We start from the raw sequence: 56,174 nt of genomic DNA on the forward strand, positions 1-56,174 counted from the left end.
TGGCTTAGCGGGGTTGGGGGGTGGGGCGGGGGGCGGGGGAGCGACTGCGCGCGCCGCCCGCGGCCCCCGCCCCCGGCCCCCGCGCCCCCCCCCCCCCCAACGTCGCTCCAGATCAACGCCTGGCGCCCGATGACCCGATGAGGCGAGGACGACCGCCGCCCGCTCCCGCCTGCTGCCGGATCATGCCACTGGCGCAGATCCGCCATCACGAGGTTCCGTCCCCGGCTAAAACTCTGCTCTCAACCCCGAGTTCATTGGCCCGAAGGACGCCCATGCATTTTCGTCAGTTCGCTGTGAGTACCGCTGCGGTCGGGGCGCTGCTCACACTCACCACCCCTGCCGACGCGATACCCGACGCCCCCCGCAGTGCCCCCTGCACCCCGTTCGGCAACACGACGGCCGACCGGACGGACGAGCGGAGCAGCTGCCTGGACGTGGCCCTGCGGCTGTCCAAGGCGCCGGCCGTAGGCGCCCGGGCCCGGCTGGACATCGAGGTGCGGACCACGGCGCAGCGTTCGGACGTGCGCCTCGACGTCGAACTCCCCGCTGGTCTGGTCTGGGTGGACGCCCCAAAGGGGCTGGTATCGCGGACGACCGACTCCGCCGTGCCCGTCCACCGTGGCCGACTGCACCACGCCGAAGGCCGGGGTCACACCGGCAGCCGGCAGCCGTGGCGGCTCAGCGGCACGGTCAAGGCCGTCAGCCCCGGCTCGGCCGAGATCCGCGCGGCCGCGACGACGACCTCGGGCGACGGCGGGGACACCGGCAGCGTCTTCCTCACCGTCGGCGACCGGCACTCCTCCCCGGGCATCGCGGTGAAGGACGACAACCCGACGGCCACCGAGACCAGATCGAGGACGCGGGCCCACTCCCACCTCACCCACAAGCCCGCCGGGCAGACGCCCACCGCATCGACGGCTTCCGTGACTGCCGGGACCGCGTGCGTGACCGGCGGCTGGGGCTACACCGACCACACCGGGGCGGCCAGGGTCGCCCCCAACTCACAGGTGAAGGTGTATGACAAGGACACCGACAGCGAGCACGACCTGCTCGGCAGCGTCCTGACCGGATCCGACGGGCGCTACCGCTTCTGCTTCGACAACGCCGACGGGGAGGGCGGCGGCCAAGACGTGTACGTCCAGTTGGCCACCGAGAACTCGCGCTGGATCGTACGGAACGGTGAGACCGGAAATTCGTACCGCTTCACTACCTCGGTCCGTTCCGAGGTCGGCAGCGGCACCACGGCCGACTTCGGCGCCCTCCGGCCGGCCGACGAGGCCCTGATGCGCGGGATCGAGGCATTCGACACCGTGAACGCCGCCTGGAACTGGCGGCCCGGCACCTGCTGGGACGCGCGGGACACCAACTGCCGCCGCGCACAGGTCAACTGGGCGCCCGACTCCACCGAAGGCGCTTACTATTCACGCCAAGACAACGCCGTCTCCCTCACCGCAGCGGACCCCGACGCCCCGATGATCGTCCTCCACGAGCTCGGCCACGCCCTCATGGACGACGTGTACGAGGACGACTATCCGCCCACGTCCAACTGCAGCCCGCACTACGTCCGCCGCGCCAGCTCCAAGGGCTGCGCCTGGAGCGAGGGCTTCGCCACCTGGTTCGGCGCCACGGTACTGAAGGACCCCACCATGCGCTGGGCCGACGGCAGCACCCTAGACCTGGAGGGTCCGACCTGGGGCACGACCGGCTGGGACAACGGTGACACCGTCGAGGGCCGCGTCACCGGCGCGATGATCGACCTGGCGGACGGTGCCAACGAGTCCGGCGACAGCTGCTCCGAGAACCCTGCCGGCCCGTTGTGGAACACCTTCCTCGACCACGTCTCAGACACCTTCGGCCAGTACTGGGCCCAGCGCGCGGCGGACGGGTACGACGTCGGCGCGACTCAGCTCGGCTGCCTGTACCACAACACGATCGACTACCGGTCCTGAGCCGGAGGCGGTCACGCCGCCACGTGCGCCCGCCCTCTCCCTCATTCCCGTCGTGGTGGATGGGCGTACCCGAGCCAGTCAGGGTACGCCCATGCCGCCGCGGCGTGTCGCCACGTTCTCGGCCGCGATGGACACAGCCGTCGCCTCGGGCGTCCGGGCGCCGATGTCGCGTCCGATCGGTGACCGCAGGCGTGCCAGTTCCTCCTCGGTGACGCCGACTTCGCGCAGGCGCCAGTTGCGGTCCTCGTGGGTGCGGCGCGAGTCCATGGCGCCGACGAACGCGACCGGCATCCGCAGTGCCTTTTCGAGGAGCGGGATGTCGAACTTGGCGTCGTCAGTGAGGACGCACAGGACCGTGCGGCCGTCCGTCCGCGCGCTCCACAGATAGCGGCGCGGCCAGTCGACCACCACGTGACAGAGAACGACGTGGTCATCGGCGGCGCTTCGAGACCGGGCCGCGAGCGCATGAGTACCGCGGAGCCGCATGGTGCAGGAGCTCGCACGGGGCGACAGTTGGCCTCGATGGCTGAATTCCGCTCCTACGGCAAACGTAAACAGCCATGAGTCGGGCGTCGCCGCATCACTCGCACACAAGGGGCTCCATCAGTTTGCGCCGACAGGGCTCGTCGCAGTCCTGCGCCCTAGGGTCGTCATTTGGTGGGACAGACAGCTCGACTCCGCATCCGGTGCTCGACAAGAGCGTGCCGCAGCGTCCAACTTCGACGACCTGCATCACTCACCTGACCGGCACCAACCCGCTCTGGGGCAGTAGGTAATGGCGGTCTCGCATCTTCCAGCCGAGATCAACTCCCACTCCACTCCCAGCAACGCCTCCTTGATCCAGGACTACGCAGCTCAGGAGGGAACCCATTGACACTCACCGAAGATGACGGAGAACTTCACTTGCCCTCCAGGGAGTTGAGCGCCGCAACGGCGGGGCCCTTGTTCCGATTAGCTATATGACTAGTCGTCAGATAGCGGGGAAGCAAGGGCCCCGTACGCACGGGAAAGCTCCGGGACGACCGTTCAGGTCGTCACGCGGGCCCTTGCCCGGCAGGCAAGGCGTGCGACAGCAGGAACTCGGTCGCCGCCGCGATGGCCTCGGCGTAGGTGCCGTGAACGGCCTCGGACTCCTCTTCCCGCTGGTCCGCGGCGGTGGCGCTGTACCACCAGGCGTCGACGTCCGGGTCGTGGTGAACCACGGCGGAACCGCCCGCGTAGCGGAGCGGGATGGACCCGCCGGCGGACTTCTTGACCACGGCGTGGGGCCACTTGAGGCGGGCGGACTGGCGTTTGATGCCACCCCAGGCCGCGCCCAGCTGGGCATAGTTCGCTCCGCTGCGGCCGGCGACGGTGGCGGCACTCTCCGCAAGCCGGTCGACGGACTGCTTTGCTTCGTACAGCGCCCGCAGCAGCGCCAGTTGCACATCGGGCGAGGCCATGAGCGCGGGGTCGAAGTGCTTGCCGGCGGTGCGATAGGCCAGCGCACGCGTCGAAATCCGTACGGCAAGCGCGCGGACCGCGTCGAGGACCTGGTCGTCCATGGTGAACGTGTCGTCCTCGGCGGGCTCGCTCCAGGCGGGCTCCATCAGAGTCATGACGGTGGCCCAGAAGTTCTCGTCGTTCTTGTCGGGGGTCGGGATCTCTGCCGCTTCATCCATACGACAACTTTAACTGTCGGGAGGCGTTCACGACAGGAATTACTGTCAACCGGGTCGAGCGTCGCCGGCGACTGGCCCTCACATGCTCTCGGCGCCGGCCTTGACCGCGTCGCGGATGCGGACGTACGTGCCGCAGCGGCAGATGTTGCGGATGCCGTCGAGGTCGGCGTCGGTGATCTGGCGGCCCTCCTCTGCGACACGTCTGACCAGGGCGACCGCTGCCATGATCTGGCCGGGCTGGCAGTAACCGCACTGGGCCACGTCCTGGTCGAGCCAGGCCTGTTGCATCGGGTGCAGGTCCGCGCCCACCGTGGCCGGGAGCCCTTCGATGGTGGTGATCTCGTCGGTCGGCCGCAGATCTTTCACGGGGATCGCGCAGGGGTTGGCGGCCTTGCCGTTGAGGTGGCTGGTGCAGGCCTTGCAGACGTTGATGCCGCAGCCGTACTTCGGGCCGGTCACGCCGAGGATGTCGCGCAGCACCCACAGCAGTCGTACGTCGTCGGCGACGTCGACGGTGACCTGCTCGCCGTTGAGGCGGAAGATGTGCTCCCCCACGGGATCTCCTTGCTTCGGTTCGGTCTTGTTTCGGTTCGGTCTTGTTTCGGTTCGGTCTTGCTTCGGCGGATGTTTCAGCGGGCGTGGTTCCGGCCGTCGGACGGGGACTGGGGGATCGGCGGGACGGTCGGTTTGGGCTCGAAGGAGAGCGTGCCGTGGTTGATGGGGAAGCTGGTCGGCAGGGTGCCGGTCGCCCGGCCGTAGGCGCAGGCGACCGCCGCCATCGACGCGGCGACGCCCAACTCCCCTGCCCCGCCCGGCTTCCCGGTGGTGGTCGGCATGACGATGATCTCCAGCCCGGGTGGTGTGTTCCACTGCCGGGTGTAGAAGTAGTTGTCCCAGCTCGCTTCGAGGAAGTAGCCGTCGCGCAGGTGCAGGCTTGAGGTCAGGGTCTGGGCGATGCCGTCCATGAGGCAGCCCATCATCTGGGCTTCCAGGCCCCGTGGGTTGACGGCGAGCCCGACGTCCACGGCGATGACGGCCTTGGTGACGCGGGGGCCTGTCACGCCGTCGCGGATGGGGCGGTCGACGGTCTCGGGCCGGCAGTCGATCTCCACCAACACCGCGTTGACGGAGTGGTATTCGGAGTGCAGGGCAATGCCCTGCGCGGTGCCGTCCGGCATCGCCCGGCCCCACTTCCCCACCTCGGCGGCCTTGTCGAGCGCCGCCCGGGCACGGTCGTCGCGCAGGAGGTCGCGGCGGAACTCGAAGGGGTCCTTGCCCATCCTCGCGGCGAGCCGGTCGACGACGAGCTCCCGGGCGCAGGTGACGTCGGGCGAGTAGACATTGCGCATGCTGCCGGTGTTGAAGCCCTTGTCGGTCTCGCTGAGGAGCCGGCTGTTGGCGCCGAAGTCGTAGGGCATCGACTGGGAGAGCTGGAAGAACGTCTCGGAGAAGCCGATGTCGCCCACGGGCAGCTTCGCGGCCAGAGCGGTGAAGACCTCGCCGAGGCCGTGCCCGAGGTCCGTGGCGACGCTGGTGTGCCGCTGCCGGTAGCTGAGCACCGTCTTGCCGAGGTAGGCGGCGCGTACGCGTGAGATGGCCATCGGGTGGGTGCGCCCTTGGCGGGCGTCGTCGGCGCGGTGCCACATGAGCTTGACGGGCTTGCCGAACTCCTTGGAGATCTCGGCGGCTTCCAGCGCGGCGTCGAAGAAGAGTTTCCGCCCGAAGGAGCCGCCGCCCTCGGTGACGTGGACGGTGACCGCGCTCTGCGGCAGGCCGAGCCGGGCGGCGATGGCCTGCTTGGCGACGATCGGCGCCTTCAGGCCCGACCAGATCTCGGCGCGGTCCGAACGCACGTCGGCTATCGCGCAGTTGGGCTCCAGCGCGCTGTTGCTGCGGAAGTGGAAGGTGAAGGTGGCCTCCACGGACGGTGTCACCGGGGGAAGCCCGAGCGGCAGTTCGGCGGCTCGCAGCTCCTTGAGCACCGTCTCGTCGGACTTGCCTTCCGCGCTGCCCGGCTTCCACGACACACGCAGGGCGCGTACGGCGTCGATGCACTGGCCGAAGGTGTCCGCGCGCACCGCGACACCGGTGGAGACCGCCGCGACATCGGTGACACCGGGCATGGCCCGGACCTCTGCAAGGTTGGCCACCGAGCGGACCTTGCCGTTGATGGTCGGCGGACGGCACACCATCGTCGGCCTGGCGTCCGGTACGTCGAGGTCCATCGCGAACTTCTTGCGCCCGGTGACCGCGGCGAGCGCGTCGACGCGGTTCTGTGGCGTACCGATGACGGTGAACTCGTGGCGCTCCTTGAGCTCCACGGACACCCGCTGTGGCTCGCTGCTCGCGGCCTTCTCGGAGAGCGCTCCGATGCCGATGCTCTTTCCGCCCGCGCCGCCGGTGATCACTCCGGCCCTCAGGGTGAGGTCGCGGACCGCCGTGCCGAGTTCGACGGCCGCGGCTCGCAGCAGCCGGCCGCGGGCGACGGCCGCGGCGACCCGGATCGGGGTGTAGGTCGAGATGGTCGTGTTCGACGCGCCGGTGAGCTGGTTGAAGACCAGCTCTGGCCGTGCGTCGGCCAGCGTGACCCGTACCCGGTCGAGCGGCACGTCCATCTCCTCGGCGATCAGCATGGCCGTCGACGTCGTGATGCCCTGGCCGACCTCGGCCCGCGGCAGTGCGAACGACACGGTGCCGTCCCTGCCGACCTCGACGGTGATCAGGTTCGAGGTCGGCAGGGCGGCCGCGGTCATCACGTCGTTGAGGTCGACTAGGTCGACGAGCCCGGTGACCTCAGGTGACGGAATCCCGGCCACGGCTCCGGGCGCGGGCCCGAGTTGGGCAGCGGTCACCAGGGTCGGCGCGGCGATCACGTATCCGAGGAAGCGGCGCCGCCCGATCCCGGAGGTACCGGACTGCGACACTGACTCCGGCTCCGGCTCCGGCTCCGGCTCCATCAGCGCGATCGGTTCGCGTCAGGGATCTCCAGGTGGATGGGCCTGCCCTCCGACAGGAAGAGCAGGACGAACTTGCGGAGGGCTTCCTCCATGGCCCAGGCCGCCTCCGGGACCAGGGGCAACGGGATCAGCTTTTCCCGGAAGGCCACCAGGAGCGGCCAGGACTTCGAGATCAGCGGCTGCCAGAACGGCTCATCGGACAGACCGATCAGGTCGCCGATCCGGTCGCCGAGCGTGTACCGCGAGAACGCGCTGACCAGGGGCCGTGACACACCGGCGTCGAGCTCGGCGACGATGTCGAGGAGCATCTCGGTCAGCTTGACGCCCTCGTCCGAGCGGGCGAGCACGGGGTCGAGGAGCTGCTTGGACTGGGCCTCGGCCGCCTCCCAGCTCGCCGGGATGTACTCGTCGCGGACGCCGAGCATGTGCGCGGTCAGCTGCCACACGTGCAGATAGGCCTCGGACTCCGCGCGGGAGACCGGAACCTTCCACTCAAGCAGCTTGCGCATGACAAGGGTGGCCAGGCTGTGCCAGGTGACCATCAGGTCCGCCTGGCTGATGGGGATCTTCTGTCCTTCGCTGGTCTGGGACCAACCCGGGGACTTCGGCAGCAGGTTGCGCACCGCCGCGTGCACGAGCCGGGTCCGCACCGCGGTCACGATCATGGAACCCTGGGGCTGATAGGCGTCCAGGTCCCCGATGTCGTACCCGAGCTTCGCGGTCTTGGCGATGCGGTCCTTCATGTCCGCGCCGCCCTTGGAGTAGTAGACGGCGCGCGCCTCCCTGGGGATGGCGGTGCTCATCAGACCACTGCCGAGCCCGTACAGCGCACCGACGTAGATCCCTTTCGTCGTGCTGAACCGCGCGGCGGTGTCGAGCTTCTTCCGGTCGGCCCAGGAGGGCAGTTGGCGGGCCTTGTCCATGAACTGCCGCAGATCCGGGGGCAGTCCGGCCGGGAGTGGCTGGTCATTGCGGGTCCAGGTCCGCAGCAGCTCGTTGACCTTGGGTACGTCGCCCCGGTCGAGCACGGCACCAAGGATCTGGTCGGCCTCCTCGTCCCACACCCACTGAGGGTCGGTGCCCGCGCCCGACCCCGCCACCGAGCCGCTCGCCGCCCAGGACCAGACGGACCGCGCGCTCGCCGGCGACGCCACGCCGAGCGCACCGACCGCGCCGAGGGCTCCGCCTGTGAGCAGCATCTTGCGCCTGCTGAGTTCATCCATGCTCGGAACTCCTCCTTGAATCCGGGGGTCAGGCGGGCCGGTTGGCGTCGGGGATGTCGAGGTGGATCGCGCGTCCCTTGGAGAGGTAGAACAGGATGTACTTGCGGGCCGCTTCGTCGATCGTCCAGGCGATCTTCGGCACCAGGGGCAGCTTGATCAGCCCCTCGCGGAACGCCACCAGCGGCGGCCATGCGGTCTTGACCGCCGATTCCCAGAACGGCTCGCGGGGGATGCCGTCCCAGTCGGCGATCCTGTCGCCCACGAGGTACCGGGCGAAGGCGTTGACGAGCGGGCGGTCGACGCTGCCGGGACTGGTCTGCTCGGCGAGCTGGCCCAGCAGGATGTCGGTCAGCTCGACGCCTTCGCGCGTGGGGCCGAGGACGGGGTCGAGGAGCTGCTTCGACTGGGCCTCGGCCGCCTCCCAGCTCGCGGGGATGTACTCGTCGCGGATCCCGAGCATGTGCGCGGTCACCTGCCACACGTGCAGATGGGCGTCGGACTCGGCGGAGGTGATCGGGACCTTCCACTCGCGCATCTTGCGCATCGCGTAGGTGGGCAGGGTGTGCCAGGTGACCAGCATGTCCGCGAGGCTGATCGGGATCTTCTGGCCGCCGCTGGTGTCGGACCAACTCGGGGACTTCGGCAGCAGGTTGCGTACCGCGGCGTGCACCATCCGCGTCTTGACCGCTTCCACGACGCAGGTGCCGTCGGGCCGGTACGCGTCGAGAGCCCCCACGGCGAAGCCCAGCTTGCTGGTCTTGGCGACCCGGTCCTCCATGTCGGCGCCGCCCTTGGAGTAGTACACGGCGCGCGCCTCGCGGGGGATGGCGGTGCTCAGCATGCCGCCGCCTATGCCGTTGAGGATGTTGAGGTAGAGCCCCCGGGCCTCGTTGAACCGCGCGGCGGTCTCGAGCTTCTTGCGGTCGGCCCAGGAGGGCAGTTGGCGCGCCCTCTCCATGAACTGCCGCAGATCCGGGGGCAGTCCGGCCGGGAGTGGCTGGTCATTGCGGGTCCAGGTCCGCAGCAGCTCGTTGACCTTGGGTACGTCGCCCCGGTCGAGGACGGCGCCAAGGAGCCGGTCGGCCTCCTCGTCCCACACCCACTGGGGGTCGGTGCCCGCGCCCGACCCCGCCACCGAGCCGCTCGCCGCCCAGGACCAGACGGACCGCGCGCTCGCCGGCGACGCCACGCCGAGCGCACCGACCGCGCCGAGGGCTCCGCCCGTGAGCAGCATCTTGCGCCTGCTGAGTTCATCCATGGCCCGGAACTCCTCCTTGAGTCGCCTCAGCGCTGACTGATACTCTGATACAGATTGCGTTGCTGCGTTTCATCGGCGTTTCATCGAGAGAAGCACAACCCGGATCGGAGCACCAGACTCCGGACCCGACTTCTGCAACTCGCCTTCCATTCAAGGGGAGTTGAGGAACGCGCCCCCAGAAAGGCGACCGTGGAACGACCTGCATTTCCCTTCCTTGCCACGCCCCAGGACTCGGATTCCGTACTGGACCGCGCGTTCACCGAGGCGGCCGAGCGGATCGACGAGAACGACGAGGTCACCACGCGCGTGCTCGACGCCGCCTTCGAGCAGTTCCGCCGCATGGGCATCCGGCGGTCCACGATGGAGGATGTGGCGCGCCGCGCGGGGGTCTCCCGGATCACCGTCTACCGCCGGTTCGCCACCAAGGACGCGCTGGTCGAACAGGTCGTACGGCGTGAATTCCGGCGGTACTTCGACCAGTTCATCGTCGACGTCCAGGGCGCGGAGACCGTCGCCGACCGCGTGGTCCTCGGCTTCGTGAGCTCACTGCAGGCGATCCGCCGCAATCCCCTCATCGGCGGCCTGATGGACGTGGAACCGGACGCCGTCGTGCCGTCCATGACCAGCGACGGGGGCCGCACCCTGGCCGTCGTGCAGCAGTTCGTCGCGGGCCGGCTGCGCCGCGAGCAGCGGGCGGGCAAGGTCTCCCGCGACGTGGACGTGGACGTCGTGGCCGAGATGATGGTCCGGGTCTCGGCGTCCTTCCTGGTCATCCCGAGCCATGTCGTCGACCTCGACGACGAGGAGCAAGTACGGGCGGTGGCCCGGCAGTTCCTCGTACCGATGCTCGACCCGCCGCCCGCCGCCGACTTGTAGCGCCCGCCTTTCTCGACCCTGGCCACGGGTACGGCGATGATGACTCCGCGCGGCGCTTGTGCTGGACTGAGCGACACAGTCCGTACGCGATGACAGGGTGAAGGCGATGCCTCTTGAAGGCGAGTACGTGCCGAGTCCGGCGCAATGGATCCGCGACCAGGTCGAGTTGTACGAGAGTTCGGACGGCGCGCAGGGGGCGACGCTCTGGGACACGGGCCTGCCCGTCGTGATTCTCACGACGCGCGGCGCGAAGACCGGCAAGATCCGCAAGATCCCGCTGATGCGCGTGGAGCATGAGGGGCGGTACGCGGCCGTGGCCTCGAAGGGCGGCTTCCCGCGTCACCCGGTCTGGTACTTCAACCTCAAGTCCGACCCGCACGTGGAGCTCCAGGACGGCTCCGTACGCCAGGACATGACGGCCCGTGAGATCACCGGGGACGAGAAGGCCGAGTGGTGGGAGCGCGCGGTCGCCGCGTATCCGACGTACGCCGAGTACCAGGAGAAGGCCGGCCGCGTGATCCCCGTCTTCGTGCTGGAGCCCCCGGCCGTGGCCACCTGAGCGCCTTCCGGAGACCGGGAACCGGTCCTCGACCACCATCGTGGTCGAGGACCCGCCTCGTTCGTGCCGGTATCAGCCCGCGGCGACTCCGAACCACTTCGGCAGATGGGCGAGCAGGTCCTGCTGGTCCTCGCCGACCCATGCCACGTGCCCGTCCGGCCGCAGCAGCACCGCGGGCACGTCCAGTTCCTCGCTCACGTCGACGATGTGGTCGACCCGGTCCGCCCAGCCCTCCACCGAAAGGCGGCCGGTCTGGTCGAGCAGCAGCCCGCGGCCCTCGTGCAGCTGCGCGTACAGCCGGCCCCGCTTCAGTTCCACGTCCCGCAGCCGCCCGCCCAGCAGGTCATGGCCCTCGCCGAAGTCGTAGCGGACGTCGACCGCGGTGATCATCCCGGTCACGTACCGGTTCACCTCCTCGAAGTCCATCAGCTTCGCGAACAGCTCCCGCAGCGCGGTCGGACCCGGCTCGGTCCCGAGCAGCGTGATCTGCGCGCGGGTGTTGTCGATGACCCGGGCGGCCACCGGGTGCCGTTCGGTCTCATAGCTGTCCAACAGCCCTTCCGGGGCCCAGCCGTTGACCGCGGCGGCCAGCTTCCAGCCGAGGTTGAACGCGTCCTGCACGCCGAGGTTGAGCCCCTGCCCGCCGGTCGGCGGGTGGATGTGCGCCGAGTCGCCGGCCAGGAACACCCGGCCGACCCGATAGCGCTCGGCCTGCCGGGTGGCATCGCCGAACCGGGACATCCAGCGCGGTGAGTGCACGCCGAAGTCGGTGCCCGCGAACGCCCTCAGCTGCTTCTTGAAGTCCTCGATGGTCGGCTCGGTCGCGCGGTCCTCGGCCACCCCGTCGGCGGGCACGACAATGCGGGACAGACCGTTCTCGGGAGGGGTGATGCCGAACCGCAGCTGGGTCTTGTTGACTTCCTTGACGGCGGCGGCGATCGTCGCCGGGTCCGCGGTCACCTCCATTTCGGCGAGCAGCGTCTCGACCGTGGCCGCTTCGCCGGGGAAGTCGACGCCGATCAGCTTGCGCACCGTGCTGCGACCGCCGTCGGCTCCGACGAGGTAGCGCGAGCGCAGCCGTGTGCCGTCCGCGAGCTCGACGCTCACCCCGGCGTCGTCCCCGTCGTCCTCGGACTGGGTCACCCCGACCACTGCGCAGCCGCGCCGCATCTCGACGCCGAGTTCGAGCGCACGCTGGTTGAGCAGCCGCTCGGTCTCCGGCTGCGGGGTGGCGACGCCAAACGGGTGAGCCGTGTCGAGACGGTCCGGCCACGGCTTCGCGATACCGCCGAAGAGGCCACCGACCTGGAACTTCTCGCTGACCGCGAGGAACCGGTCGAGCAGACCGCGCTGGTCCATCACCTCCACGCTGCGCGCGTGCAGGCCCTGCCCGCGGGACTGCTCGGTCTGCTTGTCCAGCTTCTCCAGTACGACCACGTGCACGTCGTGCAACCGCAGCTCACAGGCCAGCATCAAGCCGGTCGGTCCGCCCCCGACCACGATCACATCAATCATCAAAGCCCCATCCAGCAAATCTCATTCAGGCCGGTTCCGGCCCAGGCCGATGATTCTGCGTCATGACCAGGGCCTTGCCGCAAGGGCCCCCACCAGCTATAAGTTGAAACTGGCATCAAGCGCTCTCGCCGTGCTCGCGCACCGCGATCCGAGCCAGTTTCGTCAGCATCATTCCGTTGCGCACCGCGACCACGTAGTCGACGGGAAGCCCGTGCATCCGTGTGCCGGGACCCCGGAGCGGGTGCCATTCGAGGACGAAGAGGGTGTGCTCGGCCCAGGGGATCAGCTGCATGGCGATGCGGGCCGCCCCGAAGGGCTCGGCCTTGGCCTCCAGTTCCAGGCGGCGCTGAGGCTCGCAGATGCGGACGACGCAGGTGTCCTCGAAGGCCAGCGGACCCACACCGACCCGGACGCGCAGGCGGGCGCCCACCTCCGGCCAGTGCGGGTCCGCGGCGAGGACCTCCTGGGTTCCTGTCACCCACTCCCCGTACCGACGGCCGTCGGACAGCAGACTCCAGACCTCGGACGGCGAGCTGAGGATCAGGCGGCGGTTCCGGGACACGGTGACCACGCTCCTTCTGGTCACGATTCGTACCATTCCGCCGCCCGAGCTGCCCCTCGGGACAGCGGAATGACCGGGAAGGCGACCTGCTGGTGAGCTCCACACCGGTGGCGATACGGCGCAGGGGCGCGGCGTGCTGACGTTGGCCGGGAGGGCTCGGGGCGGTGCCAAAGCCCCGAAGCCGGACACTGTTACCCGCAGTTCGCCTGATCGTCTTCCGCTGTCCGCCCCGATATGAGAGAACGCTCTGATGTGCGATGACGAACTGATACCACCCCGGGCGGACTTGACCGAGAAGCAGTGGCTGCGGGCCGACGCGCCGCTCGCCCGGGACCTTGCCGAGAAGTGGGGGCCGGGGGCCCTCACGCTGCACCGCCGTACGCTGCTCGGCGGTGCCGCCGCCGGAGCCGCGCTCGCCGTGCTGCCGTTCGGCGGGCGACAGGCCACGGCGGCGGAGGGCGTCGCGAAGTTCCCCTTCCCCGACGGGCCGAACAGGAACGGGGAGTTCGCCGTCCTGGTGACCGGAGACTCCGGCACCGGTGGCGAGGAGCAGCTGGCCGTGACCGAGGCCGCCCGGCGGGTCTGCCGTGACGAGGGCGTCTCGGTGGCCGTCGGTCTGGGCGACAACATCTACGAGAACGGGCCCGAGTCCGACCACGACTCCGAGTTCCGGGACAAGTTCGAGACGCCCAACACCGGCATCGACGTCCCCTGGATGATGGTGCTCGGCAACCACGACTGCTCGGGCCTGATCCCGGGCAGCGGCGGCGACCCCTCGCGCGGCGACCGCGAGGTCTCCTACGCGGCCTCCTCACCCCGCTGGTACATGCCGAGCCGCTACTACAACGTCACCCTGCCGACCTCCGAGGGCCGGGGCGACCCGGTGGTGGAGTTCTTCGCCCTCGACACCAACCCCGTCGCATCGACCGTCGCCCAGATGGACCCCCACTACAAGTGGGACGGCCCGTACATGCGCGCCCAGCGGCAGTGGCTCGACTCCGCGCTCGCCGCGTCGCGGGCCCGCTGGAAGGTGGTGCTCGGCCACCACCCGTACCTCAACAACGGCAAGCACGGCAGCGCCGGTTCGTACGACGGCTTCGTCATCGGCAACTACACGAGCGGCATCCACCTCAAGGAGCTGTACGAGCAGGTGGTGTGCGGCCGGGCCGATCTGATCCTGTCCGGGCACGACCACACGCTCCAGGTCCTTGAGCCCACGACCCGCACGGCCGGCACCCGCCAGATCGTCTGCGGGGCGGCGGCCAAGTCCGGTGACGGCAGGGCCCATTTCGACCACCCCGCCGCCTGGCAGAACTTCTCCGACGTGGGCTTCATGATCCTCAAGGTCTCCGAGCGGGCCATGACCGTGGACGTCTACACGGTCGACGTCGCCACCCGCACCGCGCACCTGGCCCACACCACGGCGACCTCCGCCGCGGCCGCGGGTCTGTCCGGCGTGCGGTAGGGCCTGCCCCGTGGACCGCGGCCGCGTTCCCGGGCGAAGCCGCCGGCCGAGAAGTCCCTGGAAGCGGCGTGCGCGATCTCAAGTCACTGGCGCAGCGCCCCGGTTCGGCGCGGCCGGTCTGCCCCCGTCACGCGGCCCTTTCGCCCCGCGCCGCCCCTGCCACGTTCCTGGCCCACAGCACGAGCGGGACCTGGAGCGGGAGGCGGCCGAGTGCGGCGGCCCTGAGCGGGGCGGGGCGGTGGCGCCAGTCGGCCGCCATCTGGACGTTGGCGGGGAACACGCCCACGAAGAACGCCGCCGTGGCCAGCGCCGCGGTGCGCCGGGTGCGGGGCAGCGCCACTCCGGCCGCGAGCGCCAGCTCGACCGCGCCGCTCGCGTACGTCCAGGTCCGCGGCGAGCCGGGCAGGGCGCGCGGAATGGTCGCGTCGAACGGCTTCGGGGCGGCGAAGTGGGCGACCCCGGACCCGGCCAGCAGACCGGCCAGGAGCAAAGGGGAACGCGGCACGAGCGACATACGGCCTCCTCAAGTGACGGGAGGCAGACCCTACTCGACAGTAACTCCGACGTCACCGGGCCCTGTGACCGCGCTCCTGGAAGGCGGGCCCGCCCCGGCCTCACAGCAGCCGGGCGCCCCGCCTCGCCAGGTAGGTGACCGGGTTGATGTCCGAGCCGTAGCCGCGGCGGGTCCGGATCTCCAGGTGAAGGTGTGGTCCGGTGGCGCGGCCTGTGGCGCCGCTGCGGCCAAGACGGTCGCCGGTGCCGATGCGGGCCCCTTGGCGGACCGCGATGCGCGAGAGATGCGCGTACACCGCGTAGTGGCCGTCCCGCAGACGCACCGTCACCGCCTTGCCGTACGCCCCCGACCAGCGCGCCAGGACCACGGTGCCCGCGCCGACCGCGTGCACGGGGGTGCCCCGGGGCACGGCGAGGTCGATGCCGGTGTGGTGTCCCGCGATCCAGTTGCCGCGCACTCCGTAGCGGGCGGTGACCCGGAACCGTCTGCGCAGCGGCAGGGCGAATCTGCCGGGAGGTCCTTGCGGGGCGAGGTCACGGGTGTCCGGGGTCGCCTCGTCCGCCTCGGCCAGGGCCTCCTCGAACTCCTCGTCGTAGCCGACGCCGCAGCCTCCGTCGGACTCCGCGGCCGCGTGCGGCGCGGGGCCCGCCACCGTGAGGGCGCCGCCGGCCAGGAGGGCCGCGGCGACGCTCAGTACGTCACGTCGTGTCGTGCCCGCTTCACGCGGGCTGTCTATGTCGTAGCGCATGCCCGACAGCACAACGGCGGCGGGCCGCGGGCGCACGCCGACTGCGCCGCATGGCGTAACGGCCGCGCCGCGTCAGCCGGGCGTCGGCCGGTACACGGTGAGCGCCTCGGGGAGTTTGTCGACGAGCAGCGCCGTGGGAGCGGGGGCGACTTCGCCGTCGTACGCCATCGGTGTGTCGGCCGGCAGGCCGGAGACGGCCAGGCGCTGGGGCCGCGCGGAGGCGTACACACGGGTCCTCGCCAGCTGTCCGGCCAGCGCTGCGACCAGGAGGCGGCTGCGCGCGAAGTGCCCGCCGTGCGCGATGCGGACGTCAAGGAGGCCGTCGGCGAGGTCATGCCGGCGCACAGGGGCGATACCGGCGCTGCGGTAGGCGCCGTTGCCCGCGAAGAGCAGCCACAGGGAGCGGCCCCGTCCGTTCACCACCGCGCGCAGCGGACGGCCCGTGCGCACGATCCGGGCGACGCCGAGCAGGGTCGCGGGCGGCCCGCCGATCCTGGGTGACCAGTGCTCTCTGATGCGTACGAGATCGGGGTAGGCGCCGAGGCTGAACGTGTTGAGGAAGTACACCGGGTCGGAGTACGTCCCGTCGTCCGGCTCCGCCCCGGCCTGCGGCCTGATCCGGCCGACGTCGGCGCGGACGGCGCTGCCGTCGGCGAGGGCAGCGCAGGCGTCCGCCACGGTGTCGACGCCCAGGTCCGCCGCGAAGTGGTTGAACGTCCCGCCGGGCAGCACCATCAGCGGCACCTTGTGCCGCAGCGCCGGTGCGACGGCGGCGTTCACCGTGCCGTCGCCCCCGCACACGCCGAGCACACCGCCGCGCCCGGCCGCGTCTTTGGCGGCCTCCTCGATCACACTGGGGAGCGGTCCGGCCTCGTCCTCGTAGAGGACCACATCGGCGCGGGGCAGTGCGCTCTTCAACTGCCGTACGGGATCGACCAGTTGCGGCTGGCTGCCGGACGACGGGTTGACCACGACCACCAGGCCCTCGCCGTCCGGCAGCGCGGGCGCGTCCGTCCGGGGCCGCGCGGGCGGCGGCAGCTGCGCACGGGAGGGTACGAGGCCGCGCACCGCGAAGGCGGCGCCCGCGCCGATGGCGGCGCCGACCAGGACGTCGCCGGGGTAGTGCACGCCGGTGTAGACGCGGGAGAACGCCACCGACCAGGCGACCGGCGCCACGGCCGCGCCCAGGGTCCGCGACTCCAGCGCGACGCCAGTGGCGAAGGCAGCCGCCGATGCCGCGTGCCCGGACGGGAAGGAGCTGGTCACCGGCTGCCGGGCCAGATGCCGTATCACCGGCACCGCGTCGCGGACCGGCCTGCTTCGGCGCACCGCGCGCTTGCCCAGCGTGTTGACCGTGACCGAGGCGAGCGCCAGCGAGGTGATGCCGCGCACCGCGGCCCGCCTGCCCCGTGCGCCGCCGAACGCCCACATCCCGGCGGCGATCCCGCACCACAGCAGCCCGCGGTCGGCGCTCCGGCTCAGCCGGGGCAGCACGGGCTCAGCGGCCGGCCAGGAGCGGGCGGCCACATGGTGGAACACGAAGTGGTCGGTGGCGCTCAGCAGCCGGCGGGCGCGCCGCCCCGATGGATCGTTCATGCTCCTCTCCTACCCCCGCGGGCGGTCCGCACCGCACATGTCTTGCGCCGACGGCCCCGCGTTCCCTTCAATCAGTCATATGGCAGTCCCTGGTTCCGCCCCGCGTTCGCCCTCGCCCCAGCGGCCCGATGAGCTGCCGCCGACCGCATGGGCCGTGCTCGGCCTGCTCTCCTTCCCCGGCGAGCGGACCGGCTACGAGCTCAAGAAGTGGGCGGACGCCTCGCTCCGCTTCTTCTACTGGTCGCCCGCCATCAGTCAGATCTACGCCGAGCTGCGCCGCCTCGAAGGCCTCGGCTACGCCACGTCGCGGCGCTCGGGACCCGAGGAACCGCGCACCAAGCGCACGTACGCCATCACCGAGACGGGCCGTGCCGCGCTCGCCGGGTGGGCGGGCGGCGCCGAGGACGTGGGGCCGCCGGTGCTCAAGCATCCGCTGCTCCTGAGGGTCTGGCTCGGGCATCTCGCGGAGCCGGACGAACTGCGGGCACGGGTGCACGAGCACATCGCCCGTACGAAGGGCGAGCTGGCGCAAGTGCGCGAGGCGCTCGACCGCGCCGATGGCGTCGAGGCCTGGTCGCATCCGCAGATCGCGCTGCGCTGGAGCGCGCGGCGCCTGGAGGCGGAGATCGGCCTGGCCGAGGCGATGCTCGACGACCTCGCAGGCCTCACCGACCCCTCAAGCCCCACGGAGAACACCGCTCCCGCGGCGCCCGGTCAACCCCTGGAGGACTCGCCCACCCACGGGTGAAGCGGCTCGCGGCGACGGGCCGCCGGCCGGTAGGACGGGGCGGGTCAGCCGACCCCGCCGTACGGAGCAGTGCACCTGTGAGCACCCGCGCAGTCCTTGTCGCCGCCGTCATCACCGGCCTCATCCTCGGCATCATGGGAAGCAGAGCGAACGACTCCGATTCTTCCGGCCGGCCGCGTACGGGCGGTTCCATCGCGGAGGCGGGCCATTAGGCTGCGACCTTGCCGCGTGGCTTTCCTCCGTCCTCAGCCCCGCGGCCGCCGAGCCGCCGTCGACGGAAGCGAGTGAACCTTGAACTTCCTCACCATCGGTCATCGCGGGGTCATGGGTGTCGAACCCGAGAACACCCTCCGCTCCTTCATCGCCGCGCAAGCCGCGGGCCTCGATCTCATCGAGCTCGATCTGCATCTGAGCAAGGACGGCGCCCTCGTCGTCATGCACGACGCCGACGTGGCCCGTACGACCGACGGCAAGGGACCGATCGCCGAGAAGACCCTGGCCGAACTGCGGGATCTTGACGCGGGGCGCGGCGAGCGCATCCCGGTCTTCGAAGAGGTCCTGGACGCCGTGAAGGCTCCGCTGCAGGCCGAGATCAAGGACGTGGCGGCCGCGCGCGCCCTCGCCGAGGTCATGCACCGCCGCGATCTTGTGTCGCGGGTTGAGGTGATCTCCTTCCACGACGACGCGATCGCCGAGATCGCGCGCCTGGTCCCCGGCGTACGCACCGCGCTCGTCGCGAGCCGCTACGGCACCGACGTCGTGGAGCGCGCCACGGCGGTCGGCGCCACCACCCTCGTACTGAACATCCGGCGCCTGACGCTGGAGATCGTCGAGCGGGCCAAGAAGGCCGACCTGCGGATCATCGGCTGGGTCGTGAACACCCAGGACGATCTGCGCCTGGTGCGCGCGCTGCAGCTGGACGGCGCGACGACGGACTATCCGGAGATCAAGCGGACGGGCCGCTTCACGGCCTGACCCTCAGGCCAGCGGCTTGACCAGCAGCTCGAACTGCAGGTCGGCGCGTTGCGGAATGCCGAAGCGCTCATCGCCGTACGGGAAGGGAGTCATCTCTCCCGTACGGCGGTAGCCGCGCCGCTCGTACCAGGCGATGAGGTCGTCGCGTACGGAGATCACGGTCATGTGCATCTCACGGGCACCCCACGCCTCGCGGACGGTCCGCTCGGCCTCCGCGATGATGACCTTGCCGAGGCCCGCGCCCTGGAGCTCCGGGCTCACCGCGAACATCCCGAAGTAGGCGTGCGTACCGCGGTGTTCGAGCTGGCAGCAGGCGACGACCCGGCCGTCGCGCTCCACCGTGAGCAGCTTGCTCGTGGGCGACTTGATGACATCGACGACGCCCTGGGGGTCGGTGCGCTGCCCCTCCAGGATGTCCGCCTCCGTGGTCCAGCCGGTCCGGCTGGTGTCACCGCGGTACGCCGATTCGATCAGTGCGACGAGCGTGTCGACGTCCGCGTCGGTGGCGTCCCGGAAGACGAGGTCACTGGTGCTGGGGCGCGGTGCGGTGTCCATGGGTCGGGTGCTCCGTTCTCTGACGCGGCTCTGGGCGCGGCGCGGGCTGCGCACCGCCGAGGGTAACCCGCCGCTAAGGTGCGGCTGCATGGTGCACGTACTGAGCAGCAGGATCCTGCTCCACCCCACCGACCCCGAGCGCTCGCGCGCCTTCTACGGCGAGGCGCTCGGCCTGGCCGTCTACCGCGAGTTCGGCACGGGCCCCGAGCGCGGCACGGTCTACTTCCTGGGCGGCGGCTTCATCGAGGTCTCCGGCCGCTCCGAGAGCCCGCCATCCCCCGGCCTGCAGCTGTGGCTCCAGGTTCCGGACGCGCGGGCGGCCCACGCGGAGCTCGTGGAGCGCGGCGTGGAGGTGACACGGCCGCCGCTGAAGGAGCCCTGGGGTCTGATCGAGATGTGGATCGCGGACCCGGACGGCGTCAAGATCGTCGTCGTCGAAGTCCCGGACGATCACCCGATCCGTTTCCGGCCGGGGATCTGAGGCGCCTGCATCGCTGTACTGCCACTTTCCGCAGGGCAAGGAGCAGTTGGTGGGATTTCAGGCGTCTCAGCGGGTCCGGCGGCTGACTTCCGGGGTAGGGGGAACCCGCCCGGCGTACGTACCCGACATGCGGCGCCGGGCGCCTCGGCGGAGGATGAGCCGGACGCCTCTTCGAGGAGACCCGTATGTCGCCGCCCGACGGTGCCGACGCCGTCCTGAGCCCACACCCCTGGAGGGACCTCGAATGCAGCCTCCCCGGATTCTGATCGTCGGCGGTGGATTCGCCGGTATGGAGTGCGCGCACAAGCTGGAGCGGACGCTCAAGGCGAGCGACGCCCAGCTGCGGCTCGTCAGCCCGCAGGACAGCCAGCTGTATCTGCCGCTGCTTCCGCATGTCGCGGCGGGCGTGCTCACCCCGCAGGCGGTGGCGGTGCCGCTGCGCCGGATGCTGCGGCGCACGGTGATCGTGCCGGGCGGGGCGATCGGCGTGGACCCGCACGCGAAGGCCGTGATCGTACGGAAGATCAACGGCGAGGAGGTCGTGGAGCGTTACGACTACCTGGTGCTCACGCCGGGCAGCGTGACGCGGCAGTTCGACATCCCCGGTGTCGACACCCACGCCGTGGGCGTCAAGACGCTGGCCGAGGCCGCGTGGATCCGCGACCACGTGATCGCGCAGCTCGACCTGGCGGCGACGACATCGGACCGGGCCGAGCGCGCGTCACGGCTGCAGTTCGTCGTCGTCGGCGGCGGGTACGCGGGGACGGAGACGGCGGCCTGTCTGCAGCGGCTCACCAGTGCCGCCGTGCAGCGGTATCCGGGGCTCGACGCGTCGCTGATCAAGTGGCATCTGGTGGACATCGCACCGAAGTTGATGCCCGAACTGGGCGACCGGCTCGGCGAGAAGGCCCTCGCCATCCTGCGGCGCCGCGGCGTGAACGTGTCCCTCGGGGTCTCGGTGGCCAAGGCGACCGAGGACTGCGTCACGCTCACCGACGGGCGCGTGCTGCCGTGCCGCACACTGATCTGGACCGCGGGTGTCGCGCCGAGCCCGCTCATCGCCACGCTGGGCGCCGAGACCGACCGGGGCCGACTGGTGGTGCGCCCTGATCTGACGGTGCCCGGCCTCGACGGGGTGTTCGCGCTCGGCGACGCGGCGGCCGTGCCGGACCTCGCCAAGGGCGGCGACGCGATCTGCCCGCCGACCGCGCAGCACGCCATGCGGCAGGGGTGGGCCGCCGCGAAGAACATCACCGCGGCGCTGCACGGCGACCCGCTGACCGACTACCGGCACAAGGACATGGGCCTGGTCGTCGACCTCGGCGGCACCCAGGCCGTGTCGAAGCCGCTGGGCGTGCAGTTGACGGGCCTGCCCGCGCAGATCGTGGCGCGCGGCTACCACCTGGGCGCGCTGCGCACCCTCACCGCGCGCTTCCGCACGGCGGCGAACTGGGGCCTGAACGCGGTCGCGGGCAACGACTACGTACGCACCGGCTTCCAGGCCCAACGCCCGGCCACGCTCAGGGACTTCGAGCGCACCGACGTCTATCTCTCGAAGGAGGAGATCGACGCGCGGCTCGCGTCGGAGGGCACCAGGCGGTCGATGGCCCCGGAGAAGCCCCGCTTCCCGTAGACGACCGTCTCTGCTCTGGCCGGATGAGTGGGCGGCGACTACCAGTGGTGGGTAGCGCCGCTTCCGGCTTCACGCCGCCCGTACGAGGGGGGACGTACGGGGCTCCAGATGGCGGCGGTCGACGTCCGAGGGTAGATGCCGCCCTTCCGAAAGGCGCGTCGCGCCGGCTGGTTGATCACGGCGAGCGTCACGTCCGTACTACGCGTCAACTGCCCTCACACGAAGGACTCCACCACCATGCGTATCGGCATCGACGTCGGGGGGACCAACACCGACGCCGCACTCCTCGGGGGCGACGACCGCGTGCTCGCCACCGCCAAGTCGCCCACCACGTCCGACATCACCTCCGGGGTCACCGCCGCCGTCCGGGCCCTGGATCCGCCCGTCGAGTCCGTCACGGCGGTGATGATCGGTACCACGCACTTCCTCAACGCGCTCATCGAGGGCGCCCGCCTCGCACCCGTGGCTGCCGTGCGTCTGGGGCTGCCCGCCACGGCCGCCCTTCCGCCCATGACGGACTGGCCCGAGCGGCAGCGGGCCGCCGTCGGCGGGCACGGCTATCTCTGCCACGGCGGAAGGGAGTTCGACGGGCGTCCGCTTTCGCCGCTCGACCCGGAGGAACTGAAACGGGCCGCGGCGGACATCGCGGCGCGCGGGCTCACCTCCGTGGCCGTCTCATCGGTGTTCTCGCCGGCCGCGGAGGAGGACGAGCGGCGCGCGGCCGAGATCCTGCGGGCCGAGCTGGCCGTGGGCACGCACTTCTCGCTCTCCCACGAGCTGGGCCGGGTCGGACTCCTCGCCCGCGAGAACGCCACGATCATCAACGCGGCCCTGCGGGATCTGGCGGTCGTCATCGTCGAGTCGCTCGGCAAGGCGCTCGCGGAGGTGTCGGTCACCGCGCCGTTCTTCCTCTCGCAGAACGACGGGACGCTGATGGACGTCGACTTCGCTCGCGCCTATCCGGTGGCGACGTTCGCGTCGGGGCCGACCAATTCGATGCGGGGCGCGGCCTTCCTCTCCGGGCTCGGCGACTGCGCGGTCGTCGACGTGGGCGGCACCACGGCCGACGTCGGCATCCTCAGCGGGGGCTTTCCGCGCGAGGCGGCGGGCGAGAGCAGGGCAGCGGGGATCCGCACCAACTTCCGCGCCCCCGACGTCCTTTCGCTGGGCATCGGCGGCGGCTCGCTCGTCTCGCCGGACGGGGAGACCGGCCCGCGGTCGGTGGGCCACCGGCTCACCGAGGAGGCCCTGGTCTTCGGCGGTACGACACTGACGGCGACGGATCTCGCGGTCGCAGCGGGCCTGGCCGAGGTCGGGGACCGCAGCCAAGTGGCCCATCTGCAACAGGAATTCACCAAGTACGCCCTCGACAGGATCGCCGGGCGGCTCGCCGAGAGCGTCGACCGGATGCGCACCTCGGCCGCCGCGCTGCCGGTCGTGGCGGTCGGGGGCGGCTCCGTCCTGGTCCCCGACGCGCTGCCCGGCTTCGCCGATGTGCGCCGGCCACGCCACTTCGACGTGGCCAATGCGGTCGGTGCGGCGATCACCCAGGTCGGCGGGGAGGTCGACCGGGTCTACCAAGTCCCGGAGGGGCGGCGGGATTCGGTGCTCGCCGGGGCCCGCGACGAGGCGGTGGAGCGGGCGCGGGACGCCGGGGCGCGCCCCGGCAGCGTACGCGTCGTCGACATCGAGGAGGTGCCGCTCGCCTATCTGCCCGGCGGCGCGACACGCATCCGGGTCAAGGCGGTCGGCGATCTCGATCCGGCGCGGATCACCGGGGCGTCGGTCCGTCGCTCCGACCGGGCGACCGCGCATGCGTGAGATCACCCTCGGCAACCTCGACGACATCGCGCGCGGCGCGGGCATCCTCGGCACGGGCGGGGGCGGCGACCCGTACATCGGCAAGCTGCTGGCCCACGAGGCGATCCGGGCGCACGGCCCGGTGCGGGTCGTCGCCATCGACGAGGTGCCGGCCGACGCGACCGTCGTCCCGATATCGGGGATGGGCGCCCCGACGGTCCTCCTAGAGCGCGTACCGAACGGCCTGGAGGAACTGGCCGCGTTGCGCGCGCTGGAAAGACACATCGGCCGCCCGGCGACGCACATCGCGCCGATCGAGATCGGCGGGGTCAACTCGATGCTCCCGATCGCCTGCGCCGCGCGGTCGGGTCTGCCGATCGTGGACGGGGACGCGATGGGGCGGGCGTTCCCCGAGGCACAGATGGTGCTGCCGGGCCTGATCGGGGTCACCAACTCCCCGATGGCGCTGGCCGACGACAAGGGCAACACCATCATCATCGAGGCGGTCGACAACCACACGGCCGAGCGGATCGGGCGAGCGGTGTGCGTGGAACTCGGCTGCCAGATCGCCTGCGCGGACACCGTGCTGCGCGGCGACCAGCTCGCCGCCGGCCTGGTCCCGGCGACGCTCTCGCTCGCCGAGCGGCTGGGTGCGGCGGTACGCACGGCGCGGGCCGCGCACACCGGCCCGGTGGCGGCGGCTCGGAGGGTGCTCGGCGGCAGGGCGCTCCTGACGGGCAAGGTGGTCGATGTCGGCCGACGCACGGAACGGGGCTTCGCGCGGGGCCGGGCCCGCATAGAGGGCACCGGCCCCGACACCGACAAGGTGCTCGAACTCGCCTTCCAGAACGAGCACTTGATGGCGGTCAGGGACGGCGTGACCGTGACGACGACGCCGGACCTGATCTGCGTCCTGGACAGCGGAACAGGCGACCCGATCACCACGGAGGGCCTGCGCTACGGCCTGCGCGTCAGCATCGTGGCCGCCCCCTGCGACCCACGCTGGACCACGCCGGACGGCCTGGCACTGACCGGCCCGCGTTATTTCGGGTACGAGGTGGACTATGTGCCGTTCGGTTCGGCGGGCTGAGTCTCCTGCCTGCCCAGGTGCGCGGCGGACGGCAGCAGGGTGATCGTCCGCCGCGCCCCTTTCTCCACGGCGGCACGGGAGTACAACAGCGGAAAGGAACCGTCGGCGGCCCAGGCCCCGAACAGATCCTCGTAATGCTCACTGCCCGGAACACCGGACTGCCCCGGCGAGTTCATGGCCACGGAGTCGTCCCAGGAGCCGACGTCGACAACGATCCGGAAGGTGGCCCCGGCGGTCTGCCGAAAGCCGGGCCCATAGGCGGCGGCCCCCACGGTGTCCCCACTGCCGCCGCGCGGGACGGGCCCCAGAGAGGCCCACTCCGGGGCGGGCCCGTCGAGCAGGCCGGCGATGGGATGCCGCAGCTGGGCCTGGTGCAGCGCACCCCAGGCCCATCCGCCGGGGTCGGGCCCGAGCAGCCGCCCCAACTCACCGACGGCGTCGGCAAGCGTGCGGAGCAACAGCGCGGGATCCGGATCGCCCTCAAGCAGTTCAAGATCGACGCGGGGATCAGCTGCGGCATCCTCCACGGGCAGCACCCGGGCAAGGGCCCGCTGCCGCTGCCCCTCCCCCACCATCCCGTCGAGCGCCCGCTCCAGGAGGGCGGGCCGCAGATGACGCCGGTACCAGACCTCGAAGAGGGCGGCGGCCGGGGACTCGGCGGTGAGCCGCGCGTCCCAGTCACGCAGCAGTCCGAGGGCGTCGGCCACCACGGGATCGCCGCTCTCCAATCCTCCGAGCAGCCGCTGAACGCGCCGGGCGGGCAGACTCACATAGTCGGTCTGCAGCCGAACACACTCTTCGACGGTCCACCCGGTGCGCGCGCCGAGCTCCTCACTGATGCGGTCGTGGCGGGTGGCGGCGTACCAGTCGTACGTCACCGTCTTCTCGTCGTTCGGGTAATCGGGCGGCAGATTCAGCTGGTTGGCGGTGGCGAACCAGCCCTGCTCCGGGTCACGCTCCGACGGCAGCTCCTCGACATCCAGGAAGCCGTCCCACTCGTAACGGCCGTCGCCCGGGACCGGCAGGGTGCCGTCCCAGCCCCGGCGGACGGGGACACGACCGGCGGGGCGCCAGCCGATGGTCCCGTCCGGGGCCGCGTAGACCTGATTCTCACCGGGGGCACCCCAACGGCGCATGGCCGCAACGAACGCATCCGGGCTCTCCGCCCGCATGTAGTCCATGCTGCCCAGATAGGGGGCCATACCCGGCCCGAGCCAGGCGGCACGGACCGCGAACGCGGCGTTCTTGTCCGGGAGTTCGCGAATGACGGGCCCATGACGGGTGAACCACAAGTCGGTGGTGACCGGGTCACCACCACACACCGGGATCTCCTCCGTAACCCGGGTCATCGCCTCCCACTGCCCCTGGTACCAGTACGCGTGCGGATCATCGGGATCCGTGCGGTAGACGTACAGATCCTCCTGATCGATCGGGAAAATCGTCAGGCCGAACGCGATCTGACCGTTGTGACCGATGGAGATGCCGGGCAGGGCCGGTTCGCCCGCACCGATGACGTCGATGCCGGGCGCCGAGAGGTGCGCCAGATAGCGCAGGGCGGGCAGGGTGACGGCGCGGTGCGGGTCGTTGGCGAGCAGCGGGCGGCCGGTGGCGGTGCGGGACGGGGCGATGACCCAGTTGTTGGACCCGTCCAGGCCCTGGCGGGGAGCTGCGTCCGCCGCCCACGGGGGCGTGGTGGCCATCTCGTACACGCGCAGGACATCGTCCGGGATGACGGACAGGTCCAGCCCTTCGGGGACGCGCAGTTGGTGCGGCGCGGGCTCACGGCGGCGACGCAGCTCCTCCGCACCGGGCCCGTGATCGCGCAGGGTGAGAGCGCGGGCGACCTCGTCTCGCAGGTTGTACTGGAGGCCGTGGCTGCGGATGCGGGCCACGTCGGACGGATCCCAGTAGGCCGGGATGTACCCCAACTCGGCGAACTCCGGCGGAAGATGACGATCATCCTCACGACACAGCGCCACATAGGCATTGATGCCGCGCACGAACGCCGCCGTCACCCGCTCTGTGTCATCACCGTAGGCACGCCACTCCTCAGCCATGTCACCCCGGTAGAGGAACAGCCGTGCCGCACGGTCATGTTCGACGTACCGCTCCCCCAACGCCTCGGCAAGCAGCCCGAGTCCACGACGGCGCCACAGATCGAGCTGGAAGAGCCGATCACGCGCGGCGTTGAATCCTTGGGCGAGGAAGAGGTCGCCCTGCGAAGCGGCATACACATGAGGCACGCCCCACTGATCAATCACAATCTCCACGGGCTCGACAAGCCCCGGGACCTCATACTCCGTCATCCGCCACTCACTCCCCTGCGCCACGGCCCTGCGGCGCGCTGCGCCAGCCTGACGACAACAACCACCACAACCAAATTGACCGCGAGCGCGATGATGCCGCCATTCACCCCCAGGAAGGGGTCATTCTCGGTCGCCCACAACCCCGTCATCACCGCAAGCCCAGCCACCATCCCCGCAACAGCGGCCCGCGCAGTCAACCGCCGCCAGTACAAGGCAAGCAGCACAACGGGCACGAGCTGCGCAAGCCCCTCGTACGACAGCACCGACAACTCAACAAGCGTGTTCGGATAGAACAGACTGCCGGCAAGGGCGATCAACCCGGCGACGACACAGACCAGTTGGGACAACCGCTTGGTCCGTATATCACTGGCATCTCCAGCCTTCCCGAGAACACGACGCCGGGCCCGCGGATCAGCACCGTTACCGCCGCCCAAAACGGTACGGCCCCACAACGTACCGATCGAAAGCATGAAGACACTCATCGGCACGATCGCCGACAGCGCGCCCGCGACACCGATGAGCGCGACGACGGGCGAGGGCAGCGAGTCAGTCACCAGGCTGAAGAGGGCCAAGTCGGGATTGCCGAGGGTCGGCATCACGAACAACGCCGTGGCACCGACCACCATCGGCACGAACAACAGCAGTTGGTACCAAGGCAGCAGCAGCGCGTTGCGCCGCAGCGCGTTGGGACTCTTCGCGCTGAGGTAACCGGCAACCGTGGTCGGGAAGATGGTGATCGTCACGGCGTTGAGCACCACGGTGCTCAGGAACCACACACCGTCACGCCCGCCGGACTCATGCCCCGGAAAGGTCAGCCACTCACGCTTCTCGCTCACCATGCGCTGCATGAAGTCGCCGAAGCCACCCAGGTAGTGCATAGGGATGTACACGGCGAGGAACACGACAGCGACGATCACCAGCATGTCCTTGAGCACGCTCACCCACGCCGACCCGCGCAGCCCAGAAACAAGGATGAAGACCTCGGCCACCACAAAAGAGATGACGGCCGCGACCTTCAGATCGACATGGCCGTACGTCATCGCGTTCACCACGACGCCCATGCCCTGAATCTGCACCTGGATGTAGGGGACGATGAAGACAGTCGCGACAACAGCGACGAGAATCCCCACCGGCCGCGAGCGGAACCGGAATTCGGCGATGTCCGCGATCGAGATGAGCCCGTGCCGGCTCGCGTACGTCCACAGCGCGGGCCCCACGACGTACGCGACGGCGAAGCCCACCGTCAGATACGCGACGAGATAGAGGATCGGCGCGCCAAACGAATACGACCAGCCGGCCGTCCCCAGGAACGAGAAACTGGTGTACGTCTCGCCGGCCATCAGCAGCCAAATGAAGAGCACCCCGAGGCCACGGCTGGAGACCGACCACTCGGCGAGCCCCTTGGACCGGCCCCGGGCGCTCCACACCCCGATCAGGATGGTGGCGGCCATGGCGATCCCGAACACGGTCGTCGCAATGGCTGCGGACCCGTTCATCGACTGCCTCCTTCAGGATCGTCGGCAGGGATGGGTTCCACGGCGCCCGAGCGGTAGGCGGGGTCGAGGCGGGCGGCGAGCCAGATGACGAGCGGGCTGATCACCGTGGCGGCGATGACCCAGGCGAGGAGAAAGGGGACGCCGAGGATCCGGGGCTCGATGCGGTTGGCGACGAACGGGGCGGACCCGTACAGCAGGACGGGGACGAGCAGCAGCCACAGGGAGGGACGGGCGACGCCACGCAGGCTGGGAAGGCCGTCGAGGGGCGAGGCCGCAGGGGCCGGTGACCCCTGCTCGCCGCTGTCTTCGGCTGTCGGGGGCATGAGGGAACTCCTACGGGAGGTACGGCGGGGGAGGTCACGCGGCGCGAACGTCACACCGAGGGGTCGTAACGCCCGTCGACCGCCGTCCAGCCACCGTCCACGGTCAGCACACTGCCGGTGACGAACGTGGCCGCGTCCGACACCAGATAGGCGACGGCGCCTGCGAGCTCGTCGGCGCGGGCCCAGCGCTTGAGCGCGGAGGCCTGGGTGTAGGCATCGAACCATGCGGGGTCGGCGGCGATCTGATCGGTGAGCGGGGTACGGACCACGCCGGGCGCGACAGCGTTGAACCGCACGCCCTGCGGCCCCCATTCTGCTGCGGCCGTCCGCAGCAGCTGAATCAGCCCCGCCTTCGACGCGGCGTACGCCCCCTGCCCCGGCTCCACCTGGAAGGCCCGCATCGAGGCGAACCCCACGACGCTCCCCCGCCCGCGCTCGGCCATGCCGGGAGCCACGGCCTGGATGAGCGTGAGGTAGGACCGCAGGTTCAGCGCGACGACCCGGTCGAACTCCTCCAGGGTGTAATCGGCGATGCGCTTGCGGACATTGGCCCCGACGGTGACGACGAGCCCGTCGAGCGGCCCCCACTCGGCGACGGCGGCGCGGACCCCGTCCGGGTCGAGCACGTCGAGGGTGCAGGGGACCGCGGTGCCGGGACGGTCGCCTGCCGACGCCCCGTCCGCCGCCAGCGCCGCCGTCCGCGCGGCGCCCTCCGCGTCCCGGTCGGCGACGATGACGTGCGCGCCCTGGGCGACCAGTGCGCGCGCCGCCTCGCGGCCGATGCCGCTTGCGCCGCCGACTACCGCGATGCGGTGTGCGTCGAGCCGGAAGAGGTTGCCGTAGTCCATGGGGTGCTGCCTCTCTTGGTGTGCGGACAAGCGGACCGTTGAGATTCCGCGGGCCGTCTGTGGCTGGTCGCGCAGTTCCCCGCGCCCCTTACGGGGCCCGGATGACAGCCATCCGCGTCACCGTCAACTCCTCAATCGCGAACCGCGGGCCCTCACGGCCGGTCCCCGAGTCCTTGACGCCGCCGTAGGGGGCGATGTCGCTGCGATAGCCGGGTACTTCGTTCACCACGACACCGCCGACCTCCAGCGACTCCACCGTCCGCAGCGCGGCCCGCAGATCGCGGGTGAAGACGGCGGCGTGCAGGCCGTAGCGGCTCGCGTTGACCACGTCGTACGCGGTGTCCAGGTCCGGCACCGTGCGCAGACAGACGACGGGGCCGAAGATCTCCTCGTCCCAGGCGGGTTCGCCGTCGGGGACGTCGGCGAGCAGGGTCGGGGCGACGCACCGGCCGTCCGGCGTGCGCTCCCCGCCCGCCAGCAGCCGGGCTCCGGCCGCACGCGCCCGCCCGACCCAGTCGAGCACCCGCTCCGTCGCCGCCCCGTCGATGAGCGCGGAGACGCGGGTGCCCGGTTCGCGCGGGTCGCCGACGGTCACCTCCGGGAGCCGCCGCGCCAGCTTCTTCTCGAACTCCCCGGCGACCGCGTCGACGACGATCACCCGCTGTACGGAGATGCAGGCCTGCCCTGATGCGTAGAAGCCGCCCCGCACCACCGCGTCGGCCGCGGCGTCGAGATCGGCGTCGGCGGCCACGACGAGCGCGGCGTTGGAGCCGAGTTCGAGGACCGTCTTGCGGGGCGCGGCGTCCCGCGCGATGCGGTGGCCGACGGCCGCCGACCCGGTGAAGGAGACCGCGGCGACCTCCGGGTGCGTGGTGAGCACGCGGCCGACCGCCACGTCCCCGGTGACGAGTTGTACCGCCCCGGCGGGCGCACCCGCCGCGATCAGCCGCTCACGTACGAGATGGACGAGCCGCAGGGTGGCGAGCGGTGTCGCGGGCGCCGGTTTGATGATCACCGGGCAGCCCGCCGCGAGCGCCGGGGCGATCTTGTGCGAGGCGAGCAGGACCGGGTAGTTGAAGCCCGCGATGCCGACGACGACGCCGACGGGCCGCCGGGTCCAGAAGCCGAACAGGCCTTCCCCGGACGCCTGGAGGTCCAACGGCACGGTCTCGCCGTGCAGATGGGCCACTTCGTCCGCCGCGGACTGCCAGGTCGCCACGGTCCGTGCCATCTCGACCCGGCAGTCGACCAGCGGTTTGCCGGTCTCCAGGACGAGCAGGCCGACCAGTTCCGTGGCCGCTTCGGCCAGTGCGTCGGCGACCCCGGCAAGCACCTGCCGCCGCACGCCCGCGGTCAGCCTCCCGACCTGTCCGCGGATCGCGGCGGCGTGCTCGACCGCCCGCGCCGCGAGCTCCGCGTCGCCGACGGGAGCCGTGCCGATCTCGCTGCCGTCGTACGGGAAGCGCACGGCCCGGTGTTCGGGCGCGGCCGCCGAGCCGTCGCCGACGGGCAGTCCGTCGGGGTGGGTCATCGAGCCGGGGTGGGTCATCGGGCGCCTCCGGTGAGGAAGGCGTGGGCCGCGGTGGCGTACACCCGGGTGTACTCGGCGATCTCCCGCACCTCCACGAACTCGTCCTTCTGGTGGGCGATCCACTTGCCGCCCGGTCCGTAGACGACCGTCGGCAGGCCCGCGTCGCGGGTGAGGATGGTGCCGTCCGTGGTGCCGGGCACGGCCCCGAAGGGCGGCGCGGCGCCGTGGACTTGGCGGTGCCCTTCGACCAGGGCGGTGACCACCGGGTGGTCATCGGGAAGCTCGATCGCGGGGCGGTCGTCGACGACGGTGAGGGTGACATCCACACCGGCCGTCGAAGCGGCCTCGGCTGCGAACTCCCTTACGCACTCGATGAGTTCGGCGTGATCCGTGCCGGGGACGGTGCGCACGTCGATGCCGACGATGCCGTGCGCGGGAATCACGTTGAGCTGGTCGGGGTCGCCGCCGTGCAGGACGGTCGGCGTGACCGTCACGCTGCCCGCGTGCGGGTGGGTTCCGTAGCGCTCCTCGGCCCAGGTCTGGACGCGGGCGAGCGCCTCGACGATCCGCGCCCCGGCGACGATCGGGCTCTTCGCCTCCTGCGGCATGCAGCCGTGTGCCATCACCCCGTCCAGGTCGAGGCGGAGCCGGATGCCGCCGCGGGCCGACGTGCACACCTCGTACCCCTCCGGCTCGCAGACGATGACACCGTCCACCTCGCGCGCCAGGGGCGTGCCGGCGAACGCCTTCGCGCCGAGCATCAGGCCTTCCTCGTCGCACAGCACGCCGATGACGATCCGGCCGGGGAAGGGCCCGGCGAGCTGCAGGGCGCGTACGCCGTAGATCATCGCGGCGACACCGGACTTCATGTCCGCCGAGCCGCGCCCCCAGAGCTTGCCGTCGCGGATCTCCGCACCGTAGGGATCGACGCTCCAGTCCGCGGGATCCCCCTCCGTGACGACGTCGATGTGCCCCTCGAACATCAGGGTCGGTCCTGCGCCGCCCCCGCCCTCGATCACGGCGACGGTGTTGGGCCGCCCCGGCGCGATCTCCACGACGTCGTACGTCCAGCCGAACGTGTCGAAGAGCCGGGCGACGAGTTCGGCGGCCGGCCGCTCGACCTCGGTGGCTCCGGTCGCGTTGACGGTGCGCAGCCGGACCAGGTCCTGGGTGAAGGCGACGGCGGCATCGGCATCGACGGCGGGCGTCGCGAGCGGCGTGCTTGAGCTGGCATGCATGGAACCTCCAAGTCGGCCGACCACAAGGCCAGTCGACTGGTCAGACCAGTTGAGTTCCCGTACTCTGCCTCCACGTTCAGGGCCGGGTCAACCATCAGATCTTGGTTTTACCGCGCCGACATCGCCTATCAGCTATGTACCGCGGAGGGGGCGGGCCGATGGCCGCCGACGACACCGACCTGTTCAAGACGGTCACACCGGTCCGCGCCTACCAGCGGGTGGCCGAGCAGATAGAGGAGCGGATTCTCGCCGGCGATCTGCCGCCCGGCTCCCGGCTTCCTGCCGAGCGCGAGCTGGTCAACCGGTTCGGTGTCGGCCGTTCCACGGTCCGTGAGGCGCTGCGCGTCCTGCAGTCGGCGGGCCTGATCCGCTCGCGCCCCGGCGATCCGCTCGGCGCGGAGGTCCTCGGCGTCTCTCCCGACAATCTCAGCCAGGCGCTCGGCCGGCTCACCCGTTCCAGCGTGTCGACCCTCGGCGAGCTGGTGCAGTTCCGCATGGTGCTCGACGCCGAGAGCAACCGTCTCGCGGCGCGGCTGCACGGCGAGGCGGACCTGGAGCGGATGCGCGAGCAGATCGCCCGTATGGAGTCACTCAGCGGCGGCCCGGCGTCCCTGCACGCGTTCAGCGAGGCCGACGCGCTCTTCCACCGGGCGATCGCCGAGGCGAGCGGCAACTCGCTGCTCGGCCTGTGCGCGCGGGCCGTGCACGAGGCGGTCGTCGAGGTCATCGAGAAGAAGATCGCGGGCGTGTCGGACACGGCGGCCTGGATGGAACGCTCCATCGCCCATCACCGCGAGGTCCTCGCGGCCATCGCGGCGGGCGACGGCCCCCTCGCCGCGCGCCTGGGCCGGTCGGCGCTGCACGAGTACTACGCCGAGCATGTGGAGCCGGAGACACGGGAGTTGCTGGCGGCGTCGGTGGAGGACGCGCCCTAGCCGGATCGTCGTCACCCCCGCGACAGGCCCAGACGCCCTTCGAGCTGGGCGAGCAACTCGCCCAGGAGTCCGCTCAGTTGCCCCTGCCCGTCCGCGTCGAGCCCGGCCAGGACCACCGTCTCGTACGCGAGCTGATCGGGCAGGATCGCGTCGACCAGGTCCCTTCCCTCATCGGTCAGGCGTACGTGGGAGACCCTGCGGTCCCGGCTGTCGACGCGCCGGTCGACCAGGTCGCGCTCCTGGAGCTGCTTGAGGCGCTTGGTGACGGCGGCTCCCGAGGAGAAGGTCTCGCGGGCGAGTTCGCCGGGGGTCAGTTCGTGGCCGGTGCGGCGCAGGGCGCCCAGGAGGTCGAACTCGGGGCGGGTCAGGCCCACCCGGCGCAGCGGGGCGTCCTCGGCCTGCTGGAGGAGGGCCGCGCAGCGGTTGATGCGGCCGATGACCTCCATCGGTGCCGTGTCGATGTCCGGCCGCACCGCCTGCCACTGGCGCACCACTGCGGCGACGGTGTCGCCCGCCGCGCCAGGACCGCTCCCGTTCGTCATGCTCCCGTGCCCTCGCCGTTCCTTCTCGCCCCGGCCGTCACGACCGGCCCGCTCCTACGCTCTCGGCGCCGCTTCCCGTGCCGCGCACGGCCGACGACGCTGCCGCGAGCGTACGGTGTCCGGCCTGCTCGGCGACGAGCACCCGCTGCCGCGGCAGGGCGCGCTGCCACCATTCGCCCGCGGCCGCGTCGTCGGCCGTGCGGAGCTCGACCAGGGCCGCGGTGAGGCGGCGGCGGTCCTGCCGCAGGGCGCCGGGCGTGGGCGACGGGGCGGCGAGGGTCCGCTCGGCGTGGGCGCGGGCGCGGTCCGTGGCGTCGATGGCCAGCTCGATGTGGTCGGCGGCGCGGCGGTTGGTGACCAGGATCGCCGCGACGATGCCGAGGACGGCGCCGACCAGCGTGTCGACGATCCGGTCGAGGATCAGACCGCCGGGCTCCTGGAAGCGTACGAACTCCGTCACCAGAAGCGCCATCGGCGTCACGCACACGCTGCCGAGCCAGTAGTTGCGGGTGATCAGCGCCTCCGCGCCGAAGGCGAGCGCGAGAGAGCAGACGATGAGCGCGGCGTGCCCGAGGTGGGCCACCGGCACGATCGCGGCGAAGGCGAGCACGCCGACGAGGTTGCCGACCACCCGCTGCACGCCCCTGCTCCAGGTGAGCGTGACGTTGGCCTGGTAGAGCGAGGCGGCGGTGACCAGCGCCCAGTACGGGCGGCCGATGCCGAGGGCCAGGGACGCGTACCCCGCGAGCGCGCAGCCGACGGCGGTGCGCAGCGCGATGGGCAGCAGCGGCGATCCGGGCGCGAGGCGGCGCCACAGCGGGCTCTTCGCGGGCTCCGCCGCCAACTCGGCCTCCAGGCCCTGCAGTTCGGCGTCGGCGTCTGGTCGTACGTGATCGGGGAGCGGGACGGCTCCGGTGCCGCGCAGTCCTGCCGCCCAGGAGCGCAGCCGTGCGGGATCCGCAGCCGAGGGCGCCGCAAGGGCCTCCTCGGCCTGGATCACCAGGAGTTCGAGGGCGCGGCGCGGCCGCGTGCGGGCGCCGGTGGCGAGCAGCGACTGCCAGGCGGCGTGGATCGCGGCGGCCGCGCCCGCGCGGGCGCGCACCCGGCCGGGGCCCGCGGCTTCGGCGTACGCGGCGGCGGCGTGCAGGGCGTGGGCGGTGGCCCGCCGTTCGGGGCCGTGCGGGCGCAGCAGGGCGGGGGCCATGCCGACCAGCCAGGCCACGGCGCCCGCCGCGAGGGTCAGCGCGAGGTGGCCGGGGACCTGCGCCAGGTGCTGCGGCGCGAAGAGGGTGGCCGAGCTGATGAAGGTGAAGATGAGGTGGCCTGGCGGGCCGATGCGGGTCGCGTCGCAGAGCGTCTTCTGGGCGGCGGCGAGCAGCGCGCCCACGGCCACCAGGACGGCCGCCGACGAGGTGAGCGAGGCGGTGATCATGGCGATGCCGACGCTCGCGAGCATGCCGGCGACGACCCCGGCGAGGGCTCGGGCGCGGGCGGCGTACGGGAGGTTGTGCGCGTAGAGGGCGCAGAACGATCCGGCCATCGTGTACATCACGAGGTCGAGCCGGCCGAGCGCGAGGAGCGTCAGATTCGGTGTCGCGGTGGCGACGACCACGCTCGACGCGGGCTTGAACCAGATGTCGGAGGGCTTGGCCAGGCGCAGCACACCTGCCAGCGGGAGCCGGCGGGCGGTGGACAGGAGCGGGGGTCGGGAAGGGCGGGCCTCGGGGGGTGGTGTGCTGCTCATACGGAGAACATTAGCAAGTGTTTTACCTGGAAAACATCTCGCGCTCCGCCCCCGCCGCGCTCCCGGCGTACCCCCGTGCGCTCGCATACGACTCCCCCGGCCCGGGCATCGACCCGACGACGGCTTCGATCGGTCGATCGGGGAGGTGCACGGTGCACGGACCGGTGCAGGCCGGCTGGCTGCTCGTCGCGCTGTGCGCGGCGACGGGGTCCTACTGTCTGCTGCGCCTGCGCAGCAGGATCGAGGAACAGCGCCGCACCGCGGGCGGCGAGGCGCTCATGGGCTTCGGGATGGCGGCGATGGCCGTGCCCGCCGCCGTACTGACCCCGCCGCGCTGGACCTGGCCGGTCTACGCGGCGGTGTTCGGCGCCGCCGCGCTGCGCGCGCTGTGGGCGGCCCGGCGCGATCCGCATCACCTGCACCACCTGGTCGGCGCGGGCACCATGGTCTACATGGCGCTGGCCATGACCGCGACGCCCGCGGCACACGCGGGCCACGGCGGCGGTGGCACCCCCGTCCTCACCGGCACGCTGCTGCTCTACTTCGCGGGGTACGTCCTCTGGTCGGGGGTGCGCCTGCTGCCCGTGCGGACGCTCGCGGCAGAGGGGGGCGGCACCGTCATCGGGTGGGCCGACCGCCCTGAGCTGGCGATGGTGTGCCGCCTGTCCATGGGCATCGCCATGCTCGCGATGCTGCTCACCCTGTAGCCGATCCCCTTGCGGCCAATCCCCGGCGGGACGTGGCGTGCGTCACTTGAGGCGGCCGGCCATACCGTCCGGTAGCGCCGCCCTCATAGGGTTGACACATGTTGCTCCCCGTTGCGCTGTTGCTGCTGGGCGCCCTCACCGCCGTCATCGCCCCGCGCCTTCTCGCACGGGCCGACTGGCCGGAGCGCGAGCCGATCGTCGCGCTGTGGGCGTGGCAGTGCGTCGTTGCGGGTGTGCTGCTCTGCTGCGGCCTGTCGATGGTCCTGAGCGCCGCCGCCGCGTGGCAGGCCGTGCGGGGCCATGTCTTCGCCCCCGCTCCGAACGACGTGGTGGAGGCCTACGCGCTGGGGGCGGGCGGTTCCTGGGCGCCGGCGACGGCCGTGACGCTGGCCCTCGGCGGCGTATGGACCGCGGCGATGCTGACCCGGGAGATCGCGCGGGCCCGCGCCCGGCGCCGCAAGCGGCGTACGGAACTGCTGCTGCGCGCCCCGCTGCTGCCCGGCGAGGAGCCCGGCGCGGACCGTCTCGTGGTCCTGGAGGGCGAGCGCCCCGACGCCTGGTGGCTGCCGGACACCGCTCCCCAACTGGTCATCACCACCGCGGCGTTGCGCCGTCTGAAGGGGCGTCAGCTCGATGCCGTGCTCGCCCATGAGCAGGGCCACGCGCAGGCCAGGCACGACTGGCTCCTGCACTGCTCGGGCGCGCTGGCCGTCGGCTTCCCGCAGGTGCCGGTCTTCGCCGCGTTCCGGGACGAGATGCACCGCCTGGTGGAACTGGCCGCCGACGACGTGGCATCACGCCGCTTCGGCCGCCTGACGATCGCCCTCGCCCTGGTCGAACTCAACGAGGACCGGGGCGTGTTCGGCCCCTGCCCGACCCCGCAGGCGCATGTGCCGCAGCGCGTGCACCGGCTGCTCTCCGCCCGCCCGCGCCTCACCCCGGCCCGCAGGCTCCGCCTCACGGCTGCGGCGGCGCTGGTGCCGGTGGTTCCCCTCCTGGTGACGTTCGTGCCGGGGCTGCGCGCGCTGGGCTGAGCGGATCGCGCGGCGCCTGGCCGAGCGCGGCTGACCGGTTCGCGTGGCGCGCCGCACCTCGGGATGGCCGCGGGCGCCGCCGGTCGGCGAGGATCACCCCATGCACCCCGCCGCACCCCTCGCCCCGCCGCCCCGCCCGCCCCGTCCCCCCGGTGCCGGCGCCGCACTCGTGGCCGCGCTGCTGTGCGTCCCCTCGGTCCTGCTGCTGCTCCTGGTCGAGCTGGAGTGGCGCCCGCTGATGGACCTCGACGGCGACATCGCGCGCACCACGCACCGCTGGGCCGTCGCGCACGACGACCTCACGCACGCCAGCCGCATCCTGACCGACTGGGTGTGGGACCCGTGGACGATGCGCGCGCTGTGCACCGTGACGGTGGTGTGGCTCGCGTTCCGCAGCGCGTGGTGGCTCGCGCTGTGGATCGCGGCCACGTGCGCGGTGGGCACGGTGGTGCAGCAGGGGCTGAAGGCGGCGGTCGACCGGCCGCGCCCGTCCTGGCCGGACCCGGTGGACTCCGCCCAGTACGCGGCCTTCCCCTCGGGTCACGCCATGACGGCGACGGTGGTCTGCGGACTGCTCCTGTGGCTCCTTCGCGTGTACGGCGTGGGCCCCGCCGCCTGGCGCACGGGGCTTGCGCTGGCCGTGGTCTCCGTCGTCGGGGTCGGCCTGACGCGGATCTGGAACGGCGTGCACTGGCCGTCGGACGTCGTCGGCGGCTGGCTGCTCGGCGCGCTGATGGTGGCCGTGGCGGTGGCGACGTACACGTACTGGCAGGGTTCACGGGCCGAGGGCGAGACGTGACACCCTCACGGGCGACGCCACTTGAGCCCCACCGGCCCCCGCCCCTGCGACCCCGCAACGCGGCACCCGCGCGACACCCCTGGCCCCCCTCCACACACACGCACCGGAGGGCACACGGACCGACAACCAGACGCAACACCCGCACAAACGACACCACTTGAGCCGCAGCGGCCCCCACCCCCGCGAACCGCAGCACGACACCCACGCGACACCCCGACCCCTCCACGCACACGCACACGCACCGAAGGGCCACACGGACCAATAACCAGACGCAACACCCGCACAAGCAACACCACTTGAGCCCGACCGGCCCCCACCCCAGCGACCCGCAGCACGACACCCCCGCCCCCCCCACGCACACGCACACGCACACGCACCGGAGGGGCACACGGGCCGACAAGCAGACGCAACACCCGCACGGACGACGGCACTTGCACAACCTCCCAGCCCGCTCCCCCACCGAATCAGCCCAGCAGCAGCCCGGCGTCCCGGCGAATTTCCCTCCGGACAACGGAACTTGACCACCGGTCGGCCGTTCCCGGAGGATCCTTCCCATGACGATCAAGGGCGCACTCTTCGACTTCTCGGGGACGCTGTTCCGCGTCGAGTCCACCGGGGCCTGGCTGCGCGCTGTGCTGCGGGAGGCCCGGATGGCCCTTCCCGAGGCCGAGGTCGAGCGCTGTGCGGCCGATCTGGAGCGAGCGGGAGCGCTGCCGGGCGGGGCGAGTCCCGCCGCCGTGCCCGCGCACCTGACCGAGCTGTGGGCCTTGCGCGACCGCAGCGCCGACCGGCACCGCGCCGCGTACACGGGCCTGTCCCGCGAGGTCACGCTCCCCGATCCGCGGCTGCACGACGCGCTCTACGACCGCCACATGACACCGGAGGCCTGGCGCCCCTACGCCGACGCGGTGGAGGTGCTCGCCGGGCTGCGCTCGCGGGGCGTCCGCGTCGCCGTGGTCAGCAACATCGGCTGGGATCTGCGGCCCGTCGTCCGCGCCCACGGCCTCGGCCGCTACGTCGACGCGTACGCCCTGTCGTACGAACACGACGTCCAGAAGCCCGACCCGCGCCTGTTCGCCCACGCCCTGGAGACACTCGGCGTCGATCCGTCGGACGCCCTGATGGTCGGCGACGACCGGCACGCGGACGGCGGCGCGGCGGCGCTCGGCTGCGCGGTGCACTTCGTGGACCATCTGCCGGTGGACCGGCGCCCGGACGGACTGCGCCCGGTCCTCGACCTCGTCGACCAGGCCTGAGGCAGCCGGGGTGCCGTCTCGCCCACTACGCCTTGCAGGACCCGGAGAGGTCACAGTACGGCTGGTTCCCGCTCGCTCCGCAGCCGCACAGCATCACGCGCGTCTCGGGCACGGTCGTGGGGACGTCCGGCCGCTCCGTCGTGCCGTCGGCAAGTCGATACTGGAGTGCCCCGGAGGGGCAGCGGCGCACCACCTCGGCGACCTCGTCCGCGGGGGCCGCGTCGGGGGAGATCCAGGGGCGGCGCCCGGTGTCGAAGACCTGCGGAAGCCCGCGTACGCACTCCGCGGCGTGCAGACACCGCCGCGCGTCGAAGGTGACGGTGATCAGATCGCCGCGGTACGGCTTTCCTCGTTCGGCGCCCATGCCGGCTCCTCGGCGTGCGTCCGGTGGATGACCGTGTGGATGGCCGTCTGTATGGCCGCGTGGATGACCACGTACACGACCGCTAGGACTGATAGCCCTCGACCTCGGCGGTCGGCCGGACCCGCGCCTCGTTCGGGTTCTCGCCGAACTCGGCCTTCGCGCGCCGCTGCCGCAGCAGGTCCCAGCACTGGTCGAGCTCGCGCTCGAGCACCGCGAGCCGCGCGCGTTCCGTCGCCTCGTCGATCGCTCCGGACGCCAGGGAGTCCCGCAGCGTCCGCTCGTCGTCGACCATCGACGAGATCCGGGACAGAATCTGCTCTTGATCCATCTCAGTACGCCTCCTCGGCCCCCCGGCCCACTGTAAGGAGGGTTCGGCCGATCGGCACCTGTGAGCAGGCAACACTCCCCCGCGGTGTTGCCTGCCCCAGGTCGCACCGGACCATGACAGGCCCACTGGGGGTCTTGGCCCGGGACGCACTGAGTATATTGGCTCGGAGCCAGTCAACGCAGGAGTTACAGGATGTCCCCGCGTAGCCCATCGGTCAATGAAGAGTTGCGAAGGCGTTCTCGGGAGCGGCTCCTGCAGGCGACGGTCGAGCTGGTGGGCGAGCGCGGCTACGAGGCGACGACCCTCGCCGACATCGCGGACCGCGCCGGATCGGCGCGCGGACTGGTGTCGTACTACTTCCCCGGAAAGCGGCAGCTGCTGCAGTCGGCGGTGCACCGCCTGATGCACCGCACCCTGGAGGCCGCGCTCGAACGCGAGCCGCGCACCACGGACGGGGACGAGCTGCTCGCCCGCGCCATCGACGCGATCCTGGGCCTGGCCCGGGACCAGCCCGTCCTGATGCGCACGCACATGGCGGGCATCCTGCAGGCGGAGGGTTTCGTGCGCTGCCCGGAGCAGCAGCGCCTCGCCGAGCTGCTCCGCGACACCGTCGTACGGCATGGCTCGCCCGACGTGGACACCGACTATCCGCTGCTGCGCGCGCTGCTGATGGGCGCGGTCTTCGCGGTGCTGCTGCCTGGGGCGCCGATGCCGGCGTCCGCGCTGCGGGCCGAGCTGTTCCAGCGGTACGGCCTTGCCTGGGAGCTGGGGGTCCCGCCGGGCGATGAGCCGCCCGGGGGGACACATGCGCGGGTCGAGGATCAGACCGCGCAGGCGACGCGGTCCGCTCAGTCGAAGTAGTCCGGCTGGGTCTGGACGTTGAGCTCACGGAGCCGGACCCGCTCAGCCGGGTCGGTCCGCTTGTCGTCGATCTTCAGGACGTCGAAGCCCTTGGCCATGTCGTTGGAGTAGACATAGCCGTTGTAGTAGTACGCCGACCAGGAGCCGCCGGTGACGAGCGTGTCGGCGCTGAGCGGACCGCGCTCGAAGTAGCCGATCTCCTTCGGCTTCGAGGAGTCGGTGAAGTCCCAGACGGAGACGCCGCCCTGGTACCAGGCCTGGACCATCAGGTCCTTGCCCTTGACCGGGATCACCGAGCCGTTGTGCGCCACGCAGTTCTCCGTGGCGGCCTGGTGGCGCGGGATCTTGAAGTAGCTCTTGAAGACCAGCTTGCGCTTGTCGCCCTTGCCGGTGATGTCGTAGATGCCGTCGGCGCCGCGGTTCGGACCGGTGGCCTCGTCGCAGGTGGCGGCACCGCCGCCGCCCAACTCATCGGTGAAGACGACCTTGTTCGCCTTCTGGTTGAAGGTCGCCGAGTGCCAGAACGCGAAGTTCACGTTGTCCTGCACCTGGTCGATGACCTTCGGGTGCTCCGGGTCCTTGATGGAGAACAGGATCCCGTCGCCCATGCAGGCGCCTGCCGCGAGGTCCTCGGAGGGCAGCACGGTGATGTCGTGGCAGCCGGTGGTCTTGGAGACACCGGGGTTGGTGGGTCCGCCGGGGTTGCCGCCGCCGTCGGGGCCTTCACCAGGGAAGAGCACCGGGAAGTCGACGACCGCCGCCTTCTGCGGTGCGGCGCGCGGCACCTTGATGACGGAGATGCCGTCGTGCGGCGGCTGGCAGTCGGGGAACGTCGCGCTCGGGGAGTACGAGGAGACGTACACGTAGACGTTCTTCTTCTCCGGCACCAGGGTGTGCGTGTGCGAGCCGCAGGCGGTCTCGACGGCCGAGACGTACTTCGGGTTCGCCTTGTCGCTGATGTCGAAAACCTTCATGCCCTCCCACGAGGACTTCTCGGTCGCGGGCTGCGTGGTGCTGTTGCAGGAGTTGTCGCTGCGCGAGGAGTCGGTGGAGAGGAAGAGCAGGTTGCCGGAGACCGAGACGTCGTTCTGCGATCCCGGGCACAGGACCTGGGACACGGTCCGCGGCTTCTTCGGGTTGCTGATGTCGAAGATGCGGAAGCCGTCGTAGTTGCCGGCGAAGGCGTACTTCCCCTGGAAGGCGAGGTCCGAGTTGGTGCCCGGCAGCACGTCCTTGGGGATGTTGGCCAGATGTTTGATGTTGTCGGAGTGCACGATCTCGTCGGGCGCCGGTATCTCGCCGCTCTTGATCGCTTCCTTCGCTTCGGCGCGATCGCTCTTCGACACGCTCTTGGGGGCGGCGGGCGAGTCTCCCGGATCGGGGGTCGCGCCGGCCGGCGCCGCTGTGAACAGCGTGGCCAGCAGGCCTACCGCGGCCGCGCCAACGCCGAAGCGTCTGCGCCGTGTTCGGGGGTTGTTCAACAGGGTCACTGCGTCCTCCCTAGTCGCCGTTCACAGTTGAACGGTTCACGGACACCACGCAGTATCGTGCTCATCATGCACAGATCAACAGATGGCAACGTACCTGTAATGAAAGTTTTTGATCACTCACGCGCGTAAGCGTGCTAGGACGGTCCCCAACTCCCCCGCGCGCCACAGGAGGCAGCCGTGCTCAACCGTCGTACGCCCGCCACAGCCATGTTCCTCACGGCCGCCGTCACGGCAGCCGCCCTCGCACTCGGCGCCTGCACGTCCGACTCCGACTCCGCCGACGGGTCAGCTTCCGGCAAGAAGGCGGCTCCAGGCCCTTCGGTGATCGCTCCGGGCAAACCGGGTGAGAAGGCCGCGACCATGTCCGCCGAGGACGCCGCCAAGCAGAGATCCGACGACGACACGCCCAACTCGGCGGATTTCAGCTACACCCAGATGATGATCACGCACCACGCGCAGGCCCTCGAGATGACCGAACTCGCCCCGGACCGGGCCAAGTCCGCGAAGGTGAAGCGTCTCGCGGACCGCATCACGGCCGCGCAGCGCCCGGAGATCGGCGCGATGAAGGGCTGGCTGAAGAACCACGGCGGCGCGAAGAAGAAGCAGGAGCAGCACGGGCACGGCGACCACGGAACGATGCCGGGGATGGCGACGGAGGCGCAGCTGAAGCAGTTGCGCGCCGCGAAGGGCAAGGCGTTCGACGAACTCTTCCTGAAGCTGATGATCACTCACCACAGCGGTGCGGTCACCATGGCGACGGATGTGCTGTCCGACGGCAACAACATCCTGGTCGAGGAGATGGCGAACGATGTGATCGCGCAGCAGACGGCGGAGATCGGGCGGATGCGGGAGATGTGAGGACTCCGCAACGTGCGCCATGTATACGGCAGTTGGAGGAATGAAGCCTTCGATGGTGGATAGCGATGCTCTCAACACCTCGACCTGAGTCACCCCGGACACACCCGGGCTGGCCGGTCACTGCCCGAACACGAGGCGCATAAGAGCGGAATCCCCACAATTGAAGGGTTCTCCATCATCGTGCAACCGGCCCAAGAGTTCGGCGACAACCCTGTCGAAGTACGAGAAACCGGGCACTACACGGAGGAATACGTACCCAGCTTCGTCGAGAAGTGGGACTCACTCATAGATTGGGAGAAGCGGGCGGAGAGCGAGGGGACGTTCTTCATCGACCTGCTGCGCAAGCGGGGCGTGCGAAGCGTCCTCGACGTCGCCACAGGCACCGGATTCCACTCGGTGCGCCTGCTCGCCACCGGATTCGAGACCGTCAGCGCCGACGGAAGCGCCGAGATGCTGTCCATGGCCTTCGCGAACGGCATGCAGAAGGGCGGCCACATCATGCGGGTCGTCCAGGCCGACTGGCGCTGGCTCAACCGCGATGTGCACGGCGAATACGACGCCATCGTCTGCCTCGGCAACTCCTTCACGCATCTGTTCTCGGAGCGCGACCGCCGCAAGGCGCTCGCCGAGTTCTACGCGATGCTCAAGCACGACGGCATCCTGGTCCTCGACCAGCGCAACTACGACGCGATCCTGGACGACGGCTACACCAGCAAGCACAGGTACTACTACTGCGGCGAAGACGTCGCGGTGGAGCCGGAATACGTCGACGAGGGGCTGTGCCGCATGCGGTACCGGTTCCCGGACGACTCCGTGTACCACCTCAACATGTTCCCGCTGCGCAAGGAGTACACCAGGAAGCTCATGACGGACGTGGGCTTCCAGCGGGTGGAGACGTACGGAGACTTCCAGCACACGTACCGCGGCGAGCAGCCGGACTTCTTCGTGCATGTGGCGGAGAAGGAATACCGGACGGAGAGCGAGCAGAACAGCCGCTACACCGGTGCGGTCGGCACCGCCCGCAGCTACTACAACTCACACGACGCGGACACCTTCTACGCCAAGGTGTGGGGCGGCGAGGACATCCACATCGGCCTCTACGAAAATCCGGGCGAACCGATCGCGGACGCCAGCCGTCGCACGGTCCGGCGGATGGCGGGCAAACTGCCTCTGACCGGGGAGTCGGTGGTCCTCGACCTCGGCTCGGGCTTCGGCGGCTCGGCCCGTCAGCTGGCCGGGGGGCACGGCTGCCGGGTGATCGCGCTGAACCTGAGCGAGGTCGAGAACCAGCGCCACAAGGAGCTGAACGCGGGCCGCGGCCTGACCGACCGCATCGACGTCGTGGACGGCTCCTTCGAGGACATCCCGTACGGCGACGGGCAGGTCGATGTCGTCTGGTCCCAGGACGCCTTCCTGCACAGCGGAAACCGCGTCAGGGTCCTGGAGGAGATCGCCCGGGTGCTCCGGCCCGGCGGCCACCTGATCTTCACCGACCCGATGGCCGCGGACGACTGCCCGGCGGGTGTGCTCCAGCCGATCCTCGACCGTATCCACCTGGACGACATGGGCTCCCCCGGCTTCTACCGGCGCGAACTGTCCAGGCTCGGCTTCACCCCGGCCGACGGCACGGACGGAGGCTTCGAGGAGCACGCCGAACAGCTCACCACGCACTACGCACGCGTACTTGAGGAGACGGCGCGGCAGGAGGCGGACGGTCTGGCCCGGCAGATCAGCCACGACTATCTGGCCCAGATGAAGAAGGGCCTCGGCCACTGGATCGACGGGGGCCGACAGGGGCACCTGACGTGGGGCATCTTCCACTTCGTGCGCGGCTGAGCGGTGCCTTCGCGCGGCGGTCGAGGCGGCAGCGCCACGTCCGGCCGCCGCGCGTGTCCGGGGCGTTCCTTGTTCGTTGCGGAAGTCCCTAGGGGCGGTTGTGGCGTGGCGGCAGGAAGCCCGCGTCGCGAGCGGCCGCGACGAGCTTGAGCGATCTGCGGCGGCTGCGCCCGGTCTCGCTCATCACGGCGAGCACCGGATCCCGCCCCTCGCCCTGCGCCGCCCGATAGGCCTCGGCCACCAGCCTGCGCCCTTCGCGTCCGCGCGGCCACGAGGGGCGGGCGCGATGCCGGGCGGGCGCGCCCGCGCAGGCGGCGGGGTCGGCGGACGGGGCGTTGTCACTCCAGTGGCCGGTTTCACTCCAGTGGCCGGTCACGGCGGGACCGGCGCGGCCCTCCGCCGGGGCCGGTGGCCCGGCGCTCAGGTCGCCAAGGGTGATCCGCCCCTCCGACACCACGGCCCGCGCGTCCACGACGGCGCCGTCCGCGAAGGTCAGCCGCACATGGAACCAGGGAGGGAGGGGCAGCGGGCCGTCATCGGCCCCGCCCGCCTCGTTCAGTCGACAGTGATCAGATACGTCAACAAAGGAACTCTCCGACACATACGTAAGGTAGCCGTGCGATCTCATTAGGTCACGAACGGCACGCTCGCGGTACAGCTCGCGGTGCGGCTCGCGGTGCGGCTCGCGGCCCAAACCCACCCGCCTCCAGGACTGCCGCACGCGCACCGCCCCTCCCCCTTCCCGCTACGGAGTGCGATGCTGAAGTCATCCCCCGAGGCCGCCTCGCGGAAGGAGCACCGCCGTGCTGCGTGTCGCCGTCGTCGGATCGGGCCCGAGCGGGGTCTACACCGCGCAGACCCTCGTCCAGCAGGACCGGCTGCCCGGGGTGCACGTGGACGTCCTCGACCGGCTGCCCTGCCCGTACGGCCTCGTCCGCTACGGCGTGGCTCCCGACCACGAGAAGATCAAGTCCCTTCAGAACAACCTGCGTACGGTCCTTGAGCACGACCATGTCCGCTTCCTCGGCGGCATCGAGATCGGCCCCGGCGGCCTGCCTCCCGCCCGGCTGCTCGACCTCTACCACGCGGTCGTGTACTGCGTGGGCGCGGCGGCCGACCGCCACCTCGGAGTGCCGGGCGAGGATCTGCCCGGGAGTTACTCGGCGACCGAGTTCGTGTCCTGGTACAGCGCCCATCCGGACGCGCAGGCCGACGGTTTCGTACGGGGCGTGGAGTCGGCGGTCGTCATCGGCGTCGGGAACGTGGCGGTGGACGTCGCCCGGATGCTGGCGCGCGGCGTGGACGAGCTGCGGCCCACCGACATGCCGCAGGCGGCGCTCGGCGCGCTGGCCGAGAGCCAGGTCCGCGAGGTGCACATGGTGGGGCGGCGCGGCCCTTCGCAGGCCCGCTTCACCACCAAGGAGCTGCGTGAGCTCGGCTCGCTGCCGGACACCGAAGTCGTCGTGGATCCGACGGAGTTGGCGCTCGATCCGGCGTACGCCGACACGGCGGGGCTGCCCGCGGCGGTCCGCCGCAACATCGAGGTGATGCACGGCTGGGCGGAGCGTCCGCTCCTCGGCCTGCCCCGGCGCATCCGGCTCCGCTTCTTCCTGCGCCCCGTGGCCGTGACGGAGGCGGCGGGGCGCGTCGGCGGGGTGCGCTTCGAGCGGACGCTGCCGGACGGGCGGGGCGGGGTGACGGGTTCGGGGCGGTACGAGGACATCGCGGGGCAGCTGGTGCTGCGCTCGGTCGGCTATCGCGGGGTGCCCATCGACGGGCTTCCGTTCGACCCGGAGCGGGGCACGGTGCCGCACACGGCGGGGCGGGTGCTGCGCGCGGGCGCGGCGTCACCGGGTGAGTACGTGGCGGGCTGGATCAAGCGCGGCCCGACCGGCGTCATCGGGACCAACCGCCCCTGCGCCAAGGAGACGGTGCTCTCCCTGCTCGACGACGCCCCCGACCTCGTACGCAAGGACGTGCCGGACGACCCGCTGACCGCGCTCCGTGACGCGGGGTTCCGGCCCGTCGAGTGGTCGGGCTGGCAGGCGATCGAGCGGGCCGAGGCGGAACTGGGCACGTCGCTCGGCCGCGGCCCGGTGAAGATCCCGGACTGGCCGGGACTCTGGACGGCCGCGTCGCGCGGCGCGGCCTGACCTGCGGTGCCGCCTGACCTGCGGTGCCGCCCGGAAGTCAGCGCAGCACGGTGGGCCGCTCGGCCTGGGCGGCGGCCGCGCCGAGGATGCTGCCGAGCAGCCCCGGGAAGAGGGCGTCCAGGTCGTCGCGGCGCAGCTCGTTCAGCTTGGCCGTGCCGCGGTAGATCTGCTGGATCACGCCGCTCTCGCGGAGCACCCTGTAGTGATGCGTGCTCGTGGACTTCGTGACGGGCAGCTCGATCTGCGAACAGGAGAGCCCGGGGCCCGCGCCCGCACCGTCGCCGGCCAGCTGCCGGACGATCAGCAGGCGGATGGGGTCCGACAGCGCGTGCAGCACGCCTTCGAGCCGGATCTCCGCCCGCTCGGGGTGAGCGAGCGGTCGGCTGCTCGCTGCGTCGGCAGTCATGGCGGCTCCACTTCGTCCAGGCGTCCTTCGTCGTCATCGCCACGCTCATCGACAACATCATCGACGGGCTCCATTGTACGAGGATCTTCGTAGTTTGACATCCACCGTACTACGAGGTTTATCGTACTAGCGGCATCCGAGACCGCCCACGATATGGAGTCCGCCGTGAGCACACTGTTCGAGCCCTACACCCTGCGATCGCTGACCATTCCCAACCGCGTGTGGATGGCGCCGATGTGCCAGTACTCGGCAGAGGTGTTCGGACCGAACGCCGGCGTCGCGAACGACTGGCACTTCGCCCACTACGCGGCGCGCGCCACGGGCGGCACCGGCCTCGTCATCCTGGAGGCGTCCGCGGTCTCCCCCGAGGGCCGCATCTCCCCCGCCGACCTCGGCATCTGGAACGACACACAGGTCACCGCGCTGCGCCGGATCACGGACTTCGTGAAGGGTCAGGGCAGCCGTGTCGGCATCCAGATCGCCCACGCGGGTCGCAAGGCAAGCACCGACCGCCCCTGGAAGGGCGGCGCGCCGATCGCTCCGGACGCGGAGGAAGGCTGGCAGCCGCTCGCCCCGAGTCCGCTGCCGTTCGACGAGCGCCACACGGTACCGACGGAGCTGACCACCGATCAGATCCAGGAAGTGGTGGAGCAGTTCGCGGCGGCCGCCCAGCGCGCCCTGGATGCGGGCTTCGACGTCGTCGAAGTGCACGGCGCGCACGGCTACTTGATCGGCGAGTTCCTCTCCCCGCACAGCAACGAGCGCACCGACGAGTACGGCGGCTCCTTCGAGGGCCGCACCCGGTTCGCCCTCGAAGTCGTCGACGCCGTACGCAAGGTGTGGCCCGAGGACAAGCCCCTCTTCTTCCGCATCTCGGCCACCGACTGGCTGGAGCAGAACGGCTGGACCCCGGACGACACCGTCCGCTTCGCCCGGCTCCTCAAGGACCACGGCGTAGACCTCCTGGACGTCTCCACCGGCGGCAACGCGACAGGCGTCCGCATCCCGATAGGCCCCGGCTACCAGGTCCCCTTCGCCGCCCGCGTCAAGGCCGAGACCGACCTGCCGGTCGCCGCCGTCGGCCTGATCACGGAACCGGAACAGGCCGCGAAGATCCTCGCGAACGGCGAGGCGGACGCGGTCCTCCTGGGCCGCGAACTCCTCCGCGACCCGTACTGGGCACGGCGCGCGGCCCGGGAACTCGGCGGCACGGTACAGACACCGGATCAGTACGGCCGCGCCTGACTCCGGTCTCTCCTCGTCGACGAGGGCCTCATCAACTCCGGTGAGAGGTGGAGGCAAAAGGGGCCCTCGCTGACGGAGTAGGCAGGCACCTGCAAGGGCGATGAGAACCCCTGGCCGTTGACGATCTATCCCTCCCCGGGGGAGACCGTTCAGCTTGGCCAACAGGCGTACGCTGGGCGGGAGGTGATTCGATGTCGTCGCTGCGTGAGAACGTCCGGGATCTTCGCCGCCGCGCGGGTTGGAGCCAAGAGGAGCTAGCCAACGAGGCGAACCTCTCCGTGGGTACGATCCGCAAGATCGAGCAAGGCGGGGACGCCAGGGTCGAGACCCTCCACATGATCGCGCGGGCGCTCGGTACGACTACCTCCAGCCTCTTCGCGACGGAATCCCCCGACCCCGTGCACGCCAGCGCAGGGGACGGACCGAAGCTGACGGAACTCAGGCGGGCGCTTATGCCGCCTATCGGGCTGGCTGAGGTGCTTGCCGAGCCAGAACAGGCGGCTAGCCTTCCGTCGATTCAGCGCGACATCGACGATTCTCACAGCCTGTACCACGCCGACCGTTACGACTCGGTGGCCAAGAAACTGCCCGGCATCCTGCGTGCCGCTGAGGCTGCCGTCATCCTCAGCGAGGAAGGCGAAGCGCACCAGCGAGCCATCATTACTCGGGCCAGTGCCTTCCTCCTCGCTGGGAAGTACCTGACTCAGGTCCGGCGCTATGACATGGCTTATCACGCACTCTCTCAGGGAATTCGGGACGCCCGCGAGACGTGTCAGGTCCAAATTGCCGCAACTGGCGTTGTAGGAATGGGCTGGCTGCTTCTGCGGCAGGATCGCTTCGACGAGGCTGAGCGCTTGGCCACCGTCACAGCCGCTGAGGTCGAACCGCGGATCTCCAGCGCCTCCCCCGGGGAATTGGCGGTATGGGGAGAACTCCTCCAGCGCGTCGCCTCTGCCGCGATGCGGAACAACCGCCCGGATGTCGCCGGAGAAGCTCGTCGAATGACCGCCACAGCCGCAAGTGCGTTGAACGAGGAGCACGTCAACTTCCGCGAGCACTGGACCACCTTCGGGCCAGTGACGGCTGAGGCGAAGGCAATTGAGGATCTCGCCCTCATCGGTGATGCGCGCGGCGTGCTACGCAGGGCTGACGAAGGGCCTGTTGGACGGAAGGCAGTCAAGAGGTTCGGCCGGCCAAGCGCGAACAACTGGGATAGGCACCGTCTGGACGTCGCCTACGCTCACGCACGACTCGGATCACATCAGGACTCAATGGAGGAGCTGAACACCATCCTCCGCACTTCCCCTGAGTGGCTGAAGCACCAGTCAATGGCTCGCTACGTCATGTTGGACATCCTCGCCCACCGCAAGCGGACACTGACTCAGGACATGCGTCGCATGGCCGCCCACCTGGGCGTGACGGGCTAAGTGCCATCCTGCGTAGTAGTTCCTCGCTCTCTGTCAAAGAACTATAACGCTCCATGTCTGGGGCCGTCCGACGGCTCCGAATAGCGTCGTCCGTATGGTGACGGCAGGGCGAAGACAAGCAGACGCAAACAGCGATGAGCCATACACGCCCAGGGTTGAAGAAACCGTCTTAGACGCCCACATGGACCGCGTGGGCGTCGTGATGGGCAACGAAGGCGGGCTCTATCAGCTACGTCCCCCGCAGGGCGGCCGCGAGTGGGATGTGAAGGCCCAAGGACATCCGATACCTAGACCCACAGCGGTTGCTAAGCGCACGGGTGTCCGCTGCCAACGCCAGGAGCGAGAGGCGGTTGACGTGATCACCGCCAAGCACGTTGGGAAGACGGTCCAGGACTCATCGGGGCGCAGGGGCTCCCTTCAGTCGATAGAGGACTTCCTCGACCCCAAGCTCTCGTACGACGACCCCCGTCGCGTCCCCACTCGTCTTGCCTTCGTACGCCCTGAAGGCGGAGGCATCGAGTGGACCGCCAAGCCGTCCGCCCTCCACGTCGCCCAGACCCCGCGGCGTGGAGCTGGCCGACGAGGAAGCTCCGCCCCCTCTGCCCGCGGTGAGACCCAGTAGGGGCGGATGATGACCCGCTTCGGTCGCCCTTCAGTGACGCGGGGAAAACGGCCGGAGCGGGCCCCTTGGAACGTCCCCTTGTAGCTCAGTCAGGAAGTGCGCTGAATCCTGCGTGGTGTTTTTGCACCTTGTTCCACTACGCCCAGAGACCCCGGTTCGAGTCCGGGCAAGGGAACTGTCTCCCCCGGCTGTCGGCGGTCGGGGAGAGGCTCCACATCAAGGAGGAGTCGTGACAGCATCAGTAGTTGAGAAGTCGTCCTTACCCGCGCAGCGGAAAGGAGCGGGATTCCTGTGGTTGGACTTGACCCGGAAGTGCCAGCTTGAGTGCCTTCACTGCCTCAATGGGTCAGGGCCCGACGGTCACCACGGGGAGATGGCCCGCGAGGACTGGCTCAGGGTCATCGACGAGGGCGCCGCGAGTGGTGTTCGGGCGGTGCAACTGTTCGGTGGCGAGCCGCTTCTCCACCCCGACTCACTCGAACTCGCAGACCACGCCATGAGCTGCGGACTCGCGGTTGAGGTGTACAGCAACCTCGTTCACGTCCCGGATACCTGGTGGGACATCCTCCAGCGCGAGGGCGCCTCTCTCGCCACGTCGTACTACTCGGACAACCCCGAGGAGCACAACACGATCACGGGCCGCCAGAGCCACGCCCGGACACGGGCCAACATCAGCCAGGCCATCACCCTCGGCATCCCGATCCGTGTCGGGATCATCGACTGTGGCGGAGGTCAGCGCGTCGAAGAAGCGCGTCGCGAACTGACCGCTATCGGAGTGGAGAGGATCAAGACGGACGCAGTTCGTCCCTTCGGGCGTGCAGCGTGCGGGCAGGAGCCGAGTACGTCCGGGCTGTGCGATCGGTGCGGTGACGGCCGCGCGTCGGTCGGCCCTGACGGCAAGGTGTCACCGTGCGTCTTCTCGACGTCGTTGAGTGTCGGCAACGTCCTCAACGGCTCGTTGGAAGGCATCCTCAATGGCGACGACATGGCCGCCGCGGGAGTCCTCATCAGCTCGTCCGTCATCCGCATAGGTGGCAACGGCGGGGATGACGATGACGACAACGACGATGAGTGCTCGCCCGGGTTTCCGGGAAGTGAGTGCACTCCCCGGAACTAGAAGGAAGCCGGAATGAGCCGTCGCCTCCCCAGTGCCGAGTTCTTGGATCTCATCCATCCCTACACGGGAGACGTCTCCGACGCGCAGCCCACGGCGCGAGGATTCAGCTCTGACGTCCTCACGTTGATCGATGGCGGCCTAGGACGCTTCTTCGTCAAGGGAATCGAGAACCGGGCCGGGGGCGACGGGACTCCATCGTCAGAGAGCGGCTGATCAACGAAGCCGTGCAACCACTCTCCCCCCGCCTTCTGTGGCACGCGGAGAACGATCAGTGGATCGCACTCGGCTTCGAGTTGATTGACGGTCGTCCGAGCGGCTTCGCGCCAGGCTCCGCCGATCTTCCTGCCGTCGCTCAGCTCGTGAACAGGATCGGGGAAATCTCCGTGCCTGCCGTGGCCGAAGACTGGCCAGAGACCCGATGGGACCGCTTCGCGTCGGACCAAGATGACGCCACACTGTTCAAGGGTGACAGCCTCATCCACGGAGACATCAACCCGAGCAACCTTCTCGTCGGAGACGCTGGCTCATGGGTCGTCGACTGGGCATGGCCCACGAGAGGAAGCGCGTTGATCGACCCCGCGCTACTCGTCCTGCAGCTCATCGCGGCAGGCCACAGCCCGGAGGGTGCGGAGTCGTGGGCGTCACAATGCGCTGCGTGGTCGAAGTCCGATCCTGCGGCGATCGATGCCTTCGCCACTGCCAACCTGCGGATGTACCGCAAGAGGGCCAAGCGATTCCCGGATCAGACGTGGCTTGGCGCCATGGAGGCGACCGCTCAGACGTGGGTCGACTACAGGCAAGGAGAGCCTCGCCCGTAGCAGATTCGGGCGGCAGCACCCACTCGACTCCGCCCGCCCCGCTCACTGATGCGCCAACCATGCGACACCGGCTCCGCCCGCTGTGGTGATCAACGAGACGAACCACACGGGCACGCGCTGAATGATCAAGTGCAGCCCGCCACAGCGAAGTTCGAACTGCGGCGGGTCGCATCGTGGGTTGAGTTCTTTGGTCATGAGTCCATTTAGCGCCGCAGAACTAGGCGACTACGAGCCACTCTCAAGACGACTGTTTCGGCCATAGGCTGACTCATAGCTGCCGTTCGGAAGTGCCCCCTGCCAGGCAAGCCCCACGCCCTTGCCCTGTCCCCGGGTGCCCCGCGCTAACGAACGGGGCTTACTCGCGCGACGGCACCCGTGCCGCAAGGTCACACGCGAGCCGGCCCGCTTCCTCTGCCTCCTCGTCGTCGCCAGATGCGAAGTGGGCGAGGACGTCCAGGAGGTCGTGAGCCTCGTCAAGGGTCAAGATCGACAAGCGGGTCGTCGGCGTGCATGGGCGCTCCTCCGTGGCCGACGGAGCACCACGGTACGGCGGAAGGCGGGGGAACGGGTGTGCCTGTGGATAACAAGCGTCAAGTAGTACTCAGCCTCGCCGATGACCAGGCGTGAAACAGGTCGACAACCTCTTGCAAGTCAAAGAAGTCACCGACGAACTGTGTTAGATCACTCCTGAAGTCCGCAGGATTCACCGTCACTGGAGCATGCATGGAATCCTCCACCCATCGGATATGAAGCCAGCGGGCCGAACCGACGAGCCTACGAGCCACCAGACAAACTTGATCCAACACGTCTATAGGGTGATCAAAGTAGGCGGAACGATCACGGATTCCGCGCAGACGCCACATTCCATCCCTAAGGCGCGTGACACCCTTCGGGTCCTCGCACCTGCCATGGACCGCGTCCCTACTTTCCTCGATCAACGAAAGGCACGCGTCAGAGAACTCTGCATAGGCGCGCTGCCGCAGCCCCCACACCCCATGAGGGACGCCCTGTTCGACCCCGACCACGTGCACGCTGCCGATTCGGCTCGCCTGGATCACGTTCTCAGCGGACCCACCGGCCACGGAGTTAGACGTCTCTGCCACACAGCAAGTCTAGGACGGCGGAGCCAAGTTGACGTTTGAGACAGTCATCACGCCGCCTCATACATGACAGGCGTCCGCCTGCCTTCGTTGGGATCTTCGCGCCCGGCGGAGTCCTCTCGGAAGCAGCGGCTGAACCGTCGCCGGGAGGCGGTATGTGGGCCGTGTTGGAGCAAGTGGCGATGGCCGCTCCACAGATCCTGCTCTGTGTCATCGGGCTGTTCGTCGTGATGATCCTGCTGTCGCTCGTCATCAGCCTGCGACGCGCGGAGGCCGCGGAACGCCCGGAGATCATCCGCGCGTTGGCGGACCTCATGGCGTTCTGGAAGAAGCGGTAGCAAGCGACAGCAGCCGTCGGCTCAGCGCCGCCGGGGCCCATGGGTCAGCGTCGCGCTCCCCGATGGTCCGCGAGGTTCAGCGCCTCGCCGACCAGGCGGCGCAGATGGCCGTCCGGCAGCGCGTAGACCATGCGGCGGCCCTCCTTGCGTACCGTCACCAGGCCCGCGAGGCGGAGTTTCGCCAGGTGTTGGCTCACCGCGGGGCGGGCCGCGCCGCAGGCCTCCGTGAGGGTCGACACGTCGGCCTCGCCCCGGCCCAGCGTGTGCAGCAGGAGCAGGCGGGTGCGGTCGGCCAGGAGGCCCAGGAGTTCGGCGGCGTACGTCACTTGCTCATCGCCCGGGTCCCGCGGGTGCGAACCCTGCTGCTCAGCGCCCGGGTCTTGCGGGTGCGAACCCTGCGCAGGTGATAGGTGCATGCGTGCGCTCATACGCACATACTGGGGGTGGGCGCCCACCGGCGTCCACCCGTCCAGTCCGTACCGCCGCGTCGGAAGGCCTGCCTCGTGAGTCATCAGCACGGACACACCCACCCGAGCGAACCGCACCGGCACGGCGGGCGCGGCCGGCTGCGGCACCGCGTCGCCCATCTGGTGAAGCCGCATTCGCACGACTCAGCCGACCGGACCGACCATGCCCTGGAGTCGTCGGCGCGCGGGATGCGGGTCCTGTGGATCTCGCTCGGGGTGCTCGGCGCCACCGCCGTCGCCCAGTTGGTGATCGTCGTGCTCTCCGGCTCCGTGGCGCTCCTCGGCGACACCGTCCACAACGCCGCGGACGCGCTCACCGCGCTGCCGCTCGGCGTCGCCTTCGTCCTCGGCCGGCGTGCCGCCACCCGTCGCTTCACGTACGGCTACGGACGGGCCGAGGACATCGCGGGGCTGCTGATCGTCCTGACCATCGCCGCCTCCGCGGCGTTCGCCGCCTGGACGGCGATCGACCGGCTGATCGACCCGCGCGACATCAGCCACCTGCCCGCCGTCGCGGCCGCCGCCGTGATCGGGTTCATCGGCAACGAGTGGGTGGCCCGCTACCGCATCCGCGTCGGCCGCGAGATCGGCTCCGCGGCCCTCGTCGCCGACGGGCTGCACGCGCGTACCGACGGATTCACCTCGCTCGCCGTCCTGCTCGGCGCGGGCGGCGCCGCCATCGGGTGGCAACTGGCCGACCCCATCGTGGGGTTGGCCATCACCGCCGCGATCCTGCTCGTCCTGCGCGACGCCTGCCGCGAGGTGTTCCGGCGCATCATGGACGCCGTCGACCCGGCCGTGGTCGACACCGCGCAGCACGCGCTGGAGCACGTGCCCGGCGTCCGCGCGGTCGGGGAGCTGCGGATGCGCTGGATCGGCCACCGGCTGCGCGCCGAGGTCGCCATCGTCGTCGACGGTGACCTCAGCGTGCGCGACGCCCACGAGGTGGCGGTCGCCGCCGAGCACGCCCTGCTGCACGCCGTACCGAAGCTGACGGCCGCGCTGGTCCACGCGGACCCGGCGCCGGTTCCGGGGGCGCCGGATCCGCATGCCACTCTGGCGCATCACATCGTTTGAGATCACATCGTTTGAGAGGTGTGCGAGTGGATGTCTTCCGGGACGCGCCGCGGAGCCGGGCGGTGTGGGACGACCTGCCGGGCATCGTCCTCGCCGCCTTCGCGCGGTGCGACGCCCGGCGCCTGGAGCTCGAGCGGTCGCGGCTCGCGCCCCGGCTGCGGGGCGCGGTCACGACGCCGGTGTACTCGGTGGCGTACCGGTTCGCGTCCTGGGAGCGGCTTGTCGGGCTCCTTGAGGCGGGCGGGCGGCCGTACTTCATCGTCGAGTACGGGAACGATCTCGATTCCCGGGATGCCTTGGATGAGGTCATGGGCGCGCTGCCCGATGAGGCGCGCGACGGTCCGCCCGGGCGGCTGCTCGCGCAGCTCGACGCCCGCTTCGTCGCCGCGACCGTCCCGGACCCGCGGGGAGCACTGCGCCCCTGGGTCCCGCTGCCGCACGGACGTCCCGAGTCCGGCCTCGGGGTGTGGTGGCGGCGCAGGCCGCTGCGTGAGCCCTGGAACTGAGCCCCTGGGACTGACGGGGCGTACGGGGCAGTTCGGCACACCCCCTGGTCCTAGGACTGGGGTCATCCCCAGGTGACTCCCCGAAGCGCCGGGCGGAACGGGGTTCCTAGGCTCGCACTGTCGCGATGTGTCACGTTCGGGGCTGTGCCGGCCCCCCGGGAGGGCGTTGTGCGCTACGTCATCGAGGTGTTCCGCTCCCCCGGGGGCGTGCACGGGAACGTCGTGGACGAAGAAGAC

53 protein-coding genes, 1 tRNA gene and 2 pseudogenes (1 of these 56 running past the window's edge) are annotated in these 56,174 nt (G+C 70.5%); 29 read left to right on the forward strand and 27 right to left on the reverse strand.

Translation table 11 applies throughout. The features are described from left to right. Positions 1 to 293: 293 nt before the first annotated feature. Positions 294 to 1,949: a hypothetical protein gene (locus ACFWY6_RS05430; protein WP_384686626.1), complete on the forward strand. Its 1,656-nt coding sequence runs from the start codon at positions 294 to 296 to the stop codon at positions 1,947 to 1,949. A gap of 46 nt (positions 1,950 to 1,995) precedes the next feature. On the opposite strand, the pseudogene ACFWY6_RS05435 reads toward ACFWY6_RS05430, so the two are convergent. The 6 genes and pseudogenes from ACFWY6_RS05435 to ACFWY6_RS05460 form a co-directional block, all read right to left on the reverse strand. Next, positions 1,996 to 2,360: pseudogene (locus ACFWY6_RS05435) on the reverse strand (XdhC family protein); the annotation flags it as partial. 623 nt (positions 2,361 to 2,983) lie between these two features. Beyond that, entirely contained in the window at positions 2,984 to 3,610 is a 627-nt protein-coding gene (locus ACFWY6_RS05440) for a hypothetical protein (protein ID WP_384686628.1), read from the reverse strand. Positions 3,611 to 3,688: 78 nt separating this feature from the next. Next, the gene (locus ACFWY6_RS05445) at positions 3,689 to 4,165 is read right to left on the reverse strand and encodes a (2Fe-2S)-binding protein (RefSeq protein ID WP_384686630.1); all 477 of its coding nucleotides are present in this window, start codon (positions 4,163 to 4,165) and stop codon (positions 3,689 to 3,691) included. Between the two features lie 74 nt (positions 4,166 to 4,239). After that, positions 4,240 to 6,534 carry a molybdopterin cofactor-binding domain-containing protein gene (locus ACFWY6_RS05450; protein WP_384686632.1) on the reverse strand — a complete coding sequence of 765 codons (2,295 nt, stop codon included), beginning with the start codon at positions 6,532 to 6,534 and terminating at the stop codon, positions 4,240 to 4,242. A 32-nt stretch (positions 6,535 to 6,566) separates the two neighbouring features. Beyond that, positions 6,567 to 7,790: an oxygenase MpaB family protein gene (locus ACFWY6_RS05455; protein ID WP_384686634.1), complete on the reverse strand. Its 1,224-nt coding sequence runs from the start codon at positions 7,788 to 7,790 to the stop codon at positions 6,567 to 6,569. 28 nt (positions 7,791 to 7,818) lie between these two features. Further along, positions 7,819 to 9,048 (reverse strand): oxygenase MpaB family protein, encoded by a 1,230-nt coding sequence (locus tag ACFWY6_RS05460; RefSeq protein ID WP_384686636.1) that lies wholly within the window; start codon positions 9,046 to 9,048, stop codon positions 7,819 to 7,821. Between the two features lie 189 nt (positions 9,049 to 9,237). Between ACFWY6_RS05460 and ACFWY6_RS05465 the strand changes: the two genes are divergently transcribed. Continuing rightward, entirely contained in the window at positions 9,238 to 9,924 is a 687-nt protein-coding gene (locus ACFWY6_RS05465; protein ID WP_384686638.1) for a TetR/AcrR family transcriptional regulator, read from the forward strand. Between the two features lie 106 nt (positions 9,925 to 10,030). Further along, positions 10,031 to 10,483, forward strand: a complete 453-nt coding sequence (locus tag ACFWY6_RS05470) for a nitroreductase family deazaflavin-dependent oxidoreductase (protein ID WP_384686640.1) — start codon at positions 10,031 to 10,033, stop codon at positions 10,481 to 10,483. Between the two features lie 72 nt (positions 10,484 to 10,555). On the opposite strand, the gene rox is transcribed toward ACFWY6_RS05470, so the two are convergent. After that, a complete protein-coding gene (rox, locus tag ACFWY6_RS05475) occupies positions 10,556 to 11,998 on the reverse strand; it encodes a rifampin monooxygenase (protein ID WP_384686642.1) in 1,443 nt (480 codons plus the stop codon). A 115-nt stretch (positions 11,999 to 12,113) separates the two neighbouring features. Then, a complete protein-coding gene (locus tag ACFWY6_RS05480; RefSeq protein ID WP_384686728.1) occupies positions 12,114 to 12,560 on the reverse strand; it encodes an SRPBCC family protein in 447 nt (148 codons plus the stop codon). A gap of 286 nt (positions 12,561 to 12,846) precedes the next feature. Between ACFWY6_RS05480 and ACFWY6_RS05485 the strand changes: the two genes are divergently transcribed. After that, positions 12,847 to 14,025 carry a metallophosphoesterase gene (locus ACFWY6_RS05485; RefSeq protein WP_384686644.1) on the forward strand — a complete coding sequence of 393 codons (1,179 nt, stop codon included), beginning with the start codon at positions 12,847 to 12,849 and terminating at the stop codon, positions 14,023 to 14,025. Between the two features lie 127 nt (positions 14,026 to 14,152). Here ACFWY6_RS05485 and ACFWY6_RS05490 read toward each other — a convergent pair whose 3' ends face one another. The 3 genes from ACFWY6_RS05490 to ACFWY6_RS05500 form a co-directional block, all read right to left on the reverse strand. After that, on the reverse strand, positions 14,153 to 14,539 hold the full coding sequence (locus ACFWY6_RS05490) for a DoxX family protein (protein ID WP_384686646.1): 387 nt from the start codon (positions 14,537 to 14,539) through the stop codon (positions 14,153 to 14,155). 100 nt (positions 14,540 to 14,639) lie between these two features. After that, on the reverse strand, positions 14,640 to 15,287 hold the full coding sequence (locus ACFWY6_RS05495) for a M23 family metallopeptidase (protein WP_384686648.1): 648 nt from the start codon (positions 15,285 to 15,287) through the stop codon (positions 14,640 to 14,642). Positions 15,288 to 15,359: 72 nt separating this feature from the next. Further along, positions 15,360 to 16,883: a bifunctional phosphatase PAP2/diacylglycerol kinase family protein gene (locus ACFWY6_RS05500; protein ID WP_384686650.1), complete on the reverse strand. Its 1,524-nt coding sequence runs from the start codon at positions 16,881 to 16,883 to the stop codon at positions 15,360 to 15,362. 79 nt (positions 16,884 to 16,962) lie between these two features. On the opposite strand from ACFWY6_RS05500, the gene ACFWY6_RS05505 reads away from it, so the two are divergent. From ACFWY6_RS05505 to ACFWY6_RS05515, 3 genes are all read left to right on the forward strand, one after another. Next, complete coding sequence (locus tag ACFWY6_RS05505) at positions 16,963 to 17,631, forward strand: PadR family transcriptional regulator (protein WP_384686652.1); 669 nt, start codon at positions 16,963 to 16,965, stop codon at positions 17,629 to 17,631. Positions 17,632 to 17,708: 77 nt separating this feature from the next. Then, positions 17,709 to 17,843, forward strand: a complete 135-nt coding sequence (locus tag ACFWY6_RS05510; protein ID WP_266869403.1) for a hypothetical protein — start codon at positions 17,709 to 17,711, stop codon at positions 17,841 to 17,843. Positions 17,844 to 17,922: 79 nt separating this feature from the next. Beyond that, positions 17,923 to 18,606: a glycerophosphodiester phosphodiesterase gene (locus ACFWY6_RS05515; protein ID WP_384686654.1), complete on the forward strand. Its 684-nt coding sequence runs from the start codon at positions 17,923 to 17,925 to the stop codon at positions 18,604 to 18,606. A gap of 3 nt (positions 18,607 to 18,609) precedes the next feature. Here ACFWY6_RS05515 and ACFWY6_RS05520 read toward each other — a convergent pair whose 3' ends face one another. Continuing rightward, complete coding sequence (locus tag ACFWY6_RS05520) at positions 18,610 to 19,161, reverse strand: GNAT family N-acetyltransferase (protein ID WP_384686656.1); 552 nt, start codon at positions 19,159 to 19,161, stop codon at positions 18,610 to 18,612. Positions 19,162 to 19,249: 88 nt separating this feature from the next. Between ACFWY6_RS05520 and ACFWY6_RS05525 the strand changes: the two genes are divergently transcribed. The 4 genes from ACFWY6_RS05525 (at position 19,250) to ACFWY6_RS05540 (ending at position 24,165) form a co-directional block, all read left to right on the forward strand. Next, positions 19,250 to 19,642: a VOC family protein gene (locus ACFWY6_RS05525; RefSeq protein WP_360771098.1), complete on the forward strand. Its 393-nt coding sequence runs from the start codon at positions 19,250 to 19,252 to the stop codon at positions 19,640 to 19,642. A 244-nt stretch (positions 19,643 to 19,886) separates the two neighbouring features. Continuing rightward, positions 19,887 to 21,275 carry an NAD(P)/FAD-dependent oxidoreductase gene (locus ACFWY6_RS05530; protein WP_384686658.1) on the forward strand — a complete coding sequence of 463 codons (1,389 nt, stop codon included), beginning with the start codon at positions 19,887 to 19,889 and terminating at the stop codon, positions 21,273 to 21,275. A gap of 237 nt (positions 21,276 to 21,512) precedes the next feature. Further along, a complete protein-coding gene (locus ACFWY6_RS05535) occupies positions 21,513 to 23,096 on the forward strand; it encodes a hydantoinase/oxoprolinase N-terminal domain-containing protein (RefSeq protein ID WP_384686660.1) in 1,584 nt (527 codons plus the stop codon). Further along, on the forward strand, positions 23,089 to 24,165 hold the full coding sequence (locus tag ACFWY6_RS05540; RefSeq protein ID WP_384686662.1) for a DUF917 domain-containing protein: 1,077 nt from the start codon (positions 23,089 to 23,091) through the stop codon (positions 24,163 to 24,165). Before ACFWY6_RS05535 ends, ACFWY6_RS05540 begins: the two co-directional genes overlap by 8 nt. Here ACFWY6_RS05540 and ACFWY6_RS05545 read toward each other — a convergent pair. From ACFWY6_RS05545 to ACFWY6_RS05570, 6 genes are all read right to left on the reverse strand, one after another. Then, positions 24,138 to 26,471: a penicillin acylase family protein gene (locus tag ACFWY6_RS05545; protein WP_384686663.1), complete on the reverse strand. Its 2,334-nt coding sequence runs from the start codon at positions 26,469 to 26,471 to the stop codon at positions 24,138 to 24,140. The genes ACFWY6_RS05540 and ACFWY6_RS05545 overlap by 28 nt on opposite strands. Continuing rightward, a complete protein-coding gene (locus tag ACFWY6_RS05550; protein ID WP_384686665.1) occupies positions 26,468 to 27,967 on the reverse strand; it encodes a sodium:solute symporter in 1,500 nt (499 codons plus the stop codon). The genes ACFWY6_RS05545 and ACFWY6_RS05550 overlap by 4 nt, the downstream gene beginning before the upstream one ends. Next, positions 27,964 to 28,290: a DUF3311 domain-containing protein gene (locus ACFWY6_RS05555; protein ID WP_384686667.1), complete on the reverse strand. Its 327-nt coding sequence runs from the start codon at positions 28,288 to 28,290 to the stop codon at positions 27,964 to 27,966. Before ACFWY6_RS05555 ends, ACFWY6_RS05550 begins: the two co-directional genes overlap by 4 nt. Before the next feature lie 50 nt (positions 28,291 to 28,340). Next, positions 28,341 to 29,138 (reverse strand): SDR family NAD(P)-dependent oxidoreductase, encoded by a 798-nt coding sequence (locus ACFWY6_RS05560; protein ID WP_384686670.1) that lies wholly within the window; start codon positions 29,136 to 29,138, stop codon positions 28,341 to 28,343. Between the two features lie 88 nt (positions 29,139 to 29,226). After that, positions 29,227 to 30,687, reverse strand: coding sequence for an aldehyde dehydrogenase family protein (locus tag ACFWY6_RS05565; RefSeq protein WP_384686673.1), 1,461 nt, complete (start codon positions 30,685 to 30,687; stop codon positions 29,227 to 29,229). Continuing rightward, positions 30,684 to 31,907: a M20 family metallopeptidase gene (locus ACFWY6_RS05570; protein ID WP_384686675.1), complete on the reverse strand. Its 1,224-nt coding sequence runs from the start codon at positions 31,905 to 31,907 to the stop codon at positions 30,684 to 30,686. The genes ACFWY6_RS05565 and ACFWY6_RS05570 overlap by 4 nt, the downstream gene beginning before the upstream one ends. A gap of 158 nt (positions 31,908 to 32,065) precedes the next feature. Between ACFWY6_RS05570 and ACFWY6_RS05575 the strand changes: the two genes are divergently transcribed. Then, on the forward strand, positions 32,066 to 32,842 hold the full coding sequence (locus ACFWY6_RS05575; protein ID WP_384686677.1) for a FadR/GntR family transcriptional regulator: 777 nt from the start codon (positions 32,066 to 32,068) through the stop codon (positions 32,840 to 32,842). 11 nt (positions 32,843 to 32,853) lie between these two features. Here ACFWY6_RS05575 and ACFWY6_RS05580 read toward each other — a convergent pair whose 3' ends face one another. Then, positions 32,854 to 33,384 (reverse strand): MarR family winged helix-turn-helix transcriptional regulator, encoded by a 531-nt coding sequence (locus ACFWY6_RS05580; protein ID WP_384686679.1) that lies wholly within the window; start codon positions 33,382 to 33,384, stop codon positions 32,854 to 32,856. Between the two features lie 37 nt (positions 33,385 to 33,421). Continuing rightward, positions 33,422 to 35,128: an FUSC family protein gene (locus ACFWY6_RS05585; RefSeq protein ID WP_384686681.1), complete on the reverse strand. Its 1,707-nt coding sequence runs from the start codon at positions 35,126 to 35,128 to the stop codon at positions 33,422 to 33,424. 152 nt (positions 35,129 to 35,280) lie between these two features. Here ACFWY6_RS05585 and ACFWY6_RS05590 point away from each other — a divergent pair, with 152 nt between their 5' ends. The 4 genes from ACFWY6_RS05590 to ACFWY6_RS05605 all read left to right on the forward strand — a co-directional run bounded on the left by ACFWY6_RS05590 (position 35,281) and on the right by ACFWY6_RS05605 (position 38,924). Further along, positions 35,281 to 35,835, forward strand: coding sequence for a DUF5134 domain-containing protein (locus ACFWY6_RS05590; protein WP_384686730.1), 555 nt, complete (start codon positions 35,281 to 35,283; stop codon positions 35,833 to 35,835). A gap of 98 nt (positions 35,836 to 35,933) precedes the next feature. Continuing rightward, a complete protein-coding gene (locus ACFWY6_RS05595; RefSeq protein ID WP_384686683.1) occupies positions 35,934 to 36,869 on the forward strand; it encodes a M56 family metallopeptidase in 936 nt (311 codons plus the stop codon). A 100-nt stretch (positions 36,870 to 36,969) separates the two neighbouring features. Continuing rightward, complete coding sequence (locus tag ACFWY6_RS05600) at positions 36,970 to 37,668, forward strand: phosphatase PAP2 family protein (RefSeq protein WP_384686685.1); 699 nt, start codon at positions 36,970 to 36,972, stop codon at positions 37,666 to 37,668. A 554-nt stretch (positions 37,669 to 38,222) separates the two neighbouring features. Then, entirely contained in the window at positions 38,223 to 38,924 is a 702-nt protein-coding gene (locus ACFWY6_RS05605; protein ID WP_384686687.1) for an HAD family hydrolase, read from the forward strand. A gap of 25 nt (positions 38,925 to 38,949) precedes the next feature. Here ACFWY6_RS05605 and ACFWY6_RS05610 read toward each other — a convergent pair whose 3' ends face one another. Together ACFWY6_RS05610 and ACFWY6_RS05615 are read right to left on the reverse strand one after the other, a co-directional pair. Beyond that, positions 38,950 to 39,288 (reverse strand): (4Fe-4S)-binding protein, encoded by a 339-nt coding sequence (locus tag ACFWY6_RS05610; protein WP_384686689.1) that lies wholly within the window; start codon positions 39,286 to 39,288, stop codon positions 38,950 to 38,952. A gap of 82 nt (positions 39,289 to 39,370) precedes the next feature. Further along, positions 39,371 to 39,616, reverse strand: coding sequence for a DUF2630 family protein (locus ACFWY6_RS05615; RefSeq protein WP_360771156.1), 246 nt, complete (start codon positions 39,614 to 39,616; stop codon positions 39,371 to 39,373). Between the two features lie 192 nt (positions 39,617 to 39,808). On the opposite strand from ACFWY6_RS05615, the gene ACFWY6_RS05620 reads away from it, so the two are divergent. Next, positions 39,809 to 40,477 (forward strand): TetR/AcrR family transcriptional regulator, encoded by a 669-nt coding sequence (locus tag ACFWY6_RS05620; protein ID WP_384686692.1) that lies wholly within the window; start codon positions 39,809 to 39,811, stop codon positions 40,475 to 40,477. Here the strand turns inward: ACFWY6_RS05620 and ACFWY6_RS05625 are convergent. Further along, positions 40,465 to 41,967, reverse strand: coding sequence for an LVIVD repeat-containing protein (locus ACFWY6_RS05625; protein ID WP_384686694.1), 1,503 nt, complete (start codon positions 41,965 to 41,967; stop codon positions 40,465 to 40,467). The two genes, ACFWY6_RS05620 and ACFWY6_RS05625, sit on opposite strands and share 13 nt — an antisense overlap. Positions 41,968 to 42,144: 177 nt before the next feature. On the opposite strand from ACFWY6_RS05625, the gene ACFWY6_RS05630 reads away from it, so the two are divergent. Next, on the forward strand, positions 42,145 to 42,825 hold the full coding sequence (locus tag ACFWY6_RS05630) for a DUF305 domain-containing protein (protein ID WP_384686696.1): 681 nt from the start codon (positions 42,145 to 42,147) through the stop codon (positions 42,823 to 42,825). A 180-nt stretch (positions 42,826 to 43,005) separates the two neighbouring features. Beyond that, complete coding sequence (locus ACFWY6_RS05635) at positions 43,006 to 44,661, forward strand: methyltransferase domain-containing protein (protein ID WP_384686698.1); 1,656 nt, start codon at positions 43,006 to 43,008, stop codon at positions 44,659 to 44,661. An 88-nt stretch (positions 44,662 to 44,749) separates the two neighbouring features. On the opposite strand, the gene ACFWY6_RS05640 is transcribed toward ACFWY6_RS05635, so the two are convergent. Next, a complete protein-coding gene (locus ACFWY6_RS05640) occupies positions 44,750 to 45,262 on the reverse strand; it encodes a DUF6214 family protein (protein ID WP_384686700.1) in 513 nt (170 codons plus the stop codon). Between the two features lie 202 nt (positions 45,263 to 45,464). On the opposite strand from ACFWY6_RS05640, the gene ACFWY6_RS05645 reads away from it, so the two are divergent. Continuing rightward, positions 45,465 to 46,814 carry an FAD-dependent oxidoreductase gene (locus ACFWY6_RS05645; protein ID WP_384686702.1) on the forward strand — a complete coding sequence of 450 codons (1,350 nt, stop codon included), beginning with the start codon at positions 45,465 to 45,467 and terminating at the stop codon, positions 46,812 to 46,814. A 37-nt stretch (positions 46,815 to 46,851) separates the two neighbouring features. Here the strand turns inward: ACFWY6_RS05645 and ACFWY6_RS05650 are convergent, their stop codons facing one another. Next, complete coding sequence (locus tag ACFWY6_RS05650; RefSeq protein ID WP_384686704.1) at positions 46,852 to 47,220, reverse strand: ArsR/SmtB family transcription factor; 369 nt, start codon at positions 47,218 to 47,220, stop codon at positions 46,852 to 46,854. A 165-nt stretch (positions 47,221 to 47,385) separates the two neighbouring features. Here ACFWY6_RS05650 and ACFWY6_RS05655 point away from each other — a divergent pair, with 165 nt between their 5' ends. From ACFWY6_RS05655 to ACFWY6_RS05675, 5 genes are all read left to right on the forward strand, one after another. Then, positions 47,386 to 48,465, forward strand: coding sequence for an NADH:flavin oxidoreductase/NADH oxidase (locus tag ACFWY6_RS05655; RefSeq protein WP_384686706.1), 1,080 nt, complete (start codon positions 47,386 to 47,388; stop codon positions 48,463 to 48,465). 191 nt (positions 48,466 to 48,656) lie between these two features. Then, positions 48,657 to 49,892 carry a helix-turn-helix domain-containing protein gene (locus ACFWY6_RS05660; RefSeq protein WP_384686708.1) on the forward strand — a complete coding sequence of 412 codons (1,236 nt, stop codon included), beginning with the start codon at positions 48,657 to 48,659 and terminating at the stop codon, positions 49,890 to 49,892. Positions 49,893 to 50,588: 696 nt separating this feature from the next. Next, a tRNA-OTHER gene (locus ACFWY6_RS05665) sits at positions 50,589 to 50,689 on the forward strand. A gap of 54 nt (positions 50,690 to 50,743) precedes the next feature. Next, the gene (locus ACFWY6_RS05670) at positions 50,744 to 51,631 is read left to right on the forward strand and encodes a radical SAM/SPASM domain-containing protein (protein WP_384686710.1); all 888 of its coding nucleotides are present in this window, start codon (positions 50,744 to 50,746) and stop codon (positions 51,629 to 51,631) included. 224 nt (positions 51,632 to 51,855) lie between these two features. Continuing rightward, positions 51,856 to 52,449 (forward strand): phosphotransferase, encoded by a 594-nt coding sequence (locus ACFWY6_RS05675; RefSeq protein WP_384686712.1) that lies wholly within the window; start codon positions 51,856 to 51,858, stop codon positions 52,447 to 52,449. A gap of 355 nt (positions 52,450 to 52,804) precedes the next feature. Here the strand turns inward: ACFWY6_RS05675 and ACFWY6_RS05680 are convergent. Continuing rightward, positions 52,805 to 52,969: pseudogene (locus ACFWY6_RS05680) on the reverse strand (DUF6417 family protein); the annotation flags it as partial. Positions 52,970 to 53,731: 762 nt separating this feature from the next. Between ACFWY6_RS05680 and ACFWY6_RS05685 the strand changes: the two are divergent. Further along, positions 53,732 to 53,887 carry a hypothetical protein gene (locus ACFWY6_RS05685; RefSeq protein WP_384686714.1) on the forward strand — a complete coding sequence of 52 codons (156 nt, stop codon included), beginning with the start codon at positions 53,732 to 53,734 and terminating at the stop codon, positions 53,885 to 53,887. Between the two features lie 44 nt (positions 53,888 to 53,931). Here ACFWY6_RS05685 and ACFWY6_RS05690 read toward each other — a convergent pair whose 3' ends face one another. Beyond that, the gene (locus ACFWY6_RS05690; RefSeq protein ID WP_384686716.1) at positions 53,932 to 54,303 is read right to left on the reverse strand and encodes an ArsR/SmtB family transcription factor; all 372 of its coding nucleotides are present in this window, start codon (positions 54,301 to 54,303) and stop codon (positions 53,932 to 53,934) included. A gap of 87 nt (positions 54,304 to 54,390) precedes the next feature. Between ACFWY6_RS05690 and ACFWY6_RS05695 the strand changes: the two genes are divergently transcribed. From ACFWY6_RS05695 to ACFWY6_RS05705, 3 genes are all read left to right on the forward strand, one after another. Beyond that, on the forward strand, positions 54,391 to 55,431 hold the full coding sequence (locus ACFWY6_RS05695; protein WP_384686718.1) for a cation diffusion facilitator family transporter: 1,041 nt from the start codon (positions 54,391 to 54,393) through the stop codon (positions 55,429 to 55,431). Positions 55,432 to 55,457: 26 nt separating this feature from the next. Next, positions 55,458 to 55,937, forward strand: coding sequence for a hypothetical protein (locus tag ACFWY6_RS05700; protein WP_384686720.1), 480 nt, complete (start codon positions 55,458 to 55,460; stop codon positions 55,935 to 55,937). 144 nt (positions 55,938 to 56,081) lie between these two features. Further along, positions 56,082 to 56,174 carry the beginning of a hypothetical protein gene (locus tag ACFWY6_RS05705; RefSeq protein WP_384686722.1) on the forward strand. Its footprint extends 123 nt past the window's final position, so only the first 93 of its 216 coding nucleotides appear in the window; its start codon is at positions 56,082 to 56,084; its stop codon lies beyond the right edge, outside the window.

This window comes from Streptomyces sp. NPDC059037, assembly GCF_042740015.1.
GTDB lineage: Bacteria > Actinomycetota > Actinomycetes > Streptomycetales > Streptomycetaceae > Streptomyces.

Excerpts from the sequence above, each read along its gene's own strand:
- ACFWY6_RS05550 (WP_384686665.1), bottom strand. The coding sequence starts at position 27,967 with ATGAACGGGTCCGCAGCCATTGCGACGACCGTGTTCGGGATCGCCATG.
- ACFWY6_RS05545 (WP_384686663.1), bottom strand. The coding sequence starts at position 26,471 with ATGACGGAGTATGAGGTCCCGGGGCTTGTCGAGCCCGTGGAGATTGTG.
- ACFWY6_RS05690 (WP_384686716.1), bottom strand. The coding sequence starts at position 54,303 with ATGCACCTATCACCTGCGCAGGGTTCGCACCCGCAAGACCCGGGCGCT.
- ACFWY6_RS05575 (WP_384686677.1), top strand. The coding sequence starts at position 32,066 with ATGGCCGCCGACGACACCGACCTGTTCAAGACGGTCACACCGGTCCGC.
- ACFWY6_RS05650 (WP_384686704.1), bottom strand. The coding sequence starts at position 47,220 with ATGACTGCCGACGCAGCGAGCAGCCGACCGCTCGCTCACCCCGAGCGG.
- ACFWY6_RS05540 (WP_384686662.1), top strand. The coding sequence starts at position 23,089 with ATGCGTGAGATCACCCTCGGCAACCTCGACGACATCGCGCGCGGCGCG.
- ACFWY6_RS05620 (WP_384686692.1), top strand. The coding sequence starts at position 39,809 with ATGTCCCCGCGTAGCCCATCGGTCAATGAAGAGTTGCGAAGGCGTTCT.
- ACFWY6_RS05500 (WP_384686650.1), bottom strand. The coding sequence starts at position 16,883 with ATGAACGATCCATCGGGGCGGCGCGCCCGCCGGCTGCTGAGCGCCACC.
- ACFWY6_RS05520 (WP_384686656.1), bottom strand. The coding sequence starts at position 19,161 with ATGGACACCGCACCGCGCCCCAGCACCAGTGACCTCGTCTTCCGGGAC.
- ACFWY6_RS05505 (WP_384686652.1), top strand. The coding sequence starts at position 16,963 with ATGGCAGTCCCTGGTTCCGCCCCGCGTTCGCCCTCGCCCCAGCGGCCC.
- ACFWY6_RS05605 (WP_384686687.1), top strand. The coding sequence starts at position 38,223 with ATGACGATCAAGGGCGCACTCTTCGACTTCTCGGGGACGCTGTTCCGC.
- ACFWY6_RS05580 (WP_384686679.1), bottom strand. The coding sequence starts at position 33,384 with ATGACGAACGGGAGCGGTCCTGGCGCGGCGGGCGACACCGTCGCCGCA.
- ACFWY6_RS05595 (WP_384686683.1), top strand. The coding sequence starts at position 35,934 with ATGTTGCTCCCCGTTGCGCTGTTGCTGCTGGGCGCCCTCACCGCCGTC.
- ACFWY6_RS05470 (WP_384686640.1), top strand. The coding sequence starts at position 10,031 with ATGCCTCTTGAAGGCGAGTACGTGCCGAGTCCGGCGCAATGGATCCGC.
- ACFWY6_RS05455 (WP_384686634.1), bottom strand. The coding sequence starts at position 7,790 with ATGGATGAACTCAGCAGGCGCAAGATGCTGCTCACAGGCGGAGCCCTC.
- ACFWY6_RS05560 (WP_384686670.1), bottom strand. The coding sequence starts at position 29,138 with ATGGACTACGGCAACCTCTTCCGGCTCGACGCACACCGCATCGCGGTA.
- ACFWY6_RS05570 (WP_384686675.1), bottom strand. The coding sequence starts at position 31,907 with ATGCATGCCAGCTCAAGCACGCCGCTCGCGACGCCCGCCGTCGATGCC.
- ACFWY6_RS05530 (WP_384686658.1), top strand. The coding sequence starts at position 19,887 with ATGCAGCCTCCCCGGATTCTGATCGTCGGCGGTGGATTCGCCGGTATG.
- ACFWY6_RS05440 (WP_384686628.1), bottom strand. The coding sequence starts at position 3,610 with ATGGATGAAGCGGCAGAGATCCCGACCCCCGACAAGAACGACGAGAAC.
- ACFWY6_RS05460 (WP_384686636.1), bottom strand. The coding sequence starts at position 9,048 with ATGGATGAACTCAGCAGGCGCAAGATGCTGCTCACGGGCGGAGCCCTC.
- ACFWY6_RS05660 (WP_384686708.1), top strand. The coding sequence starts at position 48,657 with ATGTCGTCGCTGCGTGAGAACGTCCGGGATCTTCGCCGCCGCGCGGGT.
- ACFWY6_RS05585 (WP_384686681.1), bottom strand. The coding sequence starts at position 35,128 with ATGAGCAGCACACCACCCCCCGAGGCCCGCCCTTCCCGACCCCCGCTC.
- ACFWY6_RS05495 (WP_384686648.1), bottom strand. The coding sequence starts at position 15,287 with ATGCGCTACGACATAGACAGCCCGCGTGAAGCGGGCACGACACGACGT.
- ACFWY6_RS05490 (WP_384686646.1), bottom strand. The coding sequence starts at position 14,539 with ATGTCGCTCGTGCCGCGTTCCCCTTTGCTCCTGGCCGGTCTGCTGGCC.
- ACFWY6_RS05600 (WP_384686685.1), top strand. The coding sequence starts at position 36,970 with ATGCACCCCGCCGCACCCCTCGCCCCGCCGCCCCGCCCGCCCCGTCCC.
- ACFWY6_RS05555 (WP_384686667.1), bottom strand. The coding sequence starts at position 28,290 with ATGCCCCCGACAGCCGAAGACAGCGGCGAGCAGGGGTCACCGGCCCCT.
- ACFWY6_RS05615 (WP_360771156.1), bottom strand. The coding sequence starts at position 39,616 with ATGGATCAAGAGCAGATTCTGTCCCGGATCTCGTCGATGGTCGACGAC.
- ACFWY6_RS05535 (WP_384686660.1), top strand. The coding sequence starts at position 21,513 with ATGCGTATCGGCATCGACGTCGGGGGGACCAACACCGACGCCGCACTC.
- rox (WP_384686642.1), bottom strand. The coding sequence starts at position 11,998 with ATGATTGATGTGATCGTGGTCGGGGGCGGACCGACCGGCTTGATGCTG.
- ACFWY6_RS05685 (WP_384686714.1), top strand. The coding sequence starts at position 53,732 with ATGGCCGCTCCACAGATCCTGCTCTGTGTCATCGGGCTGTTCGTCGTG.
- ACFWY6_RS05610 (WP_384686689.1), bottom strand. The coding sequence starts at position 39,288 with ATGGGCGCCGAACGAGGAAAGCCGTACCGCGGCGATCTGATCACCGTC.
- ACFWY6_RS05565 (WP_384686673.1), bottom strand. The coding sequence starts at position 30,687 with ATGACCCACCCCGGCTCGATGACCCACCCCGACGGACTGCCCGTCGGC.
- ACFWY6_RS05525 (WP_360771098.1), top strand. The coding sequence starts at position 19,250 with ATGGTGCACGTACTGAGCAGCAGGATCCTGCTCCACCCCACCGACCCC.